Genomic DNA, 57671 nt, shown 5'->3' on the forward strand with positions numbered 1-57671 from the left:
GTAATCGGTAATGACCGAATACGCCAGGGTATTTCCGCTGCTATTGGCCGGCAGCGCGATATGGGTTTCGCCTTTCGGCACGGCCCAGGTCGCTTTTTTAACGTTGTGACCGTTCAGCGTCACGCTCTGGAAATTCATGTAAAACGGCGTGGGGTTATTCACCACCAGGTCATTTCCTTCACGATGCCAGGACAACCGATCGGCAACGGTTTCCGGCTTGCCTTTCACGGCGGCAGGGCGGTAGATAAGCTTTATGCGGGTGTTGATAGCAATTTGCAGCGTGTTCACCCCATCCATTTTTTTAGAAGAGGGGATGGATTTAATATTTAGCCAGAAGAGTGATTCACGATCTTCGGGCAAATTTCCCCCCGTGCGCACCACACGTAATACATTCTCCTCATTGCCATTCAGACGAAACAGTGGAGGGGTGATCAGAAAAGGGGCTTTGGCCAGATTTTTACCGCCGGCATCGACCCAGGACTGCACCAGATAATCCGTATCGTCTGGATTCGAAATACCAAGAGAAGATTCCTTTTTTTCTCCCTGATAGACCAGGCGCGTGCCGTTAATAATAACGCCGGCATGCGCTGTTGCGGCTACCAGTAAAAGAGAACTCAGTAAATAACCGTGACGCATAAATATATCTCAACGTGAATAAGAGATATCAGTCCTGACACAGGCTGATATCTCTGGAGGGATAATATCAGTTATAGATAACGGTAAAGGTCGAAACAGAATTAGCCGGGCCGGCTGTTACCGTAGGCCCTGTCTGGATATAACGTCCTGCAAATTCCAGGTCGTTTACCGTACTTCCCGCCGTCAGTGGATATTGACGAGAAGGGGTGTATAAGCTGACCGGTTGATCGGTGGAGTCGAGCAATTGAATTGCCACGCCGGTCGCTGCGTCTGCATCGGGTGTCAATGCCAGCGCACTGTTGTTATCACTGTCCGGGGGGCCGCCAAAATTAATGGCAGCGGAGGTGACGGATTCCGGGCAATTCTTTAGCTGAATATCAAATCGTGTCGGCGTGCTGGTGGAGCCTGCACCGGTAAAGACCGTTTTAGAGACCTGGCCCAATTCGACATTCAGCGGGTTACTTATTCCATTCACGACCTGACAGGCGGAATCGATAATTTCGCCCGTAAAGTTAATTTGTCCTTCGCCATCTGTCGCCGCCAATGCGGATGCCGAACATCCTATTGTTGCAGCAATAAAAAAACCTAAAGCAACCTTGTTCATACGTAATCCTGATTGTGTTACCTCAACAACTTTTCGCTGCTTATTTAATCAGATTGTCCCTCTGTAAGAATCTTTTGCCCGAACCACTAATATTTCATTAAGCGCTTGCATTCATTTTTTTATTGAAAAAACAGCGCATTCAATGCGGCGGATAAAAAGCTTTCGGGGCGCTGTTTATCAGGGCTATAGTGTTTACATCATGCCGGAAGGAGAGATGCCGTGGATTATCGTAAAATTATCAAAGAGGTAGGTCGGGGAAAGAACCACGCCCGCGACCTGGATCAGGAGACCGCACGTGCGCTCTATAGCGCCATGCTTAATGACGAGGTACCTGACCTTGAGATGGGCAGCATCCTGATCGCGCTGCGAATCAAGGGTGAGGGCGAAGCAGAGATGCGTGGGTTTTATGAGGCGATGCAGTCACGCACCCTGCGCCTGACGCCGCCGGTGGCGAAACCGATGCCGATTGTGATCCCAAGCTATAACGGCGCGCGCAAACAGGCCAACCTCACGCCGCTTCTGGCCATCCTGCTTAATAAACTCGGCTTCCCGGTGGTGGTGCACGGCGTCAGTGAAGATCCTACCCGCGTGCTGACCGAAACCATTCTGGCACTCCTGGGCATTCAACCCACCCTGACGGCCGGGCAAGCTCAGGCCAAACTTGAAGGAAACCAGCCGGTTTATATTCCCGTCCATGCGCTTTGCCCGTCGCTGGACAAGCAGCTCGCCCTGCGCTGGCGGATGGGGGTTCGCAATAGCGCACATACCCTGGCGAAACTGGCGACCCCTTTTGAAGAGGACAAGGCGCTGCGTCTTTCCAGCGTGTCTCATCCGGAGTATGTCACCCGGGTGGCGAGCTTTTTCGCTGACATTGGCGGACGAGCGCTATTAATGCACGGCACGGAAGGGGAAGTGTATGCCAATCCGCAGCGCTGTCCGCAAATCACCCTGATTGAGCCGGCTGGTACGCGCGTGGTATGGGAAAGAGGCGAGGAGCAAAGCGAGGTGGTCTTACCGGAGGGTAAAGATCCACAGTTGACCGCCCACTGGATCACCCAGTGCCTTTCTGGGCAGGTGCCGGTGCCACACTCTATTAAGTTACAGCTAGCCTGCTGCCTGTTGGCGACCGGGCAGGTCGAGACGGTAGAAGCGGGTCTGGCTCGCGTCACACAGTCATTTTAGGCAAAAAAAAGCCCGTCCAATCCAGGACGGGCCAAAACAAGGGTAATAACAACAGGGTCAATGAGGGTTGGAGCAGTGATTCAGTAAAACAGGCGATTATTTATAGATAACCGCGGTACCGCTAAGTTTGTTGTTGGTGTTCGCAGAGGTAATGGTATACCCGCTTGCACCTGCTGCTGCGGCTTTCTGAGCCAGCTGCGCTTCAAGACCGTCCAGCGTGGTTGCACCTTCTGCGCTTACCACACCGATTTTATTCATGCCGCTTGCCTGAGAAGGCGAAACAGATTGTGCCGCAAAGGCACCAAAGGAAAGCGCAGACAGGGCAACAGCAGCAACAGCATATTTAATGGTTTTCATGGTTAATCTCTCGCAGGTTATTCTGTAAAGGGGACGATGTTCCGTCGATGTGATGAGTATCACGCTTTTCTGCGAAAGATAAAATCGAAGAGAATTGACGTCGTTGTTCGAAAAAATTGAATGACAAATAAGTTATTGAATATTAATAAATTCAGGACGCGTCTTTACGTATCTTCGCGCAGCGCTTTACAGACGAAACGGTAAGGGCACATTTTGCGAAACGCATGCTGAAATTTCGTGCACGTAAACGAAACCGCTTGCGTTGCGAAGAAGGGTAAAGAAAAGTCAGCGTAACTGGCTATCCTTAGATCCTCTGCGATTATATCCTGCATATCCGTTACTTTGTGAATCTTTATCCTGCTGGCAGGTGATGCACAACCGTACCCCTGGCACTGCCTTGCGCCGCGCTTCAGGAATCGGGTCGCCGCACTCTTCACAGAATGTCAGACTTTCACCCTGCGGGATCTCGCCGCGCGCCCGCGCAACGGCATCTTCAATCGTACTGTTGATCTGTTGATTGACCGCGTCATCATTTGCCCAACCGGAAGCCATCGCATTACTCCTGCCTCTGTTAACCCTTCTTCAAATATGGGGTTAAAAAAGAGGCAGTCAAGGCGCGCCATCAGATTTCAGACCACTCTCGCAGCAGGTTGTGATAGAGGTTGAGTAACGACAACACCTCCTCACTTTCACCGTGACGGGTGCGCAGCGTCTGGATATTGCGGTCCAGCTCGAAGAGCATCGCCCGTTTTTTATCGTCGCGGATCATCGACTGGATCCACATAAACGAGGCTACCCGCACGCCGCGCGTCACCGGGGTGACACAGTGCAGGCTGCTGGCGGGATAAAGAATCAGATCGCCGGCCGGTAGCTTCACGCTGTGCTGCCCGAAAGTGTCGTTGACCACCAGCTCGCCGCCATCGTAACTCTCGGGTTCACAGAGAAAGAGGGTGGCGGAGAGATCGGTTCGCATCCAGCCGCTTTGCGGATGGCTACGCACGGCACCATCCACGTGAAAGCCATAGGTCTCCTGCTGCTGATAGCGGTTAAACAGCGGGCTGGAGATTTGGCGGGGCAGGGCGGCGGCAAAAAAGAGTGAGTGCTGATTAACGGCCTGTAGCACGGCGGACTGGAGCTTCTGGTACAACTCGCTTTGGGTATCGACCTGCTGATTATTTTTGACCTGCGCGCCCTGGTTGCCCACCGTCGCACGGCCATCGATCCAGGGGGCGAGCGCCAGCTGCGCGCGAAGCTGGGCGACTTCATCAGCCGTGAGTACGCCAGGAATGTGATAAATCATAAGAACTTCTCCGGGAAGAGGCTGTGGGGAGAAAGGTGGGGCCGTAGCCCCACACGACATCAGAAGTGCATGTTGGCGGTTAACATCCAGGTACGTGGTTCGCCCGGATGGTAGCGATATCCGCTCTTGTTAATCGAAGAGACATACTCTTCATCAAACAGGTTATAGACGTTCAACTGCAGATCCAGATTGCGGTTGATGCGATAGCCCAGCTTCGCATCAGCGACCCAGTAGCCTTCGCTGAAGGATGGTGTGCCCACGGCGCCATCGGTGCCGCGATGCATACTGCCGATGTAACGCGCGCCTGCGCCAACAGAGAGCGCATCGGTGGCCTGGTACTGGCTCCATAAGGTGAAGGCGTGCTCCGGAGTGTATGGCAGGGAGGAGCTGCCATCCTGCGCGACATCTTTACCGCTGCGCACCGAGGCGTGCTGCTGGGTATAACCGCCGATAATTTGCCACTGCGGCGTAATATTCCCCACCGCCGACAGCTCGTAACCCTCTACGCGTTTTTTGCCGTACTGAGAGTAAGTGCCGTCTTCATTTTGCTCCACTTCGTTTTCAATATCGGTACGGAACACCGCCGCCGAGAGCAGCAAGCGTTTATCCAGCAGCTCCCACTTGGTGCCAATCTCGCTGGTTTTCGCTTTCTGCGGTTTAAAGTCGGTACGGTTAGCGCTGCTACCGGTGCCCCCCTGGGCCAGCGCGAAATTGCTGCCCCCCGGTGGTTGCTGGGAGATGGCATAGTTGAGGTAAACATTGCCATTGTCGGTCAGGTGGTAGAGCGCACCCGCTTTCCAGTTCACCAGGTTACCGGATTTCGCCGTATCGACGGTGGTGACCGGCGACCCTTTTGCTACGCCCGTCGGGCAGGCGACCGCACCGCGCCCGGTACCGCCGCAGCTGCTGGCGCTGTCATATTCGGTACGGTAGCTGTCGAGACGAATACCGCCGTTCAGCTCAAAATCACGGGTAACTTGCAGGGTATCAAAAGCGTAAATGCCGAAGGTATCGGTCTGGCCGTTGGCATTCGCCCCATTGCGGTTGAGACCGCCAATATGCACGCTGCTGTCCGGGTGATAGAGATTGACCGCCGGCGGGGAAATGGCATTTACCCCGTAGTTGGTCTGGGTTTCGCGTGTGAACTCGACCCCTGTGCTGACGTCATGGCCCACCGATCCGGTAAAGAATTTGGTGGTCAGGTTGGTCTGGTTAGTCAGGATCTTATTGCTGACATCTTTGGTGTTGGCCAGGCGCGACCAGGTCCAGCTATCCACATTGTTAGGATCCGGCCGGGTAATGTTGTTGGCGCCGCCCATCACCGCCGTCATCAGATAATCCTGCTTCACGCGCGACCAGCGGGTGGTGTTACGCAGGGTCGTGACGTCGTTGATGTCGTGTTCAAAGCGCAGGGTGGCGGTATCGGTGGTGGAGTCGTCGTAATCGGAATCCGTACCGTAGAAGTTATGGGTATCCACTTTGCCAGCGCCATTCAGCGCCGAAGTTGCGGCATTGGGGGCCGAGTAGCCCGGCAGACCCACGGTCGGAATGCCCCCGTCCGGAGTGTTGTGCTGCGTGACGTGGAGGTAGTTCAGATAGAGACGGTTTTCCGTACCCAGCCCCCATGCCAGCGACGGAGCCACACCGTAGCGTTCATTTTTAACGTTATCGCGGCCCGCGTCGTGGGTCTTTTCACCCATCAAATTGAGGCGAAACGCAGAGGTCTCGCCCATTGTCTGGTTGATATCCAGCGTGCCCCGGCGCATATAGGCGCTGCCGAGACTGGCTGAGGCGTCGATGCCCGAGTCCAGACGCGGCTGCTTGCTGATCATATTAATCGAGCCGCTTGGCGCGCTGCGGCCATAATCGCTGCCGGACGGGCCCTTGATCACCTCGACCTGCTCCGTATTGAAGGTGTCTCGCGATACGCTGCTGATATCCCGAATGCCATCTACATAAATACTGTTTGAGGTGTCCACACCGCGCATATAGACCGCATCGCCGGTGGTCGAGTTACCATTCTCACCCGCAAAAAAGGCGCCGACGCCCGGCACGTTTTTCAGCGCATCGGTCAGGTTGGTCACCCCCTGATCCTTTAATACCTGCTCAGAGACCACCGTCATGGTGCGAGTGGTGTCGGCGATGGGGCGCGCAAACTTCGGATCGGCGGAGTGGGTGGGTGCATACAGAGAGGGCGGTTGAGCTTCAACCACCAGCGTATCGTCAGATTTTTTATCGGTTTGATCCGCAGCAATAGCGGTAGCGACAGGCGTCAGGCCGATACACAGGCCCGTGAAGAACGTCAGCGAAGAGAAGCTGCTGAACGGAGTATTGCGATTGTTTTCCATATTGTTTAGCGACTTATAATTTTTAGAATCACATTTCATTACGTCTATGCCACGCGAATACAGTAATGAACCTACAAATGATAATAATTGTGATAAACATTATCATTTGGCGTGACTTTTTATCACTCTCCTGAAAAAAATGAAATACATAAATTTACATTAGCTACTAAAAATCTTCACATTGCTGCATCGCTGCCAGCACCCTTATGCGCAGGGGTGACATCTTGTCTCTGAACTTTCCGTACCTCTTTTCGGCGATAAATTATAATTCAGGACAGCAAGCCAGCTTAGGCTGCCTCTGGCGCAGTGCCTCTCGCTTTTGAGTCTGGTCTAATGCGATGAACAACAGGGGCAAATAAGGGCAATGCGATAACCCGAATGCGATATCAGCTGTGCGACAATGTTAATGCGATAGCGGGGGCGATATGTTCATCAGGGCTTATTTACAAGCGTCTGCAGAGGATCCCTGGGCCGATCGGGTGAAAGAGGTGCTGGACGGCTTTGTCCAGGCCCGGGGTCATCGTATTGCCAGCTACTATCGGGAAAATTTCGCTTCCCTCACGTCTGACCGCCCCGAGTTTGCGCGTCTGCTGGCAGAAAGCTTGCCGGGGGACATCCTGCTTATCGATCGTATTGATCGCTTGATCCGCCTGACGAGCCACGACTGGACCCGTTTTACCAACCAGGTGACGCAGCACGGGCTACGGATCCTGAGCCTGGATCTCCCGGCGACCTGGCAGATGATGAGCGCCCCTTCAAACCCGGCGATAGCGGTGGCGATTAATCATACCTTACTGGACACCCTGGCCGCTCTTGCCCAACAAGCACTGCAGCATCAGCGCGTTCGGCAACAGGAGGGTATTGCCCGGGCGCAACGTCTGGGTAAATTCAAAGGGAAGCCGCCGGATCGCGAGCGGCATAAAAAGGTGTTGTACTGTCGGCAGGTAAAAAAGATGAGTATTCAGGAGACCGCGCAGGCGACCGGCTACAGCCCATCGCAAGTTTGCCGTATTCAGGCTTTGTATCGCCAGACGGATAAACCTCTGGCAGAGCGAGTATAAAAATACTGCGCCCTAAGATGTCATGCCGATCAATTGAGCACGATTCCACCACGCTTAACCGATCAGCATTACACCTAAAGATGCAGCCTCAATGGCCGGAAATTTACTTGTAAATAGTGGCAGTCCCGAACATTTTATTATCACCGCTGGCCGATTCCACGGTGAATCCTGTCGCACCCTGTTCACGGGCTTTTTCCGCCAGTTTACTCTGCAGGTCATCGAGATTGCTGGCCCCGGAAACGGAGACAGTGCCGGCGGGACGGAGCTGATTATTCGCATCGCCACGCATAAGCGGTTCTGCCGCCAGGGCGGCGAATGATGCGCCCGCCAGCATACCGGCGGCGAGCATTATGAGATATTTTTTCATGGTCACACCTCTTATCACTTCAGATGAGTCAAGGTAAGTGTAGGACGGCAATGCGTGTGATTCAGCGCAAAAAATTGATGGAGATATGCTTATTTTTTGAACGATATTTTTTGACAATTCAATGACAAATCATAGACATCCAGGCATTTGATTTTTGACGCTTTGTTCTCATGCGTAGAGAATGATTTACCCTTGTGCCAGCAAAGAGTATCTTACGCCGCTGTTTTAAAGGAGAACGCCATGACATCCCAGAAGCCGGGGTTGCACCCACGCAACCGCCATCACAGCCGTTACGACATGAATGCCCTTTGCCAGAGCTGTCCGGCGCTGCGCGATTTTATTATCTCGTCACCTGCGGGCGAGCCAACGGTGAACTTCGCCGATCCGCAGGCGGTAAAGACGTTAAATAAAGCGCTGCTGGCCCATTTTTACGGCGTCGCGCAGTGGGATATTCCGGAGGGCTATCTTTGCCCACCCGTACCTGGGCGCGCGGACTATATTCACCATCTGGCAGATCTGCTGGCGGCGGATCGCGGCGGCGTGGTACCTGCAGAGGCCACGGTGCTGGATGTAGGTACCGGCTCGAACCTTATCTACCCGCTGATTGGCGTCCATGAATACGGCTGGCGTTTCACCGGCAGCGAGATTGACCCGCAAGCCTTTGCCAGCGCCACGGCGATCATTAACCACAATCCGGGCCTGAGCCGCGCCATCCGTCTGCGGCGTCAAAAAGAGGCCACGGCGATCTTCGCGGGCATCATTCATAAGAATGAGCACTACGATGCCACCCTCTGCAATCCCCCGTTCCATGACTCCGCCGAAGCGGCACGCGCGGGCAGCGAGCGCAAGCGTCGTAATCTCGGCCAGGCGGCGGATGGGGCGCTGAACTTTGGCGGCCAGCAGCAGGAGCTATGGTGTGAAGGGGGCGAGGTCGCGTTTATCAGTAAGATGATCGCCGAGAGTGCGCAGTACGCAAGACAGGTTAAGTGGTTTACCACCCTGGTGTCGCGCGGTGAAAATCTGCCGCCGCTCTACCGTGCGCTGACGGCGGTCGGTGCGGTAAAAGTGGTGAAAAAAGAGATGGCCCAGGGTCAGAAGCAGAGCCGCTTCATCGCCTGGTCCTTCCTCGACGATAACAAACGTAGCCGTTAAAGCGTCGGCGCCTGTGGCGGCAGTGTGGGGGGAGCAGGGGAGGCCGGCGACGGCAGCACCTGATAGGTTTGAACCGGCATCCGGACGTCGGCCAGATCGAAGTGCTTCTTCACCATACTGTCGAGAGCGAAACGCACCGTCCACTGCTTCAGCGGCTGGGTAGTGAAGGAGACGCGCAGCGTAAAGGCGGTATTCGTCAGCCCTACAATCCCGGCGAACGACGGCTCGCCGATAATCAGGCCCCGAATATCCTCCTGCTCCATGAGTTCGTCTACCGCCGCCTTTAACGCCCCTTTGGCCTTCTCCGCATCTTCATGGCGATCCACATCGTAATTGGCGACCACCGAACCGATACCGCGAACAAAGTTGGCGAAGGTGGTAATCGAAGACCAGGGGATAATGTGATACGCCCCGGTATCTTGCCGTACCCCCACAGAGCGAATCGACATCCGCTCTACCGTGCCGGTTAACGGCCCAATCGTAACCAGATCGCCGGTGTTCATCCCGTTTTCAAACTGGATAAAGATCCCGGTGATAATGTCTTTGACCAGCGTCTGGGAGCCGAACGAAATCGCCAGCCCCAGCGCCCCGGCACCGGCCAGCAGAGGAGCGATATTCACGCCGATCTCTGAGAGCACAATCATGATAGTGATAGTACTGATGATCACCGCCAGCGCGTTGCGGAACAGCGTCAGCAACGTGCGGGCGCGGGCGCTGGGCAGCGGACGGCCATGAATGTCTGACACCAGCCGGTTTTCAATCAGGCTGGCGAGCAGCGTCCAGCCGACGGCAGAGAAGAAGAGGATCAGCGCAATGCGGATCACGATATCCACCGCTTTTTCCCCCGCGCCGTTGTGCAGCCAGTTCCAGAAATCAAACAAGCTCCAGGCATTGAGTAGCAGCATAATCGCCACCGCCACGCAGAGGATCCTGGCCACCTTCAGTGAGGCGGAAATCCAGCCGTTAAGCCGTTTTTGCAATTCCGGGTAGTTGCGCTGCACCTGCGGCGACAGGGAGATGGTTTTGGCCAGCCAGCGTGAAAGCAGGCCAGAGATAAAGGCCGCAATCCCGATAATCGCCAGGCTCTGGAAGGTGGCACCCATCATAAACTTCAGGCTGTTGCCGGGATCGAACAGCGAGAAGAAGCAGAGCACAATAAAGTAGGCGCAGGCCAGCCAGTGCCACACCAGCGCAAACGCGCGAATAAATAGACTGAAGAAGGATAAGGAGCGGTCAGCCAGGTGCAGCAGTCCCTCGGTAATGGCCCGCTTATTATGAAAGATAAGATAGAGCGCCCAGACGGTGATGCAGAGCATAATCAGCACGTTAGCCAGCGCACCGATCTGCACATTGACCTGGTTGGAGATAATGGGCACCGCCACCAGCAGGCCATAACCAATGAGTCCGCTCAGGGTACTCAGGCGCAGCGACCAGTATTTTGCGGTCCGATCGTCGATGTTGAACGGACGTAGCTCCGGAACGTGAGGGCAAAATATTAGCCGTAGAATAGCTTTAAAGAATTCGATCAGCGCGAATGCGTTAAGGAACAACCCCTGCTGGAAGGCGATGGTTTTGTTACCGGCATGCAGGTTATCACTCAGCAACTGGCCGACGAAAAGGGTGAGTACCAGCAGCAGCAAGTCGATAATAAAGGCGGTGGTAATCATCAGCGGCAGATGTAGCCAGCTACTCTTCTCGCGGTTTTTCTTACGTCCCCACGCGCCCATTTTACGGTACAGCGGCCAGGCGCAAAGGCGCACCAGCCAGTAGAACGCAAAGACCAGCCCGGCGAGGATCAGGAAATGGCTGGCGGCATTGAGAAAGGTATCCGGATTAAACGCTTTGTGTGGGGAGCCAATCAGGTTGCGGTAGAGTTGCGCAAAGCGGGTTGCCAGCGCTTCGCCATAGTGACGCCCAACATCCGTGACATTCTCCAGCACCGTTTTCTCTTCTTCGATGGCCGGCGGCGTGATTTTGGGCGCCGTCTCCTGCGGCGGCGTGGCGGCCGCGGTACGCAACTGCCCGATCAACTCCTGACGTGACGCATCATTTTCAAGGACATCCGCCAGAGCGGAGTAAGCCGCTTTCTTCTGTTCAACGTCGGGCTCTGCCGGGGCTGCCCCCTCTGCTGCCGGGGTCGTCCCCGTGGTGACGCCCGGAATAGTAATCGCCTGCGCAGGGGCACACAGCAGGCTAACAAGCAGCAACAGGATCCACGGCACGGCGTCCTCCGATGACAATATTCAGCAAAAAGATAAGTATAGATGGCGGGGGAGGGAGAAATGGTTTTGAGAACATTCCGGCGTAAAAAAGCCGGGCGAACCCGGCTTAGCGTATTAACAAAGCACCGTCAGGAGACGTGCTGCAGGAACTCCTGCAGACGCTGGCTTGGCGGATTCTCGATCAAGGTCTGCGGGTTGCCATCTTCAGCAATACGCCCTTTATCGATAAAGATCAGACGTGAAGCGACTTTCTCGGCAAAGCCGATTTCGTGGGTCACAATCACCATCGTCATCCCTTCTTCCGCCAGGTCCTGCATCACCTTCAGGACTTCATGGCGCAGTTCCGGGTCAAGCGCAGAAGTAGGCTCATCAAACAGCATCATCTTCGGCTTCACCGCCAGCGCGCGGGCAATCGCCACACGCTGCTGCTGACCACCGGAAAGTTCAGAAGGATAGTGGTGACCACGTTCGGCCAGGCCCACTTTCGCCAGCAGCTCTTTTGCCAGCTTCTCAGCTTCCGCTTTATTGGCACCGCGCACGCGCAGCGGGCCAAACATTACGTTTTCCAGCGCGGTCAGATGCGGGAAAAGGTAGAACTGCTGAAACACCATCCCCGCTTCCTGGCGGATAAGGCGTTCTTCGACTTTCGGGTCATTAACCTTCAGACCATCGACGATCAGGTCGCCGCTGGTGATCTCTTCCAGTTTGTTAATGCAGCGCAGCAGCGTGGATTTACCGGAACCTGATGGGCCAATGATCACGACCACTTCGCCCGTTTCGATCTTCAGGTCGATATTATGCAGCACCTGGGTCTGACCAAAGTGCTTGGAGACGTTTTTGAATTCAATCACAGGATTTTCATCCTTCTTTCCAGACGACGTAAAACAAAGCTCAGTGCCAGCGTAATAATCAGATAAACCACGGCAACGGCGGTCCAGATCTCGAGCGCACGGAAGTTACCGGCAATGATCTCCTGGCCCTGACGCGTCAGTTCGGCCACGCCGATCACAATGAACAGCGAGGTATCTTTAATGCTGATGATCCACTGGTTACCCAGCGGCGGCAGCATACGGCGCAGCGCCAGCGGCAGAATAACGTGGCGAATAGTCTCGCGGCGAGAGAGACCCAGGGCGAGGCCCGCTTCGCTAAAGCCTTTATGAATCGACAGCACTGCCCCACGGGTGATCTCCGCAATGTAGGCACCGGAGTTGATCATGATGGTGACCACGGCCGCGCTGAACGGATCGATACGCAGGTCAGTAAAGGCCATAGGCAGGGCGAAGTAGATGAACATCACCTGTACAACGATAGGTGTGCCACGAATGATTTCAATGAAAACCAGTGCGATGTGGTTGGCAATCCAGCCGCCGTAGGTGCGGGCGAAACCGGCGACGAGGCCGATAATCAACCCGCCAATGAGACCGAGGACCGAAATCCACAGGGTCATTTTGGCGCCTTCAAGCAACAGAGGAATGGCGGGCCAGATGGCGCTCCAGTCAAACTCCATGATTAGTTCCTGTTTTTACCGTGGTGAAGACAACAGGGGGCGAAGTTCGCCCCCACAGAAGAGCAAACGCGTTATTATTTTGGTTCAGTACCGAACCATTTTTTATAAATTTCGTTATAAGTGCCGTTCTCACGCAGGGTTTTCAGCGCGCCGTTCACTTTAGTACGCAGATCGTCGCTGCCTTTCGGGAAGGCGATACCGTATTCCTGCGCTTCCAGAGACTCACCTACCGCCTTAAACTTGCCGTTGCCTGCAGTTTTGATGAAGTAAAGGATGTTCGGGGTATCGTGCAGCACCGCGTCAGCGCGGTTGGTGCCCAATTCCATATAGGCGTTATCGATGTTCGGGAACTGACGCAGGTCTTTGGTTTTGATGTTTGCTTTTGCGTAGTCAACAGAACCGGTACCACTCTTCACCGCAACCACTTTACCGTCGAGATCTTTAGCGCTTTTCACATCGTTGTTATCAGCTTTGACCATCACCAGCAGGCCGCTTTTGTAGTAGCCGTCAGAGAAGTCGATCGCTTTTTTACGCGCATCAGTAATGGTGATACCGGCCAGTGCCAGGTCCACGTTTTTGGTCTGCAGTGCCGGAACGATGCCGCTGAAATCCATTGGCTTCAGGGTGTAGTCCAGTTTCAGCTCTTTAGCGATAGCTGCCCACAGATCTACGTCAAAACCAACGTACTGGTCGCCTTGCTTGAATTCGAACGGAACAAATGCGGTATCGGTGGCAACGATCAGTTTTTTATCAGCAGCCTGAGAAGAAACCGCGAAAGCCAGGGTCAGTGCAGCCAGTGAGACTTTTAATACAGACTTCATAGCATTTCCTTTTATATCCACGGGGCGATCCCCTGCGAGAACGAACGGCTATATGAAAAAATCGTGCCAACTTTGCAAGTGGTTGTTTCACAAAGGAGCTACACCAGAGTCTTGCGCATCCTGTGGTGCAATTCGCTTTCTTTGCACCACAATGGAGCACTGTTTTGGTGCAGGTGATTTTTGATCGCTATAGCCCTGCTATTAAGCGCATATATTGATGAAAAAACAATCTCGCGTTAACGATTGTGTGAGGTGATTATTACAAATCTGTCACTTTTGCTTGGCATATAGACGATTTGTTGCACCATAGATGTGCAAAACCCCCGCCGAAGCGAGGGTCAAAGGCTGAAAAACAAGGTATTACTCGATGTTAGCTTCGATGAACCACAGATACTGATCCAGGTCGCGGGACGCTGCGGTAAAGATGTCAGCGGTATCTTCATCTTTGGCTTCGCCAATGGCTTTACGCACGTCGTTAGCGACTACGGCATAACGGTCTGCCAGCTCTTTCAGGTGATCCTGTACGCTGTGAATATCCAGCGGGTAGCTTTTCAACGGAGTTTTATTGTTGATAACCTGCGTGGTGCCCAGCGCCACGCCACCCAGCTGAACGGCACGCTCAGCCATGGTATCCATATGTGCAGTCAGTGAAGTACGGAAGCCATCCAGCATCTCATGTACGGCAATAAAGTTGGCGCCGCGCATATTCCAGTGGGCCTGTTTAGTAATCAGCGACAGGTCAATGAACTGGATCACCTGGCGATTCAGCAACTCGATTGTTGCTTTCTTATCGCTATCCGATACATCGTTGCGGGTATAAAGCAGATTAGACGCTTTCGTTTTAACCAGTTTAGCGGTACTCATAATCTCATATCCTCTTGATGTTTGTGTCCCAGGTAATTACTGGAGATAAGTATAGCACCACATTTTTAGCCTGCGACCCGGTACTGCCTATCGGTTTAATAGAAAGAATAATTAAGACTTATTAAAGGTCCTGAAAATCAGAGTCTTATAATATTTCGTTGTAAAAGATTCTTATTTATAAAAATCGGTAAGAGAGGAGAGAGAATATTTCCGATTGATGACAATTTGTGCGGGCATATTTAATTTCGCGCAATCTGGCTTATATTCTGCATGGCGCATATTGGCCATGCAGAATTACCCGTCAGCGGTTGATATCTACCTCTTCGACCTTGGTTTCGCGCCGCAATGTCAGGGTTGAGCCCATCGACGCAGCAATAATAGAGCAGAGCGCCAGCGTCTGGGTAAAGGTGAGCGTTTCACCAAGAAACACCATACCTGACATGGCTGCCAGCGCGGGCTCCATGCTCATCAGGGTGCCGAAGATGCGCGTAGGCAGGCGGGTGAGCGCGATCATCTCCAGTGAGTAGGGGAGCGCTGTTGAAAGGACCGCGACCGCCAGCCCGACGGGTAAAATCGACCACTGCCAGATCGACTCGGCGGCCTGCGCCATCCCCAGCGGCACAAAGATGATAGCGGCAATCAGCGATCCCAGCGCCACCGTTGCGGGGCCATGCTCTTCCCCCGCACGCTGACCGGTAAGGATATATAAAGCCCAGCAGGCACCCGCGCCAAGCGCCAGCGCGGCACCGGTTAAATCCACATGCGCAATGTCCTGACCGAGGGGGAGCAGGAACCACAGCCCCAATACCGCCAGCACCACCCAGACAAAGTCTACCGGGCGGCGCGAGGAGAAGAGCGCCACCGCCAGCGGGCCGGTAAACTCCAGCGCCACCGCAATTCCCAGCGGGACGGTCTGTATTGATAAATAGAAGAGGTAATTCATCGCCCCCAGCGACAGGCCATAAAAGAGCAGCGGCAGGCGCTGTGATTTTTCAAAACGCAGACGCCAGGGCTTAAAGATAATTACCAGGATAAGCGTGCCGAGCGCAATACGCAGCGCCGTTACGCCCGGCGCGCCGATCACGGGAAAAAGAGATTTCGCCAGCGATGCGCCGCTCTGGATAGACAACATGGCGATAAGAATAACGACAACCGGCATCCAGACCGGCGATTTGCGGGGCAACCCAGGCATCCTTTCTCCTGTCAATTTATGTCAAACGAAGTAAAGGTGGCAGTGTAATTGAAATAAGCTGTCGCGGTTGAGACTTCGTTGAAAAAAAGTTCCCTGAAATCCGTAGAATGGCATTCATAGACCGGGCTTATTGCCAAGCAGTTTAGGAATAGTCTGGATGAATGTATTGAATCTGACGCGCACTATTACATTTTTGGGATGTATTTTCGGTGAGATTTGAAAGAGATAACTGATTATGGAAATAATTAGTTACACCAAAAGAGCCGTTAGACATCACTAATCAGAAAGAGTTTCACAAGAATTTTTGATATATTTAAAACTTACGGACTTACTTGAAGCACATTTGAGGTGGTTATGAAAAAAATTGCATGTCTTTCAGCACTGGCAGCCGTTCTGGCCGTTTCCGCAGGCACCGCAGTAGCGGCAACTTCTACCGTTTCCGGTGGTTACGCTCAGAGCGATATGCAGGGCGTTATGAACAAAACTAACGGCCTGAACCTGAAATACCGCTACGAGCAGGACAACAACCCACTGGGTTGGATCGGCTCCTTCACCTACACCGAAAAAGATCGCTCTTCCGGTGATGTGTATAACAAAGCACAGTACTACGGCATCACCGGTGGTCCTGCTTTCCGTCTGAACGACTGGGCAAGCATCTACGGTGTAGTGGGTGTGGGTTACGGTAAATTCCAGCAGACTTCCGACACCGGTCTGGTTCGCTCTTCTGACGACACCAGCGACTACGGTTTCTCCTACGGTGCAGGTATGCAGTTCAACCCAATCGAAAACGTTGCGCTGGACTTCTCCTATGAGCAGAGCCGCATCCGTAACGTTGACGTTGGCACCTGGATCGCGGGCGTAGGTTACCGCTTCTAATCACTCCGGTGAGCCAATAAAAAATCCGCCCCTGTGGCGGATTTTTTTTGTCTCCAATAACCCAAACCTTACCGACTTTGGGTGGCGAAAATGTCGCTCCCCAGATGGTTATAGTCCACTTTCTGCAACTTGAAGTTCGTGACATACACCGGCGGTGCTTTTTGGCTGGAGATAAAGCGGTAGTGACTGGCGATCTCTTTTGCCTGAATTCCCGTCCACTGAGAGAAGAAGCTCAGGAAATCGTTCGCCGAACGGCGGGCCTTGATGATGCGGTGGCTCTTATCGTCGCTGGAGAGCACCATAAAAGGCACCTGGAAGTTTTGCTGGAAGGCGTCATCATGAGCCAGATACTGCACCGCTTTACCGCGCTCTTTAAACGCCAGCCCGTGATCGGAAAAATAGACCATCGAGAAACTGTCGCCCGTATTTTGCAACTGGCTATACAGCTGACTTAACAGCTGGTCGGTCTGCGTCATGGTGTAGAGGTAACAGGAGGTCTCTTTCGACTGCACAAACTCGGCGTATTTGCCTTTGGTGCGATCGCAGGCCTGTGGGTGCGAGCCCATCAGATGCAGCACAATAAGCTGCGGCTGCGTACGATGCGTGCTGAAAACCTGCGCAGTCATCTTCAGCAGTGCCTCATCCTGGGTATTTTTATCGGCTTCAAAATCACCGCTCTTCAGGAACTGCACCTCGTCGGCACGCTTAGCAATACTGGCGATGGCGGTATCATATTCGCCAATCTGGCCCTGATTGGAAAACCACCAGCTCTGGAAGCCGGCACGGTTCGCCAGGGTAACGAAGTTATCCTGATACTGGGGTTTGTTATCCACTACCCGATTAAGCGTCAGCCCCAGTGACTTCTGCGTAGAGCCGCTGGCGGCAATATAATCGGTAAACAGGGTGCCATTCACCGCACTGGCAAAAGGCGTGTTGTTCCAGTGGCCGCCAAAGGCACCCAGCGCATCGCGGCGAGCGCTTTCGCCTATCACCACCATATAGATGTGATATTTCGGCTTCACCGCCGTCACGTTCCAGGTATCTTTCATCTGCGACAACGCGTTCATGCGCGCCTGTTCGTCGATCACTTCCTGGTTGTTCACCACCACGTCTTTCACAAAACGGAAGACCGGGTAGCCGCTATCTTTCAGCCTGAAGACGCCACCCCATGCCAGGTTCTGCATCGGGGCGACAAAAAAGGCGGCAAGGCTGACGGCCAGGTAGAGGCTGTCCAGTCGGTTCCACCCTTTTTTGGCTTCGGGTTTACGTCGCACAGCAATGACGCCCAGCGCAAAGATAAACAGGCCAACCACATAGCTGTACCAGGGGAAGATGGTCAGGATCTCTGTCGACTCCTCCATATTGGTGGAGTGCATCGCCAGCAGGGTATTAAAGTTGGGTGCCCCATAGGCCTGAGAGAAGGGGAAGTACATCGCCGCCACCAGCGAGCAGATGCCCAGCAGCCCTTTCTGCACGCGCGGTGCGCTACGCCACAGCAACAGCAATACGCAGGTAAAAGCCACCGCGTAGAGCAGACTGAAGGGGTAGCCCAACGCAAAATTAATCAGCAGTGATTGTAAAAAGTAGAATCCCGTCCACGGGCTTAAGGCCCGGCCGCGGGTCACAAGTGATTCTTTCAGGGTTAAATTCATAGGTCACAATCATGAAAACGCCATGTGCTCACCCTGGCGCCAAGGGTCAAAACCTGCCTGAGAGTGCGGAGAAGGGGAATTGGGGTCCGCGTCTGCGAGCCGCAAATAGTGCAGGGCTGCAAGAAGATAGTGCCAGCGGCGATGAAGGTCAACAGCTATAAAGGGGATGTTTTGCGAAGAGGGCTACAAATCCGTAAAAAAGATCCGGCAATTTGCCTTACGGCTCAGTCTACAAGGGAAGTGTGACAAAAAAATGAAGCGGCGTACCGCGACGCCGCCTAGCGGGAAGGTTTATCGTTCTGCTGTGATTTGCCAGTAATCATGTCGCAAATCATGTTCAGCAGCATTAAGCGTACTGTGAATGGAGAGTGGCTAAACACCTGTATACACCTCTTGAATTCGTTCATCTCAACCTCCTGATGAATGATCCCTTCGATCCCTGAAGGTGACTGCATTACATACAGATATAGCACAGGCTATATTGTATAGCTATGGCTATTACGTTAATTTTTTGTGCTTGTTCACGCATGGTTTACAATGGCCGCACTTGAATTGCGCTGCTGGAAGCGTCACCCCCATTGAGGAAGCACAATGACCCATCGTGCAGGTAAAACCACGACAAGAAAAAAGACGCAGCTGGTAAATGTTGAAGAACACGTTGAAGGATTTCGTCAGGTTCGCGAAGCGCATCGTCGCGAGCTGATTGATGATTATGTTGAGCTGATTTCCGATCTGATCCGTGAGGTGGGCGAAGCACGCCAGGTCGATATGGCCGCACGTCTCGGCGTCTCCCAGCCGACGGTGGCAAAAATGTTGAAACGACTCGCCTCGGTGGGGTTGATCGAGATGATCCCCTGGCGCGGCGTTTTCTTAACCCCTGAAGGTGAGAAACTGGCGCAGGCCAGCCGCGAACGCCATCAGATTGTGGAGAACTTCCTGCTGGTGCTGGGCGTCAGTCCCGATACTGCCCGCCGCGATGCGGAGGGGATGGAACACCACGTTAGCGAAGAGACTCTGCAGCAATTCAGCGAGTTTACCCGCAAATACGGACCTGCCTCTGAATGACCCTTCCAGGCCTGGGGGCGCTGGCCCGCGATCGTTTCTTTCATCTGTTAGTCTTGATTGGCGTCGGGCTCAGTTTTTGCGTTCCTTTCGCCCCCCAGCGCTGGCCTGCCGCTATTGACTGGCACACCATCATTACCCTGAGCGGGCTGATGATGCTCACCAAAGGGGTAGAGCAGAGCGGCTTTTTCGACGTGCTGGGACGCAAAATGGTTCGTCGCTTCGCCACGGAACGCCGCCTGGCGCTGTTTATGGTCTTCTCGGCGGCGCTGCTCTCCACTTTTCTGACCAACGACGTGGCGCTGTTCATCGTGGTGCCCCTGACGCTAACGTTGCGCAAGCTCTGCGAGATCCCGGTCAATCGATTGATCATCTTCGAAGCGCTGGCGGTCAACGCCGGTTCACTGTTAACGCCGATCGGGAACCCACAGAACATTCTCTTATGGGGACGCTCTGGCCTGTCTTTTGCCGCTTTTAGCTGGCAGATGGCGCCCCTGGCGGCGGTGATGATGGTTACGCTGGGGGTGATGTGCTGGTTTGCTTTCCCGGCAAAACCGCTGCAGTACCATACCGGCACGGCGGCCACGCAGGCATCACCGCGTCTGGCCTGGAGCTGCCTGGCGCTCTATCTGGTCTTTCTGGTAGCGCTCGATCTGAAACAAGAGCTGTGGGGGGCGCTGCTGGTAGCCGGCGGCTTCTTACTGCTGGCGAGGCGCGTCCTGGTAAGCGTCGACTGGACGCTGCTGTTGGTCTTTATGGCGATGTTTATTGATGTGCATTTGCTGATTCAGGTGCCGGCGCTGCAGGGTGTGCTGCAAAACGTAACCCATCTGTCGCAGACGGGATTGTGGATCACCGCTATAGGGCTGTCACAGGTGATAAGCAATGTACCTTCGACCATACTGCTGCTCAATTATGTCCCCCCCAGCGCACTGTTGGCCTGGGCCGTCAACGTCGGCGGTTTCGGGCTTCTGCCCGGTTCCCTCGCCAACCTGATTGCCCTGCGGATGGCGAACGATCGCCGTATCTGGTGGCGCTTCCACCTCTGGTCAATCCCGATGCTTGTCTGGGCATCGCTGGTCGGATTCGGACTATTCCTTCTCATATAATGCGCAATTTGTCAGTTTTTCCTGGCAAATGTATAGCAACGTCCTAGCTTTATTGAACGGCATAGTGTGATGCCGCTCACTGACAGGACCGTTGCTGAACTATGGCTGAAGATCAAAAGTCCCCTGCTGACGAGCAGGAAAAAAACAATAATGAGCGTAAGCGTCCGGGTAAAAAACCGTTAATTATCCTCGGCATTGTCGTGGTGGTGATGGTTATCGTGGCGCTGGTGTGGTGGTTTTTAACCCGTAACGAAGAGACAACCGACGACGCCTTTACCGACGGCGACGTGGTGACCATTGCGCCGAAAACGGCAGGCTACGTCACCGAACTGCGCGTGCGCGATAACCAGCGCGTGAAAAAGGGCGATCTGCTGGTGGTGATCGACCCGAGAGACACCACCGCCCAGCGCGATCAGGCGCAGGCCCAGCTTGGCCTGGCGACCGCACAGCTGCATCAGGCCCAGGCGCAGCTGGCGCTCTCAAAGGTGCAATACCCCGCGCAGCGTGATGAAGCGAAAGCCCAGGTGCTGAAAGCTCAGGCGGATCTCGCCAATGCGCAGGCGGAATATCGTCGTCAGCGCGGGGTCGATCCGCGTGCGACCACCCAACAAAGTATCGATTCCGCTAACGCCCAGCTGCGTAGCGCGCAGGCGGGCCTGGCCAGCGCCCAGGCGCAGCTTGAGGTAGCGGAGCAGGTTCAACTGCAAATCCGCCAGCAGGAGACCAACGTCGAAGCGCGTCAACGCCAGGTGGATCAGGCAAAAGCGCAGCTCGAAACCGCCAACCTCAATCTTTCCTACACCGAAGTCCGCGCCCCGTTCGACGGCTTTGTCACCAAACGCAACGTGCAGCCCGGCACGCTGGTGCAGGCAGGCTCGGCGCTCTTCTCGCTGGTCTCCCCGAACGTCTGGGTGGTGGCAAACTTCAAAGAGTCGCAGCTTGAAAGGATGAAGCCGGGCGATAAGGTACAGGTCTCCGTGGACGCCTGGCCTGACATGGAGCTTGAAGGCCATATCGACAGTATCCAGCAGGGCAGCGGCTCGCGTTTCTCCGCCTTCCCGTCGGAAAACGCCACCGGCAACTTTGTTAAAATCGTGCAGCGCGTGCCGGTGAAAATCGTGATTGATAAGGGGCTGGATCCGAACAAACCGCTGCCGCTGGGGCTGTCGGTTGAATCGAAGGTCACAGTGGAATGACGGATCAGAGTCACGATAACTGGAAGCCCGCCAGTAACCCCTGGGCGGTGGCGATTGTCGTCACCCTGGCGGTGTTTATGGAGATCCTCGACACCACCATTGTCAACGTGGCGCTGCCGCACGTGGCCGGGTCGCTCTCGGCCAGCTATGACGAATCCACCTGGGTGTTAACCAGTTACCTGGTGGCAAACGGTATTGTCCTGCCCATCTCCGCCTTTCTGAGCCGGCTGTTTGGCCGCAAGCAGTTTTTCTTAATCTGCATTGTGATGTTCACCATCTGCTCATTCCTCTGCGGCATTGCCACCGAGCTGTGGCAGATCATCCTGTTCCGAATCATGCAGGGCTTCTTTGGCGGCGGCCTGCAGCCTACCCAGCAGTCGGTGCTGCTTGACTACTTCAAGCCTGAGGACAGGGGCAAAGCCTTTGGCCTCTCGTCCATCGCCATTATCGTCGCCCCGGTTCTCGGGCCGACGCTGGGCGGCTGGATCACCGACAACTACTCGTGGCGCTGGGTCTTTTTCATCAACATACCGGTCGGGATCGTCACGGTGCTGGCGATCTACCAGCTGCTGGAAGATCCGCCCTGGGAGAGCAAATCCAAAGAGAAACTCTCTGTCGACTGGACGGGGATCGGCCTGATCGCGCTCGGGCTGGGCTGCCTGCAGGTGATGCTCGACCGGGGTGAGGATGACGACTGGTTCTATTCAAACGTGATCCGCACCTTCGCGGTGCTGACGCTTATCGGCATCATCGGTGCCATTTACTGGCTGATGTATGCCAAAAAGCCGGTGGTCGATCTGCACTGCATGAAGGACAAAAACTTTGCCGTATCCAGCCTGCTGATGGCGGGGATGGCAATGATCCTCTACGGCAGCTCGGTGGTTATTCCGCAGCTGGCCCAGCAGGATCTCGGCTACACCGCCACCTGGTCGGGCATGGTGCTATCGCCTGGGGCAATATTGATCGTATTGACCATACCGCTGGTGCTGAAGCTGATGCCGGTGGTGCAGACGCGCTGGATCATCGCCTTCGGCTTTACCTGTCTGGCGGTGTCGTTCTTCTGGTCCCGCACGCTGACCCCGGATATCGATTTCGAAACCCTGGTACTGTTCCGCAGCGCCCAGTCGATCGGACTCGGGTTCCTGTTTGTACCGCTCACGACCATTGCGTTTATCTCGATTCCGCGGCAGCTCAACGCCGATGCGGCGGCGCTGTTTACCATGTTCCGCAACGTCGCAGGCTCGATAGGCATTTCGCTGTCGACGGCGGCGATCACCGAGCGTTCCCAGGCGCACAGCGCACATCTGGCCTATCACGCCACGCCGTTCAACGAGCAGTTCCAGCTGGCGATACGCGAAAGCGCTCAGGCGATCCAGAATTTCACTACCCAGGTCGGCGACCCGACCGGCATCGCCACCGGGCGGATGTACCAGACCATGATCGAGCAGTCGCGCTTTTTGGCCTACATCGACGTCTTCACCCTTCTGAGCGTGGTGGCCTTTTTACTGATCCCGTTTTGTTTGTTGCTCTCGCCGGTTAAGAGCGAGGGGAGTGCAGGAGCACACTGATGATACACAGACGTTTACACCCTCTGATGATAATGCTGTTGCTCGCAGGCTGCGCCGTGGGGCCGGACTATCAGCAGCCCGCACCGCCTGCGGTCACCCACTGGAATGACAAGGGGGATGGCGAGGTAAACTCGAAAACCGTTTCGGCCGCCACCAACCCACGCTGGTGGAAAACCTTCAACTCGCCGCAGCTCGATAGCCTGATTGAACGCGCCATCGCCGGAAACCTCTCCCTACAGCAGACCGTGTTGCGCATTGCCGGGGCGCGGGAACAGATCAATCAGGCGGGCGGGGCGTTTTATCCGTCGGTAAACGGCAGTTTACAAGCAACGCGCCAGCAGCTCGGGCTGGAAGGAGAGCTGAAATCGCACGGGGTATACGACCAGCTTGATAATGTCGACCCGCAACTGCGGGGCGCGTTAGGCCCGCTGACCCAGCCGATCAACCTTTACCAGGGCAGCTTTGACGCCCAGTGGGAAATCGACCTGTGGGGCAAGGTTCGCCGTCAGGTCGAAGCCGCCGAAGCGCAGCAGCAGGCGGCGATTGAGCAGCGTAACGATGCGCTGGTGTCGCTGGAGGCGGAAGTGGCGCGGGCGTGGCTGCAGCTGCGCGGCGCGCAGAGCATTATCGCCACCCTCAATACCCAGATTGAGAGCGCCCGGCAGACGCTGGATCTCACCGACAACCGCCAGCGCGGCGGGTTGTCACCCCAGATGGACGTGGAAAATGCCCGTGCGCAGCTCGGTACGCTTGAAGCGCAGCTTCCGCAATATCAGGCACAGGCGCGACAGGCGATGAATGGCCTGGCGATCCTCCTCGGCAAACCGCCGGGGGCGCTGGACGCGGAGCTGCAGTCCGCCCAGCCGATGCCCGCCTTGCCGGACATTGTGCAGACGGGGATCCCGTCCACGCTGGCACGTCGCCGCCCGGACGTACGCGAGGCGGAGGCCAATCTCCACGCCGCCACGGCGCAGATCGGCGTTTCGGTGGCGCAGCTGTTCCCGAGCTTTACCCTCTCCGGTCAGTTTGGTCTGCGCAACAGCGAAACCAACTGGCTCACCGACTGGAGCAGCCACTTCTACAGCTTTGGCCCGCAGGTCTCCATTCCTATCTTCCAGGGTGGGCGGCTGGTCTCCAGCGTGAAGGTGGCGCGCGCGCAGCAGAGCGCTGCGGTGCTGGACTATCGTCAGACGGTGCTAACGGCGCTCGGCGACGTGGAAAATGCGCTGGTGAGCTACCGTACCGATCAACAGCGTGAGGCAGGGCTGGCGAAAACCATCGATGCACTGCAAAACGCCTTTGATCTGGCAAGCGACAGCTACCGGCAGGGGATTGCCACCTTTATCGACGTGCTGGATGCCCAGCGACAGCTGGCGCAGGCCGAGCAACAGCGCGCGCAGGCGCAGGTGCAGAGCGCCCTTGACCTGGTCGCGTTGTACAAGGCGCTGGGCGGTGGCTGGGAGCCGTATCAGCAGGTGCAAATGCCAGACTACCCCGTCTTTGGCGATGCACCTCGCGGATAAGATGGCGAGAATTGGGCAAGAAACGGACAGGAACCGCACATTCGCTGTCGGCGTGCACCGGGTATAACTATGGGGTACTCAACAAACAAGGAGTCTCAAATGCGATATCAAAAACTCGGTAATACCGGCCTGTTCGTCTCTGAACTCTGCCTCGGTACCATGACCTTCGGCGGCGAAGGCGGCATGTGGGGCAAGATTGGCCAGCTCCAGCAGAGCGACGCGGAGCAGCTGGTAGGCCGCGCACTGGACGCCGGTATCAACTTTATCGACACCGCCAACGTCTACTCGGAAGGGCGTTCGGAGGAGATCACCGGCCAGGCGTTGAAAAACCTGAAGGTGCCGCGGGAAAACGTGGTGGTGGCGACCAAAGTCTTTGGCGAAACCGGCACGGGCGGGGTGAACTCACGCGGTAGCTCGCGTTACCACATCATCAGCAGCGTAAAAGAGAGTCTGCGCCGGCTGCAGCTCGATCATATCGATCTCTATCAGTTGCACGGTTTTGATCCCGCCACCCCCATTGAAGAGACTCTTTATGCGCTGGATAACCTGGTGCAGCACGGCCATGTTCGTTATATCGGGGTCTCTAACTGGGCGGCCTGGCAGATCATGAAGGCGCTGGGTATCTCCGAGCGGTTGGGTCTGGCGCGGTTCGCCTCTCTGCAGGCTTACTACACCATCGCCGGGCGCGATCTGGAGCGCGAACTGGTGCCGATGATGCAAAGCGAAGGGGTAGGCTTGATGGTCTGGAGCCCGCTGGCGGGCGGCCTGCTCAGCGGGAAATACGATCGCAACGGACAGAGCGAATCCGGCGGCCGTCGTCTGGAATTTGACTTCCCGCCGGTGGAAAAAGCGCGTGCCTTCGATTGCGTCGACGTGATGCGCACTATCGCAGAGAGCAAAGGGGTCTCGGTGGCGCAGATTGCGCTGGCGTGGTTGCTGCATCAGCCGGTGGTCAGCAGCGTGATCGTTGGGGCGAAGCGGGTGGATCAACTGGATGACAACATTGCCGCCACCGAAATACGCCTGAGCGAAGACGAGCTAAAACAGCTTGATGCCGTCAGCGTCTTGCCGCGGGAGTACCCCGGCTGGATGCTGGAGCGCCAGGGAGAATATCGTCGGAATCAACTCGCACAGCAGTAATTTTCCACTTCCTTTCAGGGCCGGAGCCGCAGCGCGGATCCGGCCTTTTTTATTCCACACGCCTCACACAAAACGATCCCGATCTTTGCCTGCTTTATCCGCTTTGGCTATATGACTAGTCATGAAATTTAAATGACTAGTCATATAGGGAGTGCGCATGAAAGCATCTTTGCCAGCCAATTTTTTATGGGGCAACTCGGTCTCCAGCATGCAGACCGAAGGGGCGTGGAACGAGGGTGGGAAGGGGATGTCGGTCTACGATATTCGCGAGGCGGGAGAGAATACCTCAGACTGGAAAGTCGCCACCGACTCGTATCATCGCTACGCGGAAGACTTCGACCTGATGCAGGATCTGGGCATGAACTGCTATCGCTTCCAGATCGCCTGGAGCCGCGTCTGCCCGCAGGGTGACGGTGATTTCAATGACGAGGGGATCGCCTTTTACGATCGCTTTATCAACGATCTGATCGCCCGCGGCATTGAGCCGATGGTCTGTCTCTACCACTTCGATATGCCGCTGGCGCTGGCCCAGGAGTACAACGGATTTACCGATCGCCGGGTGATGGAGGCCTTTATCCGTTATGGCAAGAAGATGATCGACTGCTTCGGCGATCGGGTGAAATACTGGCTGACCTTCAACGAGCAGAACATCTTCCATATGCCCGAGGCGTTTCGCATTTCCGGCTATATGAAAGGCGAGAAAACCCTGCGCGAGCTGTACGCACTTCAGCATCACACCATGGTGGCGCATATGGCGCTGACCGAGTACCTGCATCAGTCCCGGCCAGGTCAGCTGATGGGCGGTATGCTGGCGCACCAACTGATCTATCCCGCCACCTGTAAACCGCGCGATATCTTTTGCGCGCAACAGTATGACGAATTTCTGAACCAGAACCTGCTGCGCGTCTTTGCCGGTCAGGGCTACAGCCCGGCGGTGATGGCGGTGGTGGCGCAGGAAGGTTTTGAAGATATCTACCGGGCCGAGGATCTGGCCCTGCTGGCACGTACCAAAAATGACTATATGGCGTTCAGCTATTACGCCAGTAAGACCCTGGATAGTGATGCGATCCCGGAAGAGACGCCGGTTAACTATTACTTGCTGCACGGCGAGAAAAACAACCCCTATCTGAAAGCGACAGAGTGGAACTGGCAGATCGATCCGCTGGGCTTTCGCACCATTATCACCCGCTACTACAACGACTGGCGGCTGCCGGTCTTCCCGATTGAAAACGGCATCGGCGTGATTGAGTCGTGGGACGGCGTAAATCCGATTGAGGATGACTACCGTATCGACTACCACCGGGAGCATATCGAGGCGATGAAGGCGGCGATGTTTGAAGATGGTGCCGAGGTGATCGGCTATCTCGGCTGGGGCTTAATCGACATTCTGAGTTCGCAGGGGGACATGCGTAAACGCTACGGCGTGGTGTACGTCAACCGCGAAAACCATGACCTGAAAGACCTGAAGCGCGTGCCGAAAAAAAGCTACGCGTGGCTCAAACAGGTTATCCATAGCAACGGGCGCGAGATGTAAGCCGTACGCTGCCGGGCCGTTTTTGTGACTGATTAAGGGAACTATCCGTATGTCTGATACAAAAATTACACCTGCGATGCAGTCCTTTGTCGACAGATTTGTGGAGTTCTCGGCGCGCCTGGCCAATCAGGTGCACCTGCGCTCTCTGCGTGATGCGTTTGCCACGGTGATGCCGATCTTTATCCTCGCCGGGCTGGCGGTGCTGATCAATAACGTGGTCTTCCCGTGGATTTTCACCGGGGAGACGCTGGCCCACTATCAGGTCTGGGGCGAGGCGATTATTAACGGTACGCTGAATATCGCGGCGCTCCTGCTGGCCCCGATCATTGCCTGGTCGCTGGCGCGTAACAAAAATTTCGACAATCCGGTCTCGGCAGTGGTCATCGCCGTCAGCAGCTTTATCATAATGATGCCGATGCGACTGCAGATCGTCCCCGTCGGCAGCGACACTGCGGTGAGCGTTACGCAGATCCTTACCTTCGCCAATATCGGCTCGACGGGCATTTTCGCCGGGGTGCTGATTGGGCTAATCTCGGCGGAGATCTTTATCGCCATCTCCCGGCTAAAAGCGCTGCACATTTCGCTGGGGGACAATGTCCCTCCGGCGGTGAGCAAATCCTTTACCGCGCTCATCCCCACCATCATTACACTCTCGCTGTTCGCGGTGCTTGCGGCCTTGCTGGCAAACGTGCTGCACACCGATTTAATTCACCTGATCACCACTTTTATCCAGCAGCCGCTGCGGCTGATTAATACCAGCTTGCCGGGAACGCTCTTTATCTACAGCTTTGGCAACTTCCTGTTTACGCTCGGCATTCATCAGTCAGTGGTTAACAGTGTGATTCTGGAACCCTTCCTGTTGATTAATACCAATGAAAATATGCTGGCCTTCGCCAATGGACAGCCCATCCCGCATATCATCAACAGTATCTTTGTCCCCACCTTCGGCATGGTGGGGGGCACCGGCAGCACCATCTCACTGCTGATCGCCATCTTTATCTTCTCGCGTCAGCAGTCGGCGAAACAGGTGGCTCGCCTGTCGCTGGCGCCGGGGCTGTTTAACATTAATGAACCGGTGATATTTGGCCTGCCCATTGTCTTTAACCTGCCGCTGATGATCCCCTTCGTGCTTCTTCCGGCGCTGGGGATCTGGTTTGCCTGGCTCTGCACCACATTGGGATTTATGTCGCGCTGTGTTGTCATGATCCCCTGGACCACGCCACCCATACTCAGCGCCTGGCTGGCCACGGCCGGCGACTGGCGAGCGGTAGTGGTACAGTTGGCAATCATCATATTTGGTGTATTCTTCTACCTGCCTTTCCTCAAGGTTGCCGAGCGAGTGGCATTGAAAAACAGTGAGATAGCGAACTAAACATAAGGAAACGGCGATGGCGGCGAAGTACATCACCATAGCGCGGGAAATTAAAAAACGCATTATTAGTCAGCAGTATGCCGCCAACGAACCGCTGCCCGATCAGTTTGCGCTGGCCGCGGAGTTCAGCTCCAGCCGCATGACCATACAGCAGGCGATGCGTCAGCTTATTGTCGAAGGGCTGGTCTATACCCGGCAGGGGCAAGGCACTTTTATCCGCAAGAATTTTCTACAGCTCTCTCAGTGGGATCTCTCCGGCAGCGACTACTTTGGCGCCACCAAAACCTGGGAGCATCTTGGTACGGTCTCCAGTCAGGTCGTCCATTTCGAACTGCGCTTTCCCAACGAAAAAGAGCAGGCCTCACTGATGATAAACGCTGATGCCCCGGTGTATGACTTTATCCGCCTGCGCCTGCTTAACGGCGAGCCGATGTCGCTGGACGCTACCGTCATGCCGCTCAACCTGGTGCCGGGGCTGAACAAAAGCCATCTCGAAAGCTCGGTGTTCCGCTACGTGCAGGAGACGCTGGGGCTAAAAATTATGGGGTCATATCGGATCGTCAGAGCCCTGAAACCCAGCGCGCTGGATATGCAGCATCTGGTCTGCGAGCCGTCCGATCCGGTGCTGGAGGTGGAGCAGGTGATCTATCTGGAGGATGGCACGCCGCTGGAGTACGCCCACTGTCACTACCGGTACGACCACGGCGGGATTGTTATTGTGAATAACGGATAAAAAAAGCGGGCCCCGGGCCCGCTTTTTTATGTCGCTAGTTTATCAGTTCAGGCGAACTGGCATACCGGAGCGGTTCTGAATAGCCTGGTCAACAACGGAGGCATCTACGTCAGCCTGGCTGGTGATCGCCTGCACATTGCTCTTCAGGGTGATCGGCACGGTAACGTTGTTATCGATCTGATCTTCGCTGGTGGAGAGCGGGTTATGCACTTCCAGATAACGGCTGCCATCTGGCTCGGTGGTCGCTTTTACAGGTTCGTTGATGAACTGTACGCGGGTACCGACCGGCACGTTTTCGAACAGGAATTTGATATCGTCATTACGCAGACGCACACAGCCGTGGCTCACGCGCAGGCCGATACCAAAGTTGGCGTTGGTGCCGTGAATAGCATAAAGGCGGCCAATGTAGAGCGCGTACAGACCCATCGGGTTATCCGGGCCAGCCGGAACAACAGCCGGCAGCGGCTCGCCAGCGGCAATATACTCCGCGTGCATCTTGGCGGTTGGCGTCCAGGTTGGGCCCGCTTTTTTACGCTCAACTTTGGTGGTCCAGTTCATCGGGGTGTCTTTACCCAACTGGCCGATACCGATTGGCAGAACGATGACGGTATTGGTCCCTTTCGGATAGTAGTAGAGACGCATTTCAGCACTGTTGATGATGATACCTTCATGCACGGTATCGGGCAGGATCAGCTGCTGAGGAATATTCAGCACAGTACCGCCTTTCGGCAGGTACGGATCGACGCCCGGGTTTGCTTCCATCATGTTGGAGAGACCCAACTGATATTCAGCAGCAAAATATTCCAGCGGCTGCGTGTTACCTTCTTCGATGGTCACAACCTGATTCTGGCCGACCAGACGGCTACCGTCAGTGGGCAGAGGATAGGTGACAGCAGAAGCGGTCTTGCAAAACCCTACGACGGCAAACGCCGCTGCTAATAGCGATGTTAATTTCATATTCATGTTATGCGAGGTATCTGTGCCACTGTGGCATGTAGTTAAAAGGGCTGAATGGTATAGGGAGCGCATTATATGTCCATTACCCCATTCAGGGAATTCAGATGTGTACGAAATCACATTTTTTTCGACATTGTTAAAGTTTAGCGTCTCGTCGCAACATCGGGATCTCAATTCGGAATTGTGGCATAATGCCGCGTTTATCACACTTTTCGCAGGAATCTCCCCGTGTTAGTTACCAGCAACGTCACTATGCAGTTTGGCAGTAAGCCGCTGTTCGAAAATATTTCCGTCAAATTTGGCGGCGGCAACCGTTACGGCCTGATTGGTGCCAACGGTAGCGGCAAATCCACCTTCATGAAGATCCTCGGCAGCGATTTAGAGCCGACGCTGGGCAATGTCTCAATGGACCCCAACGAGCGCATCGGTAAGCTGCGTCAGGATCAGTTCGCCTTTGAAGAGTTCACCGTGCTCGACACCGTGATCATGGGACACGGAGAGCTGTGGGAAGTGAAGCAGGAGCGTGACCGTATTTACGCCCTGGCCGAAATGAGCGAAGAAGATGGCTACAAAGTGGCCGATCTGGAGACGCAGTATGGCGAAATGGACGGATACTCCGCCGAAGCGCGCGCGGGCGAATTGCTGCTCGGCGTGGGCATTCCGGTAGAACAGCACTACGGCCCGATGAGCGAAGTCGCGCCAGGCTGGAAACTGCGTGTGCTGCTGGCACAGGCGCTGTTCTCTAACCCTGACATTCTGCTGCTCGATGAACCGACGAACAACCTGGACATCGATACCATCCGCTGGCTGGAGCAGACGCTGAACGACCGCGATAGCACCATGATCATTATTTCGCACGACCGTCACTTCCTTAATATGGTCTGTACGCACATGGCGGATCTGGACTACGGCGAGCTGCGCGTTTACCCGGGCAACTACGACGAGTATATGACGGCCGCAACCCAGGCGCGTGAACGTCTGCTGGCGGACAATGCCAAGAAGAAAGCGCAGATTGCGGACCTACAGTCCTTCGTTAGCCGCTTCAGCGCCAACGCCTCTAAATCGCGTCAGGCAACCTCGCGTGCCCGTCAGATTGACAAAATCAAGCTCGACGAAGTCAAAGCGTCAAGCCGTCAGAACCCGTTCATTCGCTTCGAACAGGACAAGAAACTGTTCCGTAACGCGCTGGAAGTGGAAGCCCTGGCTAAAGGCTTTGAAAACGGTCCGCTGTTTAAAAACTTTAACCTGCTGCTGGAAGTGGGCGAGAAAATTGCCATTCTGGGTGCCAACGGCGTGGGTAAATCTACCCTGTTGAAAACGCTGGTGGGCGAACTGCAGCCGGACAACGGCACCGTGAAGTGGTCCGAAAATGCGCAGATCGGTTACTACGCGCAGGATCACGAGTACGAGTTCGAAAATGACCTGACCGTCTTCGACTGGATGAGCCAGTGGAAGCAGGAAGGTGACGACGAGCAGGCGGTGCGTAGCATTCTGGGGCGTCTGCTGTTCAGCCAGGACGACATCAAAAAGCCTGCCAAAGTGCTCTCCGGTGGTGAGAAAGGCCGCATGCTGTTCGGTAAGCTGATGATGGAAAAACCAAATATCCTGGTGATGGATGAACCTACCAACCACCTGGATATGGAATCTATCGAATCGCTGAACATGGCACTGGAGATGTATCAGGGCACCCTGATCTTCGTCTCTCACGACCGTGAGTTCGTCAGCTCGCTGGCGACCCGCGTGATCGAGATTACCCCTGAGCGCGTGGTGGACTTCACCGGCAACTACGAAGATTACCTGCGCAGCAAAGGTATCGACGGCTAATTTCCCGTCGTTTTCCACGCTGCAGATGCGTTGGCTGCACCTGCTCACCCCGGCCACTTACTTAAGTCAGCTTCCGGGGATCCGCAGGTTTACCGCCTTCCTGCAGTGCGAAATACTCAGGGAAAGGTGTCGTGCTTTTATTCCCTCTCCCTTCGGGAGAGGGGTAGGGTGAGGACATCAGACCGCACTACGACGTTACCTCTCTCTTCCCTCTCCCCGTGGGAGAGGGTTAGGGTGAGGGCATCAGACCGCACTACGATGTTACCTCTCTATTCCCTCTCCCTGTGGGAGAGGGTTAGGGTGAGGGCAACAAGCCGCACTACACCTCCCACTCACCCCCTTCGACACCGTTCACCCGCAGCTTACGTGTTTCCCCTGCCGGTAACGACACCTTCAGCACCTTCCACGCCGGGCGATAATCCCCCCGCGCATTCACCTTCAGATTAATGCTCGCCCCGTCGCAGACCATCTCCCATTCCACCCACAGCGCATTGCCCTGCTGATAACCCCAGCTCTCGCCGTCGTCCTCAAACAGCAGGCCAGACGTGGTACCCACGCCTTTTAGCGGGAACAGCTTCAGCTCGCGAGCATCGTCTTTTTCAGCATTCACGTGCGTGATGCGCTCGCTCAGCGGCAACGCGGCCCCGGCACGCACCAGCAGCGGCAGCTTCTCCAGCGGCGCGTCGCGCACAATCCACTGGCCGCCAGCAAACCACTCGTGGGTATAAAAATCGTACCAGCCGGCTTCGTTATCCGGCAGCCAGAGGCGGCGCGCACGCTGCCCGGCTTCGACCACGCTTGCCACCAGCAGGTCGCGGCCCAGCAGGAAGTCATCGCACTCTTCAAAGGTCTGCGCATCATGCTCATGATCGAGGAAAGTAGGACGCAGCATCGGTTCGTCGTCGGCATGCGCCTGCCAGAGCAGCGTATAGAGATAGGGTAGCAGGCGATAGCGCAGCTCAATTGCGCTGCGAATGGCCGGCGTCACGCCGGGATACATCCACGGCTCGTTAACGGTCTGGTCATCATTCCATGAATGGATGGTAAACCGCGGGTGCATCACGCCGTTCTGTACCCAGCGCACAAACAGCTCGGCATCCGGCTTATCGCCAGAAAAACCGCCGACGTCATGCCCGACGTTAAACAGCCCCGAGAGGCTCATCCCCAGCCCCATACGAATGTTATAGCGCAGGGTCTCCCAGTTGGTGCGGTTATCACCGCTCCAGGTCTGGACGTAGCGCTGCATCCCCGCGCAGCCGGAGCGGGAGATCAGGTACGGGCGTTTTTCCGGGGCAAAGCGCTGCTGCGCCTCCAGCGAGGCGCGCATCATCAGCAGCGGCATCACCGGGCGAATATGCTTGATGGCGATCGGCTGGCCGAAGCCATAGCAGCGCGCTTCGCCGTCCCAGACTTCATACTCGTTGTTATCGTTCCAGGTGGAGTCGATCCCCATCTCCAGCAACTGCGTGGTCACACCTTCCTGCCACCACTGCACCGTCTGCGGGTTGGTAAAGTCGAGGTGCGAGCCTTCGTCATCCCAGAAGCTGGAACGTTCTGGCGCATTGGTTTCTGAATCACGAATGAACAGACCTCTTTCTGCCACCTCGTTATAGCGCGGGTGATCCTGCAGCAGGCACGGCTTGATGTTGGCCGCCAGTTTTAACCCGGCGTCGTGGAACGCCTGAGTCATCACCTTCGGCTGCGGCACTTTGTCATGGTTCCAGTTGAAGACGTAGCGCTTGCCGTTGATCGAGGTATAGCCGGACGAGAGCTGGAAGGAGTCGCACGGAATCGCGTGTTCTTCGCACAGGCGAATAAAGTGCATCAGCTGATTCTGCGCGTCCGGCGCGTCGGTATAGTGCATGGTCGATCCGCTGTAACCCAGGCTCCATTTCGGACCGAACAACGTCTTTCCGGTGAGGCGCACAAAGGCTTTGGTGACATCCAGCACCCGTTTCCCGGTAAACATGTAGTAATCGATGTCACCCGCTTCTGCCTGCCAGCGGCGGTAGGCGGTGTGGTAGTTATCAATTTCGTTGCCCAGATCCAGCCAGCAGCTGCTCAGGTTGTCGTAAAACAGGCCATAGCTCACGTCATCCCGGCGGGTGAGGGTGAACGGAATGTGTTTGTACAGTGGATCGGTGCTGGCGGCGTTGTAGCCCATCGCGTCGAGGTTACGCATCTCGTAGCGTTTACCGTTGCGCTGCAGATCGCCGGCTTTCTCGCCCAGGCCGTAAAAACGCTCATCCTTGCGGCGGCTCAGGTAGTGTGCCACGCCGTCGCCGTGGGCATTCAGCAGGTAGGCGCTGGTCGGGCGGTCATTCACCAGCGGCTGCCACTCGCCCGCGTCATCGCAATAGTGCCACTCCAGCCACAGCGGCTGGTGGACCGTCACACGCAGCTGCTGGGTAGCAACCGTCAGCATGTCGCCCTGCTGCGTCAGCTGCCAGGCCGGGCAGGAGAAGCCGCTCAGATCGTCGCGATGGCGTCCTTCCCAGGGCACATCTTGCGCCGGGGCAATACTCCAGGTGCGGTCCAGCGCCAGTTCGCCTTTGCGCTTAATCAGCACGCGGAACAGGTTCTCTTCCAGCACATACAGACACAGACGGTGCTGATTATCGACCAGCAGCTCAATATGGTTCGCCGACTCTGTTGCGACGGTCCAGTTTTTCAGGGTTTTCATATGCAATAGATCCACTATCAGGCGCGCTTGGCGCGACGTTCAGCAATAAATGCTACCAGGAAAACAGCGCCAATCAGGTCAAAGAAGCCCATGGCAATAAAGAGGGGGTTGAAGCCGATTTTGTCGGCGGTCACACCAATCAACAAAGAGAAGAAGAAGCTGGCGATCCATGCCGCCGAGCCGCGCATCCCGTTGACCGTCGCCATCTGGCCTTTATCAAACGACTCCACGACCAGCGCACTCAGCATGCAGGAGATGATCTGATGCCCGAAGCCGCCGATAGAGATCAGCACGATGGTGATATAGGGATCGCGGGTGATAGCCACCACGGCCAGCGAGATCATCAGAAATGCGCCGGTAACCGAGCTTGCCACCACGGAGTTGACGCGGGTGCAACCGAACAGGCGGGTGTAGAGGCGGGTCAGGTAGCCGCTTGCCACGCTGCCAAGGTCAGCGGCGAGGAACGGCAGCCAGGCAAACATCGCTATCTGCTTCAGGTCCATGCCGTGCTCTTTAGCGAGGTAGAGCGGCACCCAGAAGCTCAGCACAGCCCACGCCGGTTCCGCCATAAAGGCCGGGATGGCGATACCGTAGAAGCGTTTGTTCTTTGAGACGGTTTTCAGCGCAGTCAGGAAGGGCAGCTTCACCGCAGGTGGTTCGTTATCCTGCTTAATAAACGCCAGCTCATCTTTGCTCAGGTTCGGGTGCTGCTCCGGGTTGTGATAAAACGCCCACCAGAGGATCACCCACAACAGCGCCAGCACGCCGGTAAACATAAACGCCCCCTGCCAGCCAAAGGAGGCGTGGGCGAAGTAGATGATAGGCGGAGCCAGCATGGCGCCAATCGAGAAGCCTACCCCCGCCCAGCCGGCGGCCACAGGACGTTCTGATTTTGGGAACCATTCGCCGATAGTTTTGGCGTTGGCTGGCGTCGCGGCTGCTTCCGAGGCACCCATAAAAAAGCGCAGGATCGCCAGGTGCAGCCAGCTACCGGCACCCGCATGGAAGATACACATCAGCGCCCAGATACCGGCGCAGACCATAAAGCCAATCTTCAGGCCAATCACGTCAATCAGCCAGCCGCACAAAGGCTGGAAAATGGTGTACGCGATCTGGAAGGCACCCACGATCCAGGAGTATTGCTCGGTAGTGATCCCCAGGCTCTCTTTTAGCTCCGGAGCGAGAATGCCTAACGAGTTACGGGTGATGTAGTTGACGGTGACGCCCATTAAGAACAGTACCAGTACATACCAGCGCAGGTTCTTAATCACGCGACGGGTTTTGCTTGTCGCTACGGTGTTATTGATGTCCTGACTCATTTTACTCTCCACAAGACGGACGGTAGGGGACATAGGTTCAGGTGTCACACGGCGCTTTATGATGTTGATTGTTATCCGTTTACCAGTGCAAAGTTGCTATACAACTAGTATGGAAGTTGTGTGACAAGTTCACCTTAAGGGAGAAAATGAGAGGGCAATAGTGGATTTTGTGCAAAAATTCTCATTATTGACCGTAACCCTTTGGCATGATGGCCTCCAGGTCAGTTACAAACTGATAACAAGGCTATGAAAATTTTTTCATTTAGCAAATGGAGCCAGATCACAAAATGGATAAAAGGTTAAAAATCACCGAAATCGCCGCCCGCACGCAGCTCTCTATCAGCACCGTTTCACGGGTACTGGCGGGTAAAGCGAATACCAGCGAAAAAGCGCGTAACCGGGTGCTGGCGTGTGCGCGGGAGTTGGGGGTGATGGACGGTCTGGCGGCTGGGCGCCTGCTGCTGAATAGCCTTGTGGTCTTTGCGCCGCAGCGGGCGTTTGACGAGCGGTCCGATATCTTTTACTACCGGGTCATCCAGAGTGTAAGCAAAGGTCTGGCGTCGCATGATGTGCGCCTGCGTTATTGCGCCCTGGAGGAGAACGACAGCGATGCGCAGCTCTTTCTGACGCGAATGAATGAGACCGAGACCCAGGCCGCCATCCTGCTGGGTATCGACGATCCCCATATTCACGATCTGGCGGTGGACGTGGGTAAACCCTGCATGCTAATCAACTGTCGCGACCGCCATATGCGCTTGCCCGCCGTGGCACCCGACCACCGGGCAATTGGCGAACGGGCCGCTGAGTACCTGTTCGAAATGGGACACCGGGAGGTGCTAAATGTACTCTGTCTGCGGCGTTACACGATGGAGCTACGTCTGGCCGGGATACGCGATGCGTGGCAGTCACACAACCTGACGTTCCGCGATAAACGCGATCTGCTGGTGGCGCCCAGCTTTAGCGCACGCGAAACAGAACAGCTCATCGGCGAGTGGCTCACGCAAATGCAGGGGAGGGATCTGCCCACCGCGTTTTTAGTGGGGGGTGATTTTATGGCGGCGGGAACCATCAGCGCCCTGCAAAAACAGGGGCTGCGGGTGCCTCAGGATATCTCGGTAATGAGCATTGACGGCTTCAATCTCGCCGCCATTCAGGATGTGCCGCTCACGGCGGTGCATGTTCCCCGCGATGAGCTGGGAACCGAAGCGGTGCATATGCTTCAGCAGCGGCTGATGCGCCCGGAGGCACCAGTTGGCACTTTGCTGCTCAACGGCACGCTGGCCGTGCGGGAATCAGTCCGGCGGATACGTCAGGGGAAACGACGCACCGCCGTAGAGCGTGAAGGACTTTACGATAACTAAGCCATGCCCAGCGCGCGCTTGCCGTGAATATTGAGATCGCTCAGGGTAAAGCGGTCTTGCCAGTCTGTTTCGTAATCTTCGCGTGGAAAATCTCCCGGTGATGCCCCGGTCTCCAGCGCGGCCTTAACTTTCTTCGCATAGGCGAGATTCTTTTCGCACATCGGCGCGGCCGGGATGTACATGACGTTGCCCCAGCCCTGCTGATTTTCTACCGGTGCGACGGAGTGGATCACATCGCAGTGCCACCAGACGGAATCGCCCGCTTCCAGCGCCGGTATGCTGGTCAGCGCCTCGATGAGCAGCGGATGCCATTTCTCTGAGATGGGCAGCACGCGACCCGGTGCGACACCGCAGAGTTCATCTTCCGGCACGTCGTCCAGCAGCGGACGCAGCAGAATGTAGGCCATTGCTTCCGGAATGGGGACCACGTGCAGCAGCCCCTGATCCGGGATCATGTCCGACAGCGCCGTCCAGCCCTGGAAGGTGCGGAACACAGAGCACTTGGTGGTGTTGTCCACGGTGTACTCATCCACATCGGTGCGGTGCGCAGCGTTCCAGGGATCATACTGATCCACATTGCCATCAAATACGCGGGCAAAGACCTGTTGATAGGCCGGCAGCAGCCAGCGCTCCAGCGCGCCGGAGTCGGTGTGCGCGCCCAGCCCTTTAGAGGTGGTTCCCGGTGGACGGCGGCGAATGCGATCCGGATAGATGACGCTTACGTCCGGGTTAAACCACTGCTTACCGTTGCTTTCGAATGTCCATAAACGGTTCAGGAAGGACTGCACCTGCGCCATCTCTTCACTCTGGCGCGCCTGCATTTGCGCCTGAGACCAGTAGATCGGGTAGATCTCCGGGCGGGAGGCGGTGAGGGTGCCAAAGAAATTATCCCCTGGCCCTTTGTACACCTCGTCGAAGTGATTACGATCCAGATAGTCGAGCATGGCGTTATCCCATGCCAGCGCCTGCTCACGGGGGAAGTGGCCTTTAATCACTGCGCAGCCGCGGCGTTTCACTGCGGCACGCTGCGCCTCGCTAAGCGTCCCGTTCTTAACGTCGGCGAAGGGGATGACTGGCCAGACGGGATCGCCGCTCTTTTTCAACGCAGCGATCTCAGCCACGCGGTCGGCGATCTTAGCGTGCAGACGATCAAATACCGCCTGTACGTCGCCGATCTGCGCACGCAGCTCACGCTTCATCTGACGGATTGCCGCTTTGTGGTCGGCGGGCAGGGTTTCACTGGTAAAGGTTAAGCTCATCACACCCTCTCTTTCTTTCATTCGAAAGTAAAAAACATTACAAGTGATACTTTAAGTTAAAAATAAGTTAATGCAAGTTGAAAAACTTGATCGGGTGCACAGGACGAGAAGGAAGAGAAAGAGAAGGCGTTTCGCCGGCAGGGCGCCGACGAAAGGGGAATCATTGACTGAACGGTGCGCTGTTATCGAGCACGGCCTGAATCACGTTCAGGGCACCCTGATGGTTATTGTCATCGGTCTGATAACGGGAAATCGATTTGATCGCTTCCCCCGCATTGCCCATGGCGAAGGGGTAACCGACAAACTTCAGCATCTCGGCATCGTTGCCGCTGTCGCCGATAGCGACGCAGGCCTGCGGGGAGATTGCCCAGCGCTTCAGCAGGCGGCTAATGCCGTTCGCTTTATGCAGGCCAGGGATAATTAAATCCACAAAGCCAAAACCGCTGGTTACCGGTTTCATGATGCCGTCGAGAGAGACATGCAGCGCGTCGATCAGGTTCGGGATATCAGAGTCGGGCAGGTTCAGTGAGAATTTAAACAGCACATCGTCAATTTCATGATAATCACTGACCCGCTGAAGACGGTGGTAGTGCTTTGACATTAGCGCCACAAACGCGTCCGGGGCCTTATCGCTGACGTAAGCACTCTGCAGCCCGCAGGCCACGAAGTTCAGCTGTTGATCTTTCAGCAATTCGCCAATCACGATCTGCGATTCATGACGGGTAAGCTCGCCGTGGAAAATCTGCTCGCCGTGATCAAAGACCAGCGCGCCGTTTTCCGCCACGAAAGAGATCTGCTCTTTGAGCTCCGGGAAGAAGGAGATGAGCTGGTAGTACTGGTTGCCGCTGGCGACAACGAACTCTATGCCACGGGCCTGAAGCTGTTCGAACTGTGCTTTGAAGCGGTCACGGTCGTACTGCTTGGCGTCATTGAGAAAAGTTCCGTCCATATCGGTGACGATAACTTTAACGGTCATAAATTGCGCTCCTGAATATTGCTGCGACCAGCAACATTCTAATAACAAGGTGACGGGGAGCACAAATTTAATTTCATTCGAAAGTCAAAAACACAACGGCAGCCGGAGCTGCCGCTTAGTGTTTTCTCCCTCTCCCCGTGGGAGAGGGCCGGGGTGAGGGCATCAGCGTGCGCACTTCCCTTCGCCCTCAGGGGAGAGAGGCCGCCGCGTTACAGCGTATGCTCCGTACGCGCAATGATATCGTCCTGGGCATCCGGCGACAGGGCGGTAAAGAACGCCGAATACCCCGCCACGCGCACCACCAGGTCGCGATACTGATCCGGATGTCTCTTCGCCTCCAGCAGCGTCTCGCGCGACACAATGTTGTACTGAATATGCCAGCCTTTATGTACCTCGAAGAAGGTGCGCAGCAGCACCATAAGCTTCTGGCGATCGCTGTCGTTATCAAGCGTGGCCGGGTTCAGCTTCTGGTTTAGCAGCACGCCGCCAAGGATCGCTTCGGTCGGTAACTTACCGACAGAGCCAATCACCGCCGTTGGGCCGAGGTGGTCGGTACCGGAAGCCGGGCTTGCCCCCTCCGCCAGCGGGGTATGCGCTTTACGCCCGTCCGGGGTGGCCATGGTGGCAGCGCCAAAGGGCACGTTCGCCGAGATGGACGAGGTCCCGGCATAGTACTTGCCGCCTATCGGACCGCGACCGTAGCGCGGATTGTGGTACTGCTTCAGTTCGTCGATATAAGTCTGGTATGCGCGCGTCAGCAGCAGATCCACGCTGTCGTCGTCATTGCCGTACTTCGGCGCGCCGTTGATAAGGCGCTGGCGCAGCTGTTCGTGCGTCAGCCCGTCGAAGTCGTCCGCCAGAGCAGCGGCAAGCTGCTGCTGCCCAAGGGTAGCCTGCTCGAAGACCAGTTTCTTCACCGCCGCCAGGCTGTTGCCGAGGTTCGCAATACCCACCTGCAGGCCCGAAACCCAGTCATATTTTGCGCCACCCTGCTTGATACTTTTCGCGCGCTCGATGCAGTCATCCACCAGCGCCGAGCAGAGAATATCGTGGACATTCTCTTCCAGCATGGTGTCCACCACGTACTCAATTTCGATAGATTTACGGGTGTAGTAACGTATCTGGCGATCCCAGGCGGCCATCACCTCGTCGAAATCGGTAAAGTTGCCGGCTGAGAGCGCCTTGACCTGGGGCAAGAACACCTTACCGCTGGTGGCGTCCCGGCCGCCTTCCATTGCCGCCAGCATTACGCGGGCGAAATTAATAAAGCTCATGCCGGTACAGCGGTAGCCCCATTTGCCGCCAACGGCGGTTTCGATACAGCCAATTGCCGCATAGTCGTAAGCATCCGCTTTTTCCACGCCGAGCTTGATAAACTCCGGAATGACGATTTCATCGTTGTTAAACGCCGGCATGCCAAAGCCGCAGCGGATCACCTGCACGCAGGCGTCGAGGAAGTCATTGCTCATGCCCGCGTGATAACGCACGCTGAGGTTTGGCTGGGTAGAGCGCAGACGGCCGCAGGATTCAAGAATCGCGTAGGAGAGCGGGTTCACCGCATCCATCGGTTCACCGTTGACCAGCTTCTGGCCGCCAATGGTCACGTTCTGATAGAGCGGACTCCCGGCCGAGGCTTTCGAGTGCGAGCCGGAGCGGATCTTGTTCACTTCCAGCAGTTTCAGCCAGCAGCTGTGCAGCAGCTCAATGGCGTGCTCGCGATCCAGACTCTGTTGCAGCTCCACGTCGCGACGGTAGAAGGGGTAGAGGTACTGGTCCATGCGGGCAAACGAGACCGAATGACCGTTTGACTCAATCTGCAGGATCAACTGGATGAAATAGCAGAGTTGCAGCGCCTGCCAGAAAGTCTCTGGCGGCTGGTGCGCAATCACATCGCAGTTTTCCGCCATCGCCAGCAGTTCATCGCGGCGGCTTTCGCGGGTTTCAGTGGCGGCCATCTCACGCGCCAGGGCGGCAAAGCGTTCAATATGCAGGCTGACCGCCTCCAGCACGATATCAATTGCCTTCAGGAACTGATCGCCGTGCAGGTCGTCAAGGCAGGTGAGGTTGATTCGCGAACGGCGTTCATCCACCTTATGGCGCAGACCATCCAGCCCTTTTTCCAGCAGCAGCGGGAAGTTCACCGCCAGGTGGGCATCGCCGGAGGTCATGTTACCTTCGGCCTTGATGATACCGCTCTCCAGTAACCCTTTTTGCTCATCGGTGAACATGCCGTAGCAGCGATCCTGCACCGTCTGACCACGCCACCACGGGCAGATCTCATGCAGCACGCGTTTGTTCTCATCGCTCACCGCAAAGCCTGCGCCAGGACGGTCGGCCAGGTCGTCGATCTCTTTCTCAATCCAGGCGACGGTATACTCCGGGAAGATGGGCGCGGCGCGGACTTCGCTCGCCTGGTTTCCGATAATCAGCTCATCGTGTTTGATCCAGATGGTCCGCTGCGCCAGATGGTGTGCCAGCGCCAGCGCGCGGCGCACCGGGATCGGTTTGTCCATATGCTGCTGGTACATCTCGGTATAGTGCTGAGCACGCTCGGTACAGACTGGCGGCTTGACGATATGAACCAGCGCGGTTTTATGGGCTTTAATGCGATCGCTCAGGGTAGTGAGATTCAGGGTCGTCATAACGTTATCCTCGTAGGGTCGCCGTTAACCCTTTCTGGCTGGCATACTGCTGTGCAAAGGCCAGTAAATCAGGGTTATCGAGCGGTTTATCAGGGGCAGAGTAGGGTTCGCCGAGCAGGCTGTACTTATTCATGCCCAGCGTGTGATAGGGTAAAAAATGGATATCGCGAACGTTGAGTTCGTCGGCGGCAAAATTAGAAATGGCGGTCACCGAGGCCTCATCGGCGTTAAAACCCGGGATCAGCGGTACGCGGATGGTAAGGGTTTTGCCCGCGGCGGCGAGCCGTTTCAGGTTCTCCAGTACGCGCTTCGCAGAGCCGTTGGTCCACTGTTTAAAGCGTGCGCTATCGACCTGTTTCAGGTCGGCCAGGAAGAGATCGACATAGGGTAATGAGGGTTCAATATTGTGCCAGGGAACATGCAGGCAGGTCTCAACGGCGGTGTGTATGCCTTGTTCCCGGCTGGCCTGAAACAACGCCTGGGCCAGCGCTGGGTTCATAAAAGGTTCGCCGCCGGAGAGAGTCATACCGCCGCCGCTGCGATCGTAAAAAGGCTTGTCGCGAACCACCCTGGCCATGATCTCCTCTACCGGCTGCGCTTCCCCGCAGACGGTGAGCGCCTGGGTTGGGCAGCAATCGATCAGCGCTTTGAACGCGGCCTCATCGAGCTTTTCGCGATGAATCATCAGGCCATTTAACGCGCGTTCAATAACGTCTGGCGTCGCCTGCTGGCACAGCTCGCACGCCTCCATGCAAAGGCGCGCATCAAACAGCAGATCGCGGTGACGACGGCGGCTTTCAGGATTTTGACACCAGCGGCAGCTCAGGGAGCAGCCTTTCAGGAACACGACGGTACGGATACCGGGGCCGTCGTGGGTAGAGTAGCGCTGAATGTTGAAGATCATGATTATGCCTCTGGGTTGCGTATGAAGATTAAATGACTTTCGAATGAAAGTTATCTTGACGTGCGTCAACTCCAGGAGAGGTTTTGCCGTGCTAGGGTAAATGCAGATTCATTTTTGAGGACACTATCATGGAACTCTATCTCGACACTTCCGACGTCGCTGCCGTAAAAAGACTGGCGCGCGTCTTCCCGCTGGCGGGCGTGACCACGAACCCGAGCATCGTGGCGGCAGGAAAAACGCCGCTGGAGGTTCTGCTACCGGAACTGCACGACGCGCTGGGGGGCAAAGGGCGCTTATTTGCTCAGGTCATGGCATCACACGCGGAAGGGATGGTGGAAGAGGCCATTAAACTGCGCGGCATGATGGCGGACCTGGTAGTTAAAGTGCCGGTGACGGCAGAGGGGCTGGCGGCAATCAGGATGCTGAAAGCCGAGGGGATCCCGACGCTGGGTACCGCCGTGTATGGGGCAGCGCAGGGGATGTTATCTGCGCTGGCGGGAGCGGAATATGTCGCGCCGTATGTTAACCGCGTAGATGCGCAGGGCGGGGATGGGATCCAGACGGTGGTCGAACTTCAGCAACTGCTCACCCTGCATGCGCCGCAGGCGAAAGTGCTGGCGGCCAGTTTTAAAACGCCGCGCCAGGCGCTGGATTGCCTGCTGGCGGGCTGCGAATCGATTACCCTGCCGCTGGATGTGGCGCAGCAGTTGCTTGCTTCTCCGGCGGTTGAGGCGGCGGTGGCGAAGTTCGAACAGGACTGGCAGGGGGCGTTTGGCCGCAAGTCGATTTGATTCTGTTGCCGGGTGGCGCTGGCGCTTATCCGGCCTACGGTTTTCTCCCTCTCCCTGTGGGAGAGGGCCGGCGTGAGGGGATCAGGCCACAACAAGGCTTAACCTCCGCACACCTCACATCCCGGGTTACGCATCAGCTTCATTTCGCGGAACTGGCAGGTCATGGCGTCATACATCACGATTTTTCCGGCGGCAGGCGTACCGTAGTGCGCCAGCACCTTGATCGCCTCCATCGCCTGCAGCGACCCGATGATACCGACCAGGGGGGCCATCACCCCCGCCTCCACGCAGGTGAGCGCGTTTTCACCGAACAGACGGCTCAGGCAGCGATAGCAGGGCTCACCCTCGGTCCAGGTGAAAACGCTGATTTGCCCTTCCATGCGAATGGCCGCGCCGGAGACCAGCGGCGTTTTGTGGGCGAAGCAGCTGGCGTTTAGCTGGTGGCGAATGGCGACGTTATCGGTGCAGTCGAGCACCAGATCGTGCCGGGCAATCAGGGCAGAGAGCGCTTCGTCATCCAGCATCGCGTCAAGGAGGGTGAACTGAACGTTGGGATTAATACGTGCCAGCGCCGCGTGGGCAGAAGCCACTTTGGGCTGGCCGAGCGTGGCGTCGCTGTGCAGCGTCTGGCGCTGCAGGTTTGAAACCGAGACAGTATCGAAGTCCAGCAGCGTCATCTGGCCAACCCCCGCCGCGGCCAGGTATTGCGCCGCCGCGCAGCCCAGGCCACCGAGTCCGACCACCAGCACGCTGGCCGCCTTCAGCGCTTCCTGACCCTCAAAGTCAAAACCGCGCAGCACAATCTGGCGGTTATAACGCATCATCTCCTGGTCGCTCAGCTCAGCCGTCATATCAGCCTCCGAACAGGTGGTTAAAGCGTTCGACCTCAACCCATTCGCCCGCCTCTACGTTGCCGCGCTCACGCTCAAGCACGATAAAGCAGTTGCCCTGGCTGAAGGAGCTAAAGATATGCGACCCCTGATGCCCGGTGGAACTCACTTCCAGCTCGCCGTTGGCGTTGTGCGCCAGGATGCCGCGCTGGAAATCGAGGCGACCAGGGGATTTCTTGAGCCGCGTTGCGGTGCGTACCCGCTGGCGAACCGGCAGCGGACTGGCATTGCTGCCGGAGAGCTTCGCCAACAGCGGGATCACCAGCTGATAGAAGGTAAGGGCGGCCGAAACCGGGTTGCCCGGCAGCCCGCAGAACCAGCTCTGTTGCAGTTTGCCGAAGGCGAAAGGTTTGCCCGGCTTGATCGCCAGCTTCCAGAAAGCAATCTCTCCCAGCTCGTCGAGTATGGTTTTGGTGTAATCCGCTTCGCCTACCGATACGCCGCCGGAGCTGATCACCACGTCTGCAACGCGGTCTGCTTCCATAAAGGTGGCGCGCAGTTTTTCCGGATCGTCCGGAATAATGCCGAGATTTATGACGTCACATCCGAGCTGCTCCAGCATCAGATGGACCGCCAGCCGGTTGGTGTCATAGATTTGACCCTCCTGCAGCGGCTGGCCCGGAAGCTGTAATTCATCGCCGGTGGAGAAGAGCGCCACGCGCACTTTGCGTACTACCGCCACCTCGGCGATACCGAGAGAGGCCAGCACCGGCAGCTCAGCCACCGTCAGCGTCGTCCCGGCGGCAAACACCGTTGCCCCGAGGGCGATATCTTCTCCGCTGCGGCGAATGTTCTGACCCGCTTTTACCGGCGCGGTAAAACGTACGCCGCTCTCCGTCTGCTCGGTCTCTTCCTGCATGACCACCGCGTCGCAGCCTTCCGGCACCGGCGCGCCGGTCATGATGCGAATACAGCTTCCCACTAGCCACTCGCCATGGAAAGGCTGCCCGGCAAAGGCTTTCCCGGCAACCGGAAGAGCGGTGCCAGCGGCCAGATCCGCCAGACGGACGGCGTAACCGTCCATCGCCGAGTTATCGAAACCCGGTACGTTCAGCGGCGAGACGATATCGGCTGCCGTTACGCGACCAAAACACTGCAACAGAGGCAGGGTTTCGGACGCCGTTAGCGGCGTCAAACGTTCAAGCATCTGCGTAAGTGCCGTCTCAAGCGGCATCAGTCCGGCGGTAAAATCCATAGGTAACTCCAGCGGGATGACAACGAAAGCGCCCATTATGGCAGAAAAGTGCCGCTAACTGTATGACACCATGGGCTTAGGCTTTACATCACTGTATCGTCTTTCTATATTCAAAAATTATCTGAAGCTCCATCAACGATAATGATATTTATAAAAAAAGCCGCGAACAGGTGATGTGAAATGAGCAAGGCAGTCATCGCAATTCATGGAGGCGCCGGGGCAATTACCCGATCGCAGCTAAGTATGGAGCAGGAGAGGTGCTATATCGAGGCGCTCTCCTCTATTGTGGAAACCGGCCAGCGGATGCTGGAAGCGGGAGAAAGCGCACTGGACGTGGTAACCGAAGCCGTGCGCCTGCTGGAGGAGTGCCCGCTGTTTAACGCCGGGATCGGGTCGGTTTTTACCCGCGATGAAACCCATGAGCTGGACGCCTGCGTGATGGATGGCGTCACCCTGAAAGCGGGGGCAGTGGCCGCCGTGAGCCGTCTGCGTAATCCGGTGCTGGCCGCACGGCTGGTAATGGAGCAAAGCCCGCATGTCTTACTGGTGGGGGAAGGGGCGGAGAATTTTGCCTTTGCGCAGGGGATGGCGCCGGTTTCGCCCGAGCTCTTTTCAACGCCGGCGCGTTTCGAGCAGCTGCTGGCCGCACGTGCCGAAGGTGAAACCCGTCTCGATCACCACGGTGCCCCGCTGGATGAGTCCACCAAAATGGGTACCGTCGGCGCGGTAGCGCTGGATAAAGCCGGCAACCTGGCGGCGGCCACCTCCACCGGGGGCATGACCAATAAACTGCCCGGTCGGGTGGGCGACAGCCCGCTCCCTGGCGCAGGGTGCTATGCCAATAACGCCAGCGTCGCCGTCTCCTGCACCGGTACGGGCGAAGTATTTATCCGCACGCTGGCGGCCTATGACATCGCGGCCTTAATGGATTACGGCGGCTTAAGCCTCGCAGAAGCCTGCGAACGGGTGGTGATGGAAAAACTGCCGGCGCTGGAGGGCAGCGGCGGGCTGATTGCGGTTGATCGTGAAGGTAACGTGGCGTTGCCGTTTAACAGCGAAGGCATGTACCGCGCCTGGGGCTACGCTGGCGATGCACCATCGACCGGTATTTATCGTGAATAAGGGGGTATCAGGTGCCGCACAGTGATGAATTGGATCAGCAGCAGGTGCTGTCCGTTCGCAACCTGAATGTCGCGTTTCCTGAAGAGCGGCAGATGATCCCGGCAGTTAAAAACCTCTCGTTAACCCTGAAACGCGGCGAGACGCTGGCCATTGTAGGGGAATCGGGCTCGGGAAAATCGGTTTCCGCCCTCTCGTTAATGCGCCTGATTGAGCAGGCCGGCGGCGTGCTGACCTGCGACCAACTGCTGCTTCGCCGCCGTAATGGCTTGGTGAGCGATCTCGCCGGGCTGAGCCAGTCGCAGATGCGCGACGTGCGCGGTGCGGATATGGCCATGATTTTTCAGGAACCGATGACCTCTCTCAATCCGGTGTTCCCGGTGGGGGAACAGATTGCCGAGTCCATTCGCCTGCACCAGGGGCTGAATGGCGAGCAGGCGCTGGAAGAGGCCAGACGGATGTTAGAACAGGTGCGTATTCCGCAGGCGCAGACTATTCTCTCCCGCTATCCGCATCAGCTCTCTGGCGGTATGCGCCAGCGCGTGATGATCGCGATGGCCCTCTCGTGTCGCCCGGCGGTGCTCATTGCCGACGAGCCGACCACTGCGCTGGATGTCACCATTCAGGCGCAAATTCTGCAGCTGATTAAAGTGTTGCAGCAAGAGATGGCGATGGGGGTGATCTTCATCACCCACGATATGGGCGTGGTGGCCGATATTGCCGATCGCGTGCTGGTGATGTATCAGGGCGAGGCGGTGGAGACCGGCAGCGTAGAGCAAATTTTTCATGATCCCCAGCACCCTTATACCCGTGCCCTGCTGACAGCGGTACCGCGCCTTGGGGCGATGAACGGCAGCAATCTGCCACGCCGTTTTCCGCTGATTTCCCTGAAAAACGGAGGCCAGCAGGAGGCTGAAACCGAGCAGGACACCGTGATGCCAGGGCATCCCATTCTGCAGGTGCGCGATCTGGTAACCCGCTTCCCCCTGCGCGGGGGGCTCTTCAACCGCGTCAAACGCGAAGTGCACGCGGTCGAAAACGTGAGCTTCGATCTCTGGCCTGGCGAAACCTTATCGCTGGTGGGAGAGTCCGGCAGCGGCAAATCAACCACTGGCCGGGCATTGCTGCGGCTGGTGGAGGCGCAGGAGGGGACCATCACCTTCAACGGTGAGCGAATCGATACCCTGGAAGCGAGCAGGCTGCAGCCGCTGCGCCGGGATATTCAGTATATTTTTCAGGATCCCTACGCCTCGCTCGATCCCCGCCAGACGGTGGGCTATTCGATCATGGAGCCGCTGCGGGTGCATAAGATGCTTGAGGGGGAGGCCGCGCAGCGTCGGGTGGCCTGGCTGCTGGAGCGGGTGGGTCTTAAGCCAGAACATGCCTGGCGTTACCCGCATGAGTTTTCAGGCGGACAGCGACAGCGAATCTGCATCGCGCGTGCGCTGGCGCTCAACCCGAAGGTAGTGATTGCCGACGAGGCGGTTTCGGCGCTGGATGTCTCTATTCGGGCGCAGATTATTAACCTGCTGCTCGACCTGCAGCGAGAGATGGGCATCGCTTTTCTCTTTATTTCGCATGACATGGCGGTCGTAGAGCGCATCAGCCACCGGGTGGCGGTGATGTATCTCGGACAGATTGTGGAGATTGGGCCGCGTCGGGCAGTGTTTGAAAATCCGCAGCACCCCTATACCCGCAAACTGATGGCGGCGGTGCCGGTGGCCGATCCGGCCCATCGTCGCCCGCAGCGGGTACTGCTGCAAGATGAGCTACCCGGCAATATTCGCAAGCGGGGAGAGTTCACCGAGCGGGTGACATTGCGCGAGGTGAGCCCCGGCCATTTTGTGGCGTTACCGCCGCAGGGTAATGCGGTTTCACGGTTATAACAGACGACAGACAGCAGGGAACAACAGGAGAATACCATGACCAAATTTGTTGCTCGCACATGGCTGTTAGCCGCGAGCGTAACGGCAGCGCTGGCTGCCGCGCCAGCCTGGGCGGCTAAAGATGTAGTGGTGGCCGTGGCCTCCAATTTTACGACGCTTGATCCCTATGACGCTAACGACACCCTGTCGCAGGCGGTAGCGAAGTCGTTTTATCAGGGGTTGTTTGGCCTGGATAAAGAGATGAAGCTAAAAAACGTCCTGGCAGAGGGCTATACCGTCTCTGACGACGGGCTGGTCTACACCATCAAGCTGCGCAGCGGCGTGAAGTTTCAGGACGGCACTGATTTTAACGCTGAGGCGGTGAAGGCGAACCTCGATCGCGCCAGCGATCCGGCTAACAGCCTGAAGCGCTACAACCTGTACAAGAATATCGCCAGCACCGAGGCGGTGGATGCCACCACGGTGAAAATCACCCTTAAAGAGCCGTTCTCAGCCTTTATCAATATTCTGGCGCACCCGGCGACGGCGATGATCTCTCCGGCCGCGCTGAAGAAATATGGCAAAGAGATCGGTTTTCACCCGGTGGGTACCGGCCCGTATGAGCTGGACACCTGGAACCAGACCGATTTCGTGAAGGTGAAGAAATTCGCCGGATACTGGCAGAAAGGGCTACCGAAGCTGGACACCATTACCTGGCGTCCGGTGGTGGATAACAACACCCGTGCGGCGATGCTGCAAACCGGTGAAGCGCAGTTTGCTTTCCCGATCCCTTATGAGCAGGCGGCGATCCTCGCAAAAAACAGCAAACTGGCGCTGGTGGCCAGCCCGTCAATCATGCAGCGCTATATCAGCATGAACGTGACGCAAAAGCCGTTCGACAACCCCAAAGTGCGTGAAGCCATCAACTATGCCATCAACCGTCAGGCGTTGGTGAAGGTCGCCTTTGCCGGTTATGCCACGCCGGCAACCGGCGTGCTGCCTCCGTCGATCGCCTTTTCCCAAAGCTATCAGCCCTGGCCATACGATCCGGCAAAAGCGCGGGAGCTGCTGAAAGAGGCCGGTTATCCGAACGGCTTTAGCACCACCCTCTGGTCCTCGCATAATCACAGTACCGCGCAGAAGGTGTTGCAGTTTACTCAGCAGCAGCTGGCGCAGGTGGGCATTAAAGTCCAGGTTACCGCCATGGACGCCGGACAGCGTGCGGCAGAAGTGGAAGGTAAAGGGCAGAAAGAGAGCGGCGTGAGAATGTTCTACACCGGCTGGTCTGCTTCTACCGGCGAGGCTGACTGGGCGTTATCACCGCTGTTTGCTTCACAAAACTGGCCGCCGACCCTCTTCAATACGGCGTTTTACAGTAATCCGCAGGTGGATAAAGATCTGACCGATGCGCTGAAAACGACCAACGCAGAAGAGAAAGCCCGCCTCTACAAGGATGCGCAGGATACCATCTGGAAAGAGTCGCCGTGGGTACCGCTGGTGGTAGAGAAGCTGGTTTCGGCGCATAACAAGGCGCTGACCGGGTTCTACATCATGCCGGATACCGGGTTTAGCTTTGACGACGCCGATTTAAAATAAAGCACTCACTCCTGCGGGCGTTGCGCCCGCAGGATGAGAGGAATGTGCATGCTGAATTATGTGATTAAACGCTTGCTGGGTCTGCTGCCTACGCTACTGATCGTGGCGGTACTGGTCTTTTTATTCGTGCATATCCTGCCGGGCGATCCGGCGCGATTGATTGCCGGACCCGAGGCGGATGCCACGGTGATTGACCTGGTGCGTAAACAGCTGGGGCTGGATCAACCGCTGTATGTGCAGTTCTGGCACTACATGGTGAATGTACTGCAGGGGGATTTTGGCACCTCGATGGTGTCACGGCGTCCGGTTGTCGACGAGATTGCCAGCCGCTTTATGCCCACCTTCTGGCTGACTATCACCAGCATGCTGTGGGCGATGCTATTCGGGCTGGGCGCCGGTATTGTCGCTGCCGTCTGGCGTAACCGCTGGCCAGACAGGTTGGGAATGGCGCTGGCAGTCACCGGTATCTCGTTTCCGGCGTTTGCGCTGGGGATGCTGTTGATGCAGATTTTCTCCGTTGAGTTGGGCTGGTTGCCTACGGTGGGCGCCGATACCTGGAAACATTACGTTCTGCCTTCTGTTACGCTCGGGGCCGCGGTGGCGGCGGTGATGGCGCGCTTTACCCGCGCCTCGTTCGTCGATGTCCTTAACGAAGACTATATGCGTACAGCGCGGGCCAAAGGGGTAAGCGAAAAGTGGGTTATCCTCAAGCACGGACTGCGCAACGCCATGATCCCGGTGGTGACCATGATGGGGCTGCAGTTCGGCTTCCTGCTGGGCGGCTCGATTGTGGTTGAAAAAGTCTTCAACTGGCCAGGGTTAGGACGCCTGCTGGTCGATTCGGTGGAGATGCGTGACTACCCGGTGATTCAGGCGGAAGTGCTGCTCTTTTCCCTGGAGTTTATCCTCATTAACTTAGTGGTGGACGTGCTCTACGCCGCCATTAATCCGGCTATCAGGTACAAATAAGATGCGATTGTTAAACTGGCGCCGACAGGCCGTTCTGAACGCAATGCCTGGGCTGAAGCCAGACCGGATCCGCACCCCGTGGTTTGAATTCTGGCGTCGTTTTCGCCGCCAGCCGGTGGCGATGATCGCCGGGCTGTTTGTGCTGCTGCTGATTGCCGTGGCGGTGCTGGCGCCGTGGATTGCCCCTTTCGATGCGGAAAACTACTTCGATTACGATCGCCTTAACGATGGCCCGTCGATGATGCATTGGTTCGGTGTGGATTCGCTCGGGCGCGATATTTTTAGCCGCGTGCTGCTCGGGGCGCAGATCTCTCTGGCAGCGGGGGTCTTCGCGGTACTGATTGGCGCGGCGATCGGCACCGTACTGGGGCTGCTGGCAGGGTATTACGAAGGCTGGTGGGATCGGCTCATCATGCGCATTTGCGACGTGTTGTTTGCTTTCCCCGGCATTCTGCTGGCGATTGCGGTGGTGGCGGTGATGGGCAGCGGTATGGCTAATGTCATCATTGCCGTGGCGGTATTCTCCATACCGGCCTTTGCCCGACTGGTGCGCGGCAATACGCTGGTACTGAAGCAGCAGACATTTATCGAATCGGCGCGCAGCATGGGCGCCAGCGATGCCAATATCCTCTTCAATCACATCCTGCCGGGCACCGTCTCGTCGATCGTGGTCTACTTCACCATGCGTATCGGGGTGTCAATTATCTCGGCGGCCAGCTTGTCGTTCCTCGGACTGGGTGCGCAACCGCCTACCCCGGAGTGGGGGGCGATGCTGAATGAAGCGCGGGCAGATATGGTGATTGCGCCCCACGTTGCGCTCTTCCCCAGTATGGCTATTTTTCTCACCGTGCTGGCGTTCAACCTGCTGGGCGATGGGCTGCGCGATGCGCTGGATCCGAGGATTAAGGGCTAATCTGTAAGTAAAATGCGGGATTTGTGCCAGGCTAAATACTTTTCACTGTAATGAAAGGAGACCCGTTATGAAAATCTGGATCGTGCTTAGCCTCGCGGCAGCGGTAAGTTGCTCTGTTATGGCCTCGAAAGGGGGATTTGAATCCCAGCCCCAGACGCAGGTTGCCGACACGCGCTAAGCCTTCAGTTAACGTCAGTCTCTGTACGAAAAAGCCATCCCGTCGGGATGGCTTTTTGTTTATTTATCGACGCCGAAGCCTTGCTTCACAATCGCCGGCAGCACATCCGGGAAGTAGATATGCTTGTAATAACCGCTCACGCTTTCGCTCCAGGTTTCACCGTCGGGGCGGTTGATGGCCTGCCAGTGCGCCGTCATCTGTTGGTTATACTGCGCAATCTTCTCTTCCAGCCCTGCGGTAACGTAAGTCTCATCGTGACGGAAGGTCTCGAGCGGAAGACGTGGTTTGTGATGGGAGGGAACATCAACATGGCCAATCACCACGCCCGCCACCGGGAAGGTGTGTTCCGGCAGTTCGAGCAGATCAATCAACGCCTGCGGACGCAGACGGATACCGCCAATAGGGACAATACCCAGCCCTTCAGAGCGGGCCGCCGCCATGACTGAGCCCAGCGCGATGCCTACGTCGGTTGCGCCAGCAACGAGGCTCTCGATACTTTGATGTGCCACCTGCTCCTGGCCTGCCAGCTGCATGCCCACCTGGGTTTTATACATATCCAGCACGAAGGTGATAAACACCGGCGCTTTAGCTATCCACGGCTGGCCGCCCGCAATCTGGGCAATCTGCGCACGTTTTTGCGCATCGCGCGTCACGACAACGGAAACCTGCTGGGAATGTACGGAAGTGGGTGCACGGTATGCGGTGCTGATAATGCGCTCGAGCGTGGCGTCATCAACGGCCTGGTCGGTGAAGCTGCGTTCGCTTTTATGGTCGTTAAAGAGATCGATAATCGTATTCATAGTGTCTCCGGTGTGAAGAGCAAGAGACTACCAGCCTGCTGAGGTTTTCCCTTTAACACTCTTTGCGGTATGCAGGCCCAGCCCTCCCCGCAGGGAGGGCTGGGGTTACCGGTTACGGCAGTTTATAAGCAATCACATAGTCGCCGCGATCCGGCGAGTTACGTGCGCCGCCTGCGGTGATCAGCAGATACTGCTTACCGTCCACCGGCGATTTATAGCTGATAGGGGTGCTCTGGCTGCCAACCGGCAGACGGGCTTTCCACACCTCTTTACCGTTGGCGGTATCGAACGCACGCAGGTAGTAATCCTGCGTTGATGCGATAAATACCAGACCTCCCTGGGTCGCCAGGGTACCACCAATGGTTGGCATGCCGATAGGGATTGGCAGCCCCATCTTCACGCCAAACGGACCGGTGTCCTTCACGGTACCTACCGGCACCTGCCAGGCGATCTTCTGGGTTTTCAGGTCGACAGCGGTCAGGGTACCGAACGGCGGTTTCTGGCATGGGATCTCAATAGGCGACATAAAACGTACTTTGGCGTTAATGGCGTAAGGAGTGCCCGCCAGCGGCACCGGACGGCTGATGGCGGCCGCTTCGTTACCGTCGTTTTTCGCGCCCTGAATTTCAGGGGAGGCCGGGATCAGTTGCACTTCCAGCCCGACGCGCATGTCGTTAATAAAGAGATACTGGTTCACCGGATCGAGAGACAATCCGCCCCAGTTCATTCCCCCCAGGGAGCCTGGCAAGTTCAGGGAGGGGTCATCACCCGGCGGCGTGAACAGGCCGTTGTAACGCTTCGATTTAAACTGAATACGGCACAGCAGCTGATCGAACGGCGTTGCGCCCCACATGTCAGACTCTTTCAGCACATCCGCGCCGATGGACGGCATGCCGACGGAGAAGGGCTGGGTCGGAGAGTAGTTCTCTTTCGGGATCTGGCCCTGGGTGACCTTACGCTCTTCAACTTTGGTCAGCGGCTTGCCGGTCGCGCGATCAAGCACAAACAGCTGCCCGGATTTGGTGCCGAAAATCAGCGCCGGAGTGGTTTTACCCTTGTCGGTAGGGAAGTCAGAGAAGGTAGGCTGCATCGGGACATCAAAGTCCCACAGATCGTTATGAACGGTCTGGTAAACCCATTTCACCTTGCCGGTGCTGGCGTCGACGGCCACCATCGAGGCACCAAACTTACGATCCAGCGCGTTATGTTTCACGCCCCACAGGTCAACCGCCGCGCTGCCGGTAGGCATAAATACGGTGTTGGACTGCGGATCGTAAGACATCGGCGCCCAGACGTTCGGGGTTGAGCGGGTGAACGTTTCGCCCGCAGCAGGCGCCTGCTGGTCATCCGGCTTACCGGGATCGAATGCCCAGCGCAGCTGGCCGGTGATCACGTCGAAGCCGCGCACCACACCGCCTGGCATATCGGTCGCCACGTTATCGGCCACACGGCCGCCCACCACGATGGTGGTTCCGGCCAACGTTGGGGCTGAGGTAGGGTAGTACTGACCGGTATCGGCACCTTTACCCATCTGCGCGCTTAAGCTCACGCGACCATGGTGACCAAAGTCTTCGCAGAACGCGCCGGTATCGGCATCCAGCGCAATCAGCTCTGGCGTCACGCTGTTCATGATAATACGGCGTTGACACTGGGCATCGGCATACAGGGAGACGGTAGCAACCGGCGAGGAGTCTGGCAGCGTAGGCTGCTGCAGCGGGGCGTTGGCATCAAAGTACGCCAGGCCGCGACAACGCATCCACTTCTTCTGCGTGGCGTTGATTTCGGTTTTCCATAACGCTTTGCCGGTGGTTGCGTCTACGGCAATCACGTTGTTGTGCGGCGTACAGAGGAAGAGTTTATTGCCAATCTGCAGCGGGGTTTGCTGATCTTCAGCGCCGCCGCCGTTCGGGCTCAGCGGAATATCCCCCGTACGGTACGTCCAGGCCACCTGCAGATTTTTTACGTTATCACGGGTGATCTGGTCCAGGGCCACAAAGCGCGATGCGCCCGGCGTGTTGCCATAATTTGCCCAGTTAACCTGTTCTTCACCGGGTTTCACTTTCGTCAGCGGCAGTGTCGCGCCCGATGCGCTCACCGGATCGTGGGGAACAAACATGCCCGCAACGGTACCGGCGAAGGCCACCACCAGAACGGCGGTGATGGCGGCCGTCCCTTTCCAGCACGGCTTTTTGCCTGCCCGGCGTAACAGCAATGGCAAAGAGAGCGCCACCAGGATGGCGATACCGGTCAGGGTCAACAGGCGTGATACCAGCGGCCAGAAGTCGATGCCCACGTCCGCTAATGCCCAGATGAGGGTTCCTGCCAGAACCACAAAATAGAGAAGGGCACCGCTGACCCGCTGGCGGACAATCTGGATAGCCGAGAGTATCAGGCCGCACCCGGCGATAAGGAAGTAAGGGCTCCCTTTTAAACTGACCAGTTCCCAGCCATACCAGGCGAAGAAGAGCCCCATCGCCAGAATGATGAGACCTAAAACCCCTAACCAGGCCGCAGCAGGTTTGGGAATATTTTGCACGGACATACTTTTACCCTGTTGGTTATAAAAATGAGGTACCAAAAAAACGCGTGACACAAATGCTCATTGTGTGAGTGATTTTAATCAAAAGTGAGGTTTTATAATCGAAAGCGCGAAATTGTACAACAGTGAAATAACAATGTGGTTACCAGAATTCGCTTTCATTCAAAAGTTTCGCCGCTGTTTACCTACCGTTTAAGCTGGCAGTATCATGGCCCTCTCTTTGGCACAGCAGGAACAGAAAACGATGGTGAAGGTACGCGAAGCGAAGGCAGAAGATTACGCAGCATGGTTATCGCTCTGGAAGGGCTATCTGGCGTTTTATGGCTCTGAACTGGATGACGCCGTGATGCTGGCGACCTGGCGTCGGGTACTTTCCGCAGAGTCGGGCATGATCTGCCGGATCGCCGAAAGCGAAGGTCAGGTGGTGGGGTTCGCTATTTGCGTGCTGCATGAAGGCACCTGGGTCACTACTCCGCTGTGCTATCTGGAAGATCTCTATGTTGATGCGTCGATGCGCGGTCAGGGTGCGGGCAGGGCATTGATCGAGGCGGTCATTGACGAAGCGCGGGAAAAAGGGTGGTCGAAGGTCTACTGGGTTACGCGAGAGGGTAATCCGGCGAGGGCGCTGTACGACAAGCTGGCCACGGTGGATGACTACGTGCGCTACCGGATAACGATTTAAGAGTGATTAATGGCCCTCTCCCGGCTGGAGAGGGCAAGAGCAAAGGTTAAACCCGGCTACCCCACAGGTCATACTCGTCCGCGTTTTCAACTTTAACGCGAATAATATCACCCGGTTTCACCTTCGTTTCACCGTTCAGGTAGACCGCGCCGTCGATTTCCGGTGCATCGGCCATGCTGCGGCCAATGGCGCCTTCTTCGTCCACTTCGTCAATGATGACCAGGATTTCGCGGCCCACTTTCTCCTGCAGGCGCTCGGCAGAGATCTGCTGTTGCAACTGCATAAAGCGATTCCAGCGCTCCTCTTTCACCTCTTCCGGCACCTGATCCGCCAGCTCGTTAGCCGTTGCACCTTCGACCGGGCTGTACTTGAAGCAGCCTACACGGTCCAGACGGGCCTCTTTCAGGAAGTCGAGCAGCATCTGGAAATCTTCTTCGGTTTCACCCGGGAAGCCCACGATAAAGGTCGAGCGCAGGGTCAGTTCCGGACAGATTTCGCGCCACTGTTTGATGCGCGCCAGCTGGCGGTCAACGGAGCCAGGGCGCTTCATCAGCTTCAGGATACGCGGGCTGGCGTGCTGCAGCGGAATATCCAGATACGGCAGGATTTTGCCTTCGGCCATCAGCGGGATCACGTCATCGACGTGCGGGTAAGGATAGACATAGTGCAGACGCGTCCAGATACCCAGTTTCGCCAGCTGTTCGCACAGACCCACCATGCTGGTCTTCACCGGCTCGCCGTTATGGAAGCCCGAACGGTGCTTCACATCCACGCCGTAGGCGGAGGTATCCTGCGAGATCACCAGCAGCTCTTTCACGCCCGCATCGGCCA

Annotated in this window: 49 protein-coding genes (2 of these 49 cut by a window edge); 22 read left to right on the top strand and 27 right to left on the bottom strand. The window is 56.6% G+C overall.

Features of this window, described 5'->3' with window-relative positions; genetic code table 11:
• Together B2Q93_RS11890 and B2Q93_RS11895 are read right to left on the bottom strand one after the other, a co-directional pair.
• Nucleotides 1-636 carry the 5' portion of a fimbrial biogenesis chaperone gene (locus B2Q93_RS11890; RefSeq protein ID WP_040076466.1) on the bottom strand. Its footprint begins 39 nt before the window's first position, so only the first 636 of its 675 coding nucleotides appear in the window; its start codon is at nt 634-636; its stop codon lies off the left edge, out of view.
• Nucleotides 637-703: 67 nt separating this feature from the next.
• Nucleotides 704-1240 (bottom strand): fimbrial protein, encoded by a 537-nt coding sequence (locus B2Q93_RS11895; protein ID WP_286933127.1) that lies wholly within the window; start codon nt 1238-1240, stop codon nt 704-706.
• Nucleotides 1241-1459: 219 nt separating this feature from the next.
• Between B2Q93_RS11895 and ybiB the strand changes: the two genes are divergently transcribed.
• Complete coding sequence (gene ybiB, locus B2Q93_RS11900) at nt 1460-2422, top strand: DNA-binding protein YbiB (RefSeq protein WP_286933130.1); 963 nt, start codon at nt 1460-1462, stop codon at nt 2420-2422.
• Nucleotides 2423-2518: 96 nt separating this feature from the next.
• On the opposite strand, the gene ybiJ is transcribed toward ybiB, so the two are convergent.
• From ybiJ to B2Q93_RS11920, 4 genes are all read right to left on the bottom strand, one after another.
• On the bottom strand, nt 2519-2779 hold the full coding sequence (gene ybiJ, locus B2Q93_RS11905) for a DUF1471 family protein YbiJ (protein ID WP_040076463.1): 261 nt from the start codon (nt 2777-2779) through the stop codon (nt 2519-2521).
• 285 nt (nt 2780-3064) lie between these two features.
• Nucleotides 3065-3331: a DksA/TraR family C4-type zinc finger protein gene (locus B2Q93_RS11910; RefSeq protein ID WP_040076462.1), complete on the bottom strand. Its 267-nt coding sequence runs from the start codon at nt 3329-3331 to the stop codon at nt 3065-3067.
• Between the two features lie 70 nt (nt 3332-3401).
• The gene (gene ybiX / locus B2Q93_RS11915; protein WP_286933132.1) at nt 3402-4079 is read right to left on the bottom strand and encodes a PKHD-type hydroxylase YbiX; all 678 of its coding nucleotides are present in this window, start codon (nt 4077-4079) and stop codon (nt 3402-3404) included.
• 59 nt (nt 4080-4138) lie between these two features.
• Nucleotides 4139-6427 carry a catecholate siderophore receptor Fiu gene (locus B2Q93_RS11920; RefSeq protein ID WP_286933134.1) on the bottom strand — a complete coding sequence of 763 codons (2289 nt, stop codon included), beginning with the start codon at nt 6425-6427 and terminating at the stop codon, nt 4139-4141.
• Nucleotides 6428-6852: 425 nt separating this feature from the next.
• On the opposite strand from B2Q93_RS11920, the gene B2Q93_RS11925 reads away from it, so the two are divergent.
• On the top strand, nt 6853-7488 hold the full coding sequence (locus B2Q93_RS11925) for a recombinase family protein (protein WP_286933136.1): 636 nt from the start codon (nt 6853-6855) through the stop codon (nt 7486-7488).
• A gap of 103 nt (nt 7489-7591) precedes the next feature.
• Here B2Q93_RS11925 and mcbA read toward each other — a convergent pair whose 3' ends face one another.
• Entirely contained in the window at nt 7592-7855 is a 264-nt protein-coding gene (gene mcbA / locus B2Q93_RS11930) for a DUF1471 family periplasmic protein McbA (RefSeq protein ID WP_286933137.1), read from the bottom strand.
• Between the two features lie 240 nt (nt 7856-8095).
• On the opposite strand from mcbA, the gene rlmF reads away from it, so the two are divergent.
• Nucleotides 8096-9007 (top strand): 23S rRNA (adenine(1618)-N(6))-methyltransferase RlmF, encoded by a 912-nt coding sequence (rlmF, locus tag B2Q93_RS11935; RefSeq protein ID WP_040076458.1) that lies wholly within the window; start codon nt 8096-8098, stop codon nt 9005-9007.
• Here the strand turns inward: rlmF and ybiO are convergent.
• The 6 genes from ybiO to rhtA form a co-directional block, all read right to left on the bottom strand.
• A complete protein-coding gene (gene ybiO, locus B2Q93_RS11940; RefSeq protein ID WP_286933139.1) occupies nt 9004-11229 on the bottom strand; it encodes a mechanosensitive channel protein in 2226 nt (741 codons plus the stop codon). The genes rlmF and ybiO overlap by 4 nt on opposite strands.
• A gap of 128 nt (nt 11230-11357) precedes the next feature.
• Nucleotides 11358-12080, bottom strand: coding sequence for a glutamine ABC transporter ATP-binding protein GlnQ (gene glnQ, locus B2Q93_RS11945; RefSeq protein WP_286933141.1), 723 nt, complete (start codon nt 12078-12080; stop codon nt 11358-11360).
• Nucleotides 12077-12736 (bottom strand): glutamine ABC transporter permease GlnP, encoded by a 660-nt coding sequence (glnP, locus tag B2Q93_RS11950; RefSeq protein WP_040076455.1) that lies wholly within the window; start codon nt 12734-12736, stop codon nt 12077-12079. Before glnP ends, glnQ begins: the two co-directional genes overlap by 4 nt.
• Before the next feature lie 74 nt (nt 12737-12810).
• Nucleotides 12811-13557: a glutamine ABC transporter substrate-binding protein GlnH gene (gene glnH / locus B2Q93_RS11955; RefSeq protein WP_040076454.1), complete on the bottom strand. Its 747-nt coding sequence runs from the start codon at nt 13555-13557 to the stop codon at nt 12811-12813.
• Nucleotides 13558-13917: 360 nt separating this feature from the next.
• Nucleotides 13918-14421 (bottom strand): DNA starvation/stationary phase protection protein Dps, encoded by a 504-nt coding sequence (gene dps / locus B2Q93_RS11960; protein WP_040076453.1) that lies wholly within the window; start codon nt 14419-14421, stop codon nt 13918-13920.
• 301 nt (nt 14422-14722) lie between these two features.
• Nucleotides 14723-15613, bottom strand: a complete 891-nt coding sequence (rhtA, locus tag B2Q93_RS11965) for a threonine/homoserine exporter RhtA (protein WP_286933143.1) — start codon at nt 15611-15613, stop codon at nt 14723-14725.
• A 354-nt stretch (nt 15614-15967) separates the two neighbouring features.
• Here rhtA and ompX point away from each other — a divergent pair, with 354 nt between their 5' ends.
• Nucleotides 15968-16489 (top strand): outer membrane protein OmpX, encoded by a 522-nt coding sequence (gene ompX / locus B2Q93_RS11970; protein ID WP_207293289.1) that lies wholly within the window; start codon nt 15968-15970, stop codon nt 16487-16489.
• Between the two features lie 68 nt (nt 16490-16557).
• Here the strand turns inward: ompX and B2Q93_RS11975 are convergent, their stop codons facing one another.
• Complete coding sequence (locus tag B2Q93_RS11975) at nt 16558-18141, bottom strand: phosphoethanolamine transferase (protein WP_286933145.1); 1584 nt, start codon at nt 18139-18141, stop codon at nt 16558-16560.
• Between the two features lie 278 nt (nt 18142-18419).
• Nucleotides 18420-18548 carry a manganase accumulation protein MntS gene (mntS, locus tag B2Q93_RS11980; protein ID WP_046886919.1) on the bottom strand — a complete coding sequence of 43 codons (129 nt, stop codon included), beginning with the start codon at nt 18546-18548 and terminating at the stop codon, nt 18420-18422.
• A 184-nt stretch (nt 18549-18732) separates the two neighbouring features.
• On the opposite strand from mntS, the gene mntR reads away from it, so the two are divergent.
• The 9 genes from mntR to B2Q93_RS12025 all read left to right on the top strand — a co-directional run bounded on the left by mntR (nt 18733) and on the right by B2Q93_RS12025 (nt 29378).
• Entirely contained in the window at nt 18733-19206 is a 474-nt protein-coding gene (mntR, locus tag B2Q93_RS11985) for a manganese-binding transcriptional regulator MntR (protein ID WP_040076448.1), read from the top strand.
• Entirely contained in the window at nt 19203-20312 is a 1110-nt protein-coding gene (locus tag B2Q93_RS11990; RefSeq protein WP_286933148.1) for an anion transporter, read from the top strand. Before mntR ends, B2Q93_RS11990 begins: the two co-directional genes overlap by 4 nt.
• A gap of 101 nt (nt 20313-20413) precedes the next feature.
• Entirely contained in the window at nt 20414-21508 is a 1095-nt protein-coding gene (locus B2Q93_RS11995; protein ID WP_286933150.1) for an HlyD family secretion protein, read from the top strand.
• On the top strand, nt 21505-23076 hold the full coding sequence (locus tag B2Q93_RS12000) for a DHA2 family efflux MFS transporter permease subunit (protein ID WP_286933152.1): 1572 nt from the start codon (nt 21505-21507) through the stop codon (nt 23074-23076). Before B2Q93_RS11995 ends, B2Q93_RS12000 begins: the two co-directional genes overlap by 4 nt.
• A complete protein-coding gene (locus B2Q93_RS12005; RefSeq protein WP_286933154.1) occupies nt 23076-24599 on the top strand; it encodes an efflux transporter outer membrane subunit in 1524 nt (507 codons plus the stop codon). The genes B2Q93_RS12000 and B2Q93_RS12005 overlap by 1 nt, the downstream gene beginning before the upstream one ends.
• Before the next feature lie 99 nt (nt 24600-24698).
• Nucleotides 24699-25739: an aldo/keto reductase gene (locus tag B2Q93_RS12010; RefSeq protein WP_040076443.1), complete on the top strand. Its 1041-nt coding sequence runs from the start codon at nt 24699-24701 to the stop codon at nt 25737-25739.
• Nucleotides 25740-25896: 157 nt separating this feature from the next.
• A complete protein-coding gene (locus tag B2Q93_RS12015; RefSeq protein WP_286933157.1) occupies nt 25897-27273 on the top strand; it encodes a glycoside hydrolase family 1 protein in 1377 nt (458 codons plus the stop codon).
• Between the two features lie 49 nt (nt 27274-27322).
• Complete coding sequence (locus B2Q93_RS12020) at nt 27323-28645, top strand: PTS sugar transporter subunit IIC (protein ID WP_286933160.1); 1323 nt, start codon at nt 27323-27325, stop codon at nt 28643-28645.
• A gap of 16 nt (nt 28646-28661) precedes the next feature.
• Complete coding sequence (locus B2Q93_RS12025) at nt 28662-29378, top strand: GntR family transcriptional regulator (protein WP_286933163.1); 717 nt, start codon at nt 28662-28664, stop codon at nt 29376-29378.
• A gap of 42 nt (nt 29379-29420) precedes the next feature.
• Here B2Q93_RS12025 and ldtB read toward each other — a convergent pair whose 3' ends face one another.
• The gene (ldtB, locus tag B2Q93_RS12030) at nt 29421-30341 is read right to left on the bottom strand and encodes a L,D-transpeptidase (RefSeq protein ID WP_040076439.1); all 921 of its coding nucleotides are present in this window, start codon (nt 30339-30341) and stop codon (nt 29421-29423) included.
• A 222-nt stretch (nt 30342-30563) separates the two neighbouring features.
• Here ldtB and B2Q93_RS12035 point away from each other — a divergent pair, with 222 nt between their 5' ends.
• On the top strand, nt 30564-32159 hold the full coding sequence (locus B2Q93_RS12035) for an ABC-F family ATPase (RefSeq protein ID WP_040076438.1): 1596 nt from the start codon (nt 30564-30566) through the stop codon (nt 32157-32159).
• A gap of 319 nt (nt 32160-32478) precedes the next feature.
• On the opposite strand, the gene B2Q93_RS12040 is transcribed toward B2Q93_RS12035, so the two are convergent.
• Nucleotides 32479-34842: a glycoside hydrolase family 31 protein gene (locus B2Q93_RS12040; protein ID WP_286933166.1), complete on the bottom strand. Its 2364-nt coding sequence runs from the start codon at nt 34840-34842 to the stop codon at nt 32479-32481.
• A 17-nt stretch (nt 34843-34859) separates the two neighbouring features.
• Nucleotides 34860-36161, bottom strand: coding sequence for an MFS transporter (locus tag B2Q93_RS12045; protein ID WP_046886910.1), 1302 nt, complete (start codon nt 36159-36161; stop codon nt 34860-34862).
• A 287-nt stretch (nt 36162-36448) separates the two neighbouring features.
• Between B2Q93_RS12045 and B2Q93_RS12050 the strand changes: the two genes are divergently transcribed.
• Entirely contained in the window at nt 36449-37522 is a 1074-nt protein-coding gene (locus B2Q93_RS12050) for a LacI family DNA-binding transcriptional regulator (RefSeq protein ID WP_040076435.1), read from the top strand.
• Here B2Q93_RS12050 and B2Q93_RS12055 read toward each other — a convergent pair.
• The 4 genes from B2Q93_RS12055 to B2Q93_RS12070 form a co-directional block, all read right to left on the bottom strand.
• A complete protein-coding gene (locus tag B2Q93_RS12055) occupies nt 37519-38781 on the bottom strand; it encodes a DUF1479 domain-containing protein (RefSeq protein ID WP_286933169.1) in 1263 nt (420 codons plus the stop codon). The two genes, B2Q93_RS12050 and B2Q93_RS12055, sit on opposite strands and share 4 nt — an antisense overlap.
• 160 nt (nt 38782-38941) lie before the next feature.
• Nucleotides 38942-39757 (bottom strand): Cof-type HAD-IIB family hydrolase, encoded by an 816-nt coding sequence (locus B2Q93_RS12060; RefSeq protein WP_207293300.1) that lies wholly within the window; start codon nt 39755-39757, stop codon nt 38942-38944.
• Between the two features lie 209 nt (nt 39758-39966).
• Nucleotides 39967-42399, bottom strand: a complete 2433-nt coding sequence (locus B2Q93_RS12065) for a formate C-acetyltransferase/glycerol dehydratase family glycyl radical enzyme (protein ID WP_286808672.1) — start codon at nt 42397-42399, stop codon at nt 39967-39969.
• 4 nt (nt 42400-42403) lie between these two features.
• Nucleotides 42404-43303, bottom strand: a complete 900-nt coding sequence (locus B2Q93_RS12070; protein ID WP_286933174.1) for a glycyl-radical enzyme activating protein — start codon at nt 43301-43303, stop codon at nt 42404-42406.
• 128 nt (nt 43304-43431) lie between these two features.
• Between B2Q93_RS12070 and fsa the strand changes: the two genes are divergently transcribed.
• Nucleotides 43432-44094: a fructose-6-phosphate aldolase gene (fsa, locus tag B2Q93_RS12075; protein ID WP_286933176.1), complete on the top strand. Its 663-nt coding sequence runs from the start codon at nt 43432-43434 to the stop codon at nt 44092-44094.
• 98 nt (nt 44095-44192) lie between these two features.
• On the opposite strand, the gene moeB is transcribed toward fsa, so the two are convergent.
• Entirely contained in the window at nt 44193-44945 is a 753-nt protein-coding gene (gene moeB, locus B2Q93_RS12080) for a molybdopterin-synthase adenylyltransferase MoeB (RefSeq protein WP_286933178.1), read from the bottom strand.
• Nucleotide 44946: 1 nt separating this feature from the next.
• Nucleotides 44947-46179 (bottom strand): molybdopterin molybdotransferase MoeA, encoded by a 1233-nt coding sequence (gene moeA / locus B2Q93_RS12085; protein ID WP_286933181.1) that lies wholly within the window; start codon nt 46177-46179, stop codon nt 44947-44949.
• A gap of 180 nt (nt 46180-46359) precedes the next feature.
• Here moeA and iaaA point away from each other — a divergent pair, with 180 nt between their 5' ends.
• The 5 genes from iaaA to gsiD are packed head-to-tail and all read left to right on the top strand — an operon-like array spanning nt 46360 to nt 52641.
• Nucleotides 46360-47301, top strand: a complete 942-nt coding sequence (iaaA, locus tag B2Q93_RS12090) for a beta-aspartyl-peptidase (RefSeq protein ID WP_286933183.1) — start codon at nt 46360-46362, stop codon at nt 47299-47301.
• Between the two features lie 11 nt (nt 47302-47312).
• Complete coding sequence (gsiA, locus tag B2Q93_RS12095) at nt 47313-49184, top strand: glutathione ABC transporter ATP-binding protein GsiA (RefSeq protein ID WP_286933186.1); 1872 nt, start codon at nt 47313-47315, stop codon at nt 49182-49184.
• Between the two features lie 36 nt (nt 49185-49220).
• A complete protein-coding gene (gsiB, locus tag B2Q93_RS12100) occupies nt 49221-50759 on the top strand; it encodes a glutathione ABC transporter substrate-binding protein GsiB (protein ID WP_212477427.1) in 1539 nt (512 codons plus the stop codon).
• 48 nt (nt 50760-50807) lie between these two features.
• Nucleotides 50808-51728 (top strand): glutathione ABC transporter permease GsiC, encoded by a 921-nt coding sequence (gene gsiC / locus B2Q93_RS12105; protein WP_040076424.1) that lies wholly within the window; start codon nt 50808-50810, stop codon nt 51726-51728.
• A gap of 1 nt (nt 51729) precedes the next feature.
• Nucleotides 51730-52641, top strand: coding sequence for a glutathione ABC transporter permease GsiD (gene gsiD, locus B2Q93_RS12110; protein ID WP_040076423.1), 912 nt, complete (start codon nt 51730-51732; stop codon nt 52639-52641).
• Between the two features lie 237 nt (nt 52642-52878).
• On the opposite strand, the gene B2Q93_RS12115 is transcribed toward gsiD, so the two are convergent.
• Together B2Q93_RS12115 and B2Q93_RS12120 are read right to left on the bottom strand one after the other, a co-directional pair.
• Nucleotides 52879-53619 (bottom strand): nitroreductase family protein, encoded by a 741-nt coding sequence (locus tag B2Q93_RS12115; RefSeq protein WP_212477430.1) that lies wholly within the window; start codon nt 53617-53619, stop codon nt 52879-52881.
• A gap of 112 nt (nt 53620-53731) precedes the next feature.
• Nucleotides 53732-56161 carry a membrane-bound PQQ-dependent dehydrogenase, glucose/quinate/shikimate family gene (locus B2Q93_RS12120; RefSeq protein WP_286933189.1) on the bottom strand — a complete coding sequence of 810 codons (2430 nt, stop codon included), beginning with the start codon at nt 56159-56161 and terminating at the stop codon, nt 53732-53734.
• 241 nt (nt 56162-56402) lie between these two features.
• Between B2Q93_RS12120 and B2Q93_RS12125 the strand changes: the two genes are divergently transcribed.
• Complete coding sequence (locus B2Q93_RS12125; protein WP_286933423.1) at nt 56403-56840, top strand: GNAT family N-acetyltransferase; 438 nt, start codon at nt 56403-56405, stop codon at nt 56838-56840.
• A 46-nt stretch (nt 56841-56886) separates the two neighbouring features.
• Here the strand turns inward: B2Q93_RS12125 and rimO are convergent, their stop codons facing one another.
• Nucleotides 56887-57671: the 3' portion of a 30S ribosomal protein S12 methylthiotransferase RimO gene (rimO, locus tag B2Q93_RS12130; RefSeq protein ID WP_286933192.1), read on the bottom strand. It continues 541 nt past the right edge of the window; the window shows 785 of its 1326 coding nt (coding positions 542-1326); the start codon falls outside the window, past its right edge — the gene reads right to left on this strand; its stop codon occupies nt 56887-56889.

The organism is Leclercia sp. UBA5958 (genome assembly GCF_002430365.1).
Taxonomy (GTDB): Bacteria; Pseudomonadota; Gammaproteobacteria; order Enterobacterales; family Enterobacteriaceae; genus Enterobacter; species Enterobacter pneumoniae.

Bases quoted from the DNA above. Each gene is read 5' to 3' on its own strand.
- B2Q93_RS11895 (WP_286933127.1), bottom strand. From the start codon at position 1,240: ATGAACAAGGTTGCTTTAGGTTTTTTTATTGCTGCAACAATAGGATGT.
- ybiJ (WP_040076463.1), bottom strand. From the start codon at position 2,779: ATGAAAACCATTAAATATGCTGTTGCTGCTGTTGCCCTGTCTGCGCTT.
- B2Q93_RS11910 (WP_040076462.1), bottom strand. From the start codon at position 3,331: ATGGCTTCCGGTTGGGCAAATGATGACGCGGTCAATCAACAGATCAAC.
- ybiX (WP_286933132.1), bottom strand. From the start codon at position 4,079: ATGATTTATCACATTCCTGGCGTACTCACGGCTGATGAAGTCGCCCAG.
- B2Q93_RS11920 (WP_286933134.1), bottom strand. From the start codon at position 6,427: ATGGAAAACAATCGCAATACTCCGTTCAGCAGCTTCTCTTCGCTGACG.
- B2Q93_RS11925 (WP_286933136.1), top strand. From the start codon at position 6,853: ATGTTCATCAGGGCTTATTTACAAGCGTCTGCAGAGGATCCCTGGGCC.
- mcbA (WP_286933137.1), bottom strand. From the start codon at position 7,855: ATGAAAAAATATCTCATAATGCTCGCCGCCGGTATGCTGGCGGGCGCA.
- rlmF (WP_040076458.1), top strand. From the start codon at position 8,096: ATGACATCCCAGAAGCCGGGGTTGCACCCACGCAACCGCCATCACAGC.
- glnP (WP_040076455.1), bottom strand. From the start codon at position 12,736: ATGGAGTTTGACTGGAGCGCCATCTGGCCCGCCATTCCTCTGTTGCTT.
- glnH (WP_040076454.1), bottom strand. From the start codon at position 13,557: ATGAAGTCTGTATTAAAAGTCTCACTGGCTGCACTGACCCTGGCTTTC.
- dps (WP_040076453.1), bottom strand. From the start codon at position 14,421: ATGAGTACCGCTAAACTGGTTAAAACGAAAGCGTCTAATCTGCTTTAT.
- rhtA (WP_286933143.1), bottom strand. From the start codon at position 15,613: ATGCCTGGGTTGCCCCGCAAATCGCCGGTCTGGATGCCGGTTGTCGTT.
- ompX (WP_207293289.1), top strand. From the start codon at position 15,968: ATGAAAAAAATTGCATGTCTTTCAGCACTGGCAGCCGTTCTGGCCGTT.
- B2Q93_RS11975 (WP_286933145.1), bottom strand. From the start codon at position 18,141: ATGAATTTAACCCTGAAAGAATCACTTGTGACCCGCGGCCGGGCCTTA.
- mntS (WP_046886919.1), bottom strand. From the start codon at position 18,548: ATGAACGAATTCAAGAGGTGTATACAGGTGTTTAGCCACTCTCCATTC.
- mntR (WP_040076448.1), top strand. From the start codon at position 18,733: ATGACCCATCGTGCAGGTAAAACCACGACAAGAAAAAAGACGCAGCTG.
- B2Q93_RS11990 (WP_286933148.1), top strand. From the start codon at position 19,203: ATGACCCTTCCAGGCCTGGGGGCGCTGGCCCGCGATCGTTTCTTTCAT.
- B2Q93_RS11995 (WP_286933150.1), top strand. From the start codon at position 20,414: ATGGCTGAAGATCAAAAGTCCCCTGCTGACGAGCAGGAAAAAAACAAT.
- B2Q93_RS12000 (WP_286933152.1), top strand. From the start codon at position 21,505: ATGACGGATCAGAGTCACGATAACTGGAAGCCCGCCAGTAACCCCTGG.
- B2Q93_RS12005 (WP_286933154.1), top strand. From the start codon at position 23,076: ATGATACACAGACGTTTACACCCTCTGATGATAATGCTGTTGCTCGCA.
- B2Q93_RS12010 (WP_040076443.1), top strand. From the start codon at position 24,699: ATGCGATATCAAAAACTCGGTAATACCGGCCTGTTCGTCTCTGAACTC.
- B2Q93_RS12015 (WP_286933157.1), top strand. From the start codon at position 25,897: ATGAAAGCATCTTTGCCAGCCAATTTTTTATGGGGCAACTCGGTCTCC.
- B2Q93_RS12020 (WP_286933160.1), top strand. From the start codon at position 27,323: ATGTCTGATACAAAAATTACACCTGCGATGCAGTCCTTTGTCGACAGA.
- B2Q93_RS12025 (WP_286933163.1), top strand. From the start codon at position 28,662: ATGGCGGCGAAGTACATCACCATAGCGCGGGAAATTAAAAAACGCATT.
- ldtB (WP_040076439.1), bottom strand. From the start codon at position 30,341: ATGAATATGAAATTAACATCGCTATTAGCAGCGGCGTTTGCCGTCGTA.
- B2Q93_RS12040 (WP_286933166.1), bottom strand. From the start codon at position 34,842: ATGAAAACCCTGAAAAACTGGACCGTCGCAACAGAGTCGGCGAACCAT.
- B2Q93_RS12045 (WP_046886910.1), bottom strand. From the start codon at position 36,161: ATGAGTCAGGACATCAATAACACCGTAGCGACAAGCAAAACCCGTCGC.
- B2Q93_RS12050 (WP_040076435.1), top strand. From the start codon at position 36,449: ATGGATAAAAGGTTAAAAATCACCGAAATCGCCGCCCGCACGCAGCTC.
- B2Q93_RS12055 (WP_286933169.1), bottom strand. From the start codon at position 38,781: ATGAGCTTAACCTTTACCAGTGAAACCCTGCCCGCCGACCACAAAGCG.
- B2Q93_RS12060 (WP_207293300.1), bottom strand. From the start codon at position 39,757: ATGACCGTTAAAGTTATCGTCACCGATATGGACGGAACTTTTCTCAAT.
- B2Q93_RS12065 (WP_286808672.1), bottom strand. From the start codon at position 42,399: ATGACGACCCTGAATCTCACTACCCTGAGCGATCGCATTAAAGCCCAT.
- B2Q93_RS12070 (WP_286933174.1), bottom strand. From the start codon at position 43,303: ATGATCTTCAACATTCAGCGCTACTCTACCCACGACGGCCCCGGTATC.
- fsa (WP_286933176.1), top strand. From the start codon at position 43,432: ATGGAACTCTATCTCGACACTTCCGACGTCGCTGCCGTAAAAAGACTG.
- moeB (WP_286933178.1), bottom strand. From the start codon at position 44,945: ATGACGGCTGAGCTGAGCGACCAGGAGATGATGCGTTATAACCGCCAG.
- moeA (WP_286933181.1), bottom strand. From the start codon at position 46,179: ATGGATTTTACCGCCGGACTGATGCCGCTTGAGACGGCACTTACGCAG.
- iaaA (WP_286933183.1), top strand. From the start codon at position 46,360: ATGAGCAAGGCAGTCATCGCAATTCATGGAGGCGCCGGGGCAATTACC.
- gsiB (WP_212477427.1), top strand. From the start codon at position 49,221: ATGACCAAATTTGTTGCTCGCACATGGCTGTTAGCCGCGAGCGTAACG.
- gsiC (WP_040076424.1), top strand. From the start codon at position 50,808: ATGCTGAATTATGTGATTAAACGCTTGCTGGGTCTGCTGCCTACGCTA.
- gsiD (WP_040076423.1), top strand. From the start codon at position 51,730: ATGCGATTGTTAAACTGGCGCCGACAGGCCGTTCTGAACGCAATGCCT.
- B2Q93_RS12115 (WP_212477430.1), bottom strand. From the start codon at position 53,619: ATGAATACGATTATCGATCTCTTTAACGACCATAAAAGCGAACGCAGC.
- B2Q93_RS12120 (WP_286933189.1), bottom strand. From the start codon at position 56,161: ATGTCCGTGCAAAATATTCCCAAACCTGCTGCGGCCTGGTTAGGGGTT.
- B2Q93_RS12125 (WP_286933423.1), top strand. From the start codon at position 56,403: ATGGTGAAGGTACGCGAAGCGAAGGCAGAAGATTACGCAGCATGGTTA.